The organism is Variovorax sp. Varisp36 (genome assembly GCF_047304235.1).
Taxonomy (GTDB): domain Bacteria; phylum Pseudomonadota; class Gammaproteobacteria; order Burkholderiales; family Burkholderiaceae_C; genus Variovorax.
Genome location: NZ_JBGLYU010000048.1, coordinates 1 through 49,903 on the forward strand (window position 1 = coordinate 1; position 49,903 = coordinate 49,903).

At 64.9% G+C, this 49,903-nt stretch carries 44 protein-coding genes; 26 read left to right on the forward strand and 18 right to left on the reverse strand.

Going from position 1 to position 49,903, the window contains the following annotated elements; genetic code table 11:
• Positions 1-1,545: S-layer protein (locus ACCD11_RS23115; protein WP_413315587.1), on the forward strand; the 1,545-nt coding region annotated here is incomplete at its 5' end.
• A gap of 14 nt (positions 1,546-1,559) precedes the next feature.
• On the opposite strand, the gene ACCD11_RS23120 is transcribed toward ACCD11_RS23115, so the two are convergent.
• The 3 genes from ACCD11_RS23120 to ACCD11_RS23130 form a co-directional block, all read right to left on the reverse strand.
• Positions 1,560-2,045, reverse strand: coding sequence for an SgcJ/EcaC family oxidoreductase (locus ACCD11_RS23120; protein WP_413315588.1), 486 nt, complete (start codon positions 2,043-2,045; stop codon positions 1,560-1,562).
• 174 nt (positions 2,046-2,219) lie between these two features.
• Positions 2,220-2,906, reverse strand: coding sequence for a response regulator transcription factor (locus ACCD11_RS23125; protein ID WP_413315589.1), 687 nt, complete (start codon positions 2,904-2,906; stop codon positions 2,220-2,222).
• The gene (locus ACCD11_RS23130) at positions 2,903-4,555 is read right to left on the reverse strand and encodes a sensor histidine kinase (RefSeq protein WP_413315590.1); all 1,653 of its coding nucleotides are present in this window, start codon (positions 4,553-4,555) and stop codon (positions 2,903-2,905) included. Before ACCD11_RS23130 ends, ACCD11_RS23125 begins: the two co-directional genes overlap by 4 nt.
• A gap of 135 nt (positions 4,556-4,690) precedes the next feature.
• Here ACCD11_RS23130 and ACCD11_RS23135 point away from each other — a divergent pair, with 135 nt between their 5' ends.
• Complete coding sequence (locus tag ACCD11_RS23135; protein ID WP_413315591.1) at positions 4,691-5,626, forward strand: LysR substrate-binding domain-containing protein; 936 nt, start codon at positions 4,691-4,693, stop codon at positions 5,624-5,626.
• An 84-nt stretch (positions 5,627-5,710) separates the two neighbouring features.
• Here ACCD11_RS23135 and ACCD11_RS23140 read toward each other — a convergent pair whose 3' ends face one another.
• Positions 5,711-6,622 (reverse strand): amino acid ABC transporter substrate-binding protein, encoded by a 912-nt coding sequence (locus tag ACCD11_RS23140; RefSeq protein ID WP_007838366.1) that lies wholly within the window; start codon positions 6,620-6,622, stop codon positions 5,711-5,713.
• 9 nt (positions 6,623-6,631) lie between these two features.
• Complete coding sequence (locus ACCD11_RS23145) at positions 6,632-7,018, reverse strand: VOC family protein (RefSeq protein WP_413315623.1); 387 nt, start codon at positions 7,016-7,018, stop codon at positions 6,632-6,634.
• 366 nt (positions 7,019-7,384) lie between these two features.
• Between ACCD11_RS23145 and ACCD11_RS23150 the strand changes: the two genes are divergently transcribed.
• The 3 genes from ACCD11_RS23150 to ACCD11_RS23160 are packed head-to-tail and all read left to right on the forward strand — an operon-like array spanning position 7,385 to position 10,411.
• Positions 7,385-8,878: an NCS1 family nucleobase:cation symporter-1 gene (locus ACCD11_RS23150; protein ID WP_413315592.1), complete on the forward strand. Its 1,494-nt coding sequence runs from the start codon at positions 7,385-7,387 to the stop codon at positions 8,876-8,878.
• 22 nt (positions 8,879-8,900) lie between these two features.
• Positions 8,901-9,641 carry an aspartate/glutamate racemase family protein gene (locus tag ACCD11_RS23155; protein WP_413315593.1) on the forward strand — a complete coding sequence of 247 codons (741 nt, stop codon included), beginning with the start codon at positions 8,901-8,903 and terminating at the stop codon, positions 9,639-9,641.
• A 14-nt stretch (positions 9,642-9,655) separates the two neighbouring features.
• Complete coding sequence (locus ACCD11_RS23160) at positions 9,656-10,411, forward strand: GntR family transcriptional regulator (RefSeq protein ID WP_413315594.1); 756 nt, start codon at positions 9,656-9,658, stop codon at positions 10,409-10,411.
• 49 nt (positions 10,412-10,460) lie between these two features.
• Here the strand turns inward: ACCD11_RS23160 and ACCD11_RS23165 are convergent, their stop codons facing one another.
• A complete protein-coding gene (locus ACCD11_RS23165) occupies positions 10,461-11,159 on the reverse strand; it encodes a TetR/AcrR family transcriptional regulator (RefSeq protein WP_413315595.1) in 699 nt (232 codons plus the stop codon).
• Between the two features lie 150 nt (positions 11,160-11,309).
• Between ACCD11_RS23165 and ACCD11_RS23170 the strand changes: the two genes are divergently transcribed.
• The 3 genes from ACCD11_RS23170 (at position 11,310) to ACCD11_RS23180 (ending at position 15,328) form a co-directional block, all read left to right on the forward strand.
• Positions 11,310-12,359: an SDR family oxidoreductase gene (locus tag ACCD11_RS23170; protein WP_413315596.1), complete on the forward strand. Its 1,050-nt coding sequence runs from the start codon at positions 11,310-11,312 to the stop codon at positions 12,357-12,359.
• A 67-nt stretch (positions 12,360-12,426) separates the two neighbouring features.
• A complete protein-coding gene (locus tag ACCD11_RS23175) occupies positions 12,427-13,683 on the forward strand; it encodes an alpha/beta hydrolase (protein WP_413315597.1) in 1,257 nt (418 codons plus the stop codon).
• Positions 13,684-13,831: 148 nt separating this feature from the next.
• Entirely contained in the window at positions 13,832-15,328 is a 1,497-nt protein-coding gene (locus ACCD11_RS23180; RefSeq protein ID WP_007838380.1) for a nucleobase:cation symporter-2 family protein, read from the forward strand.
• A 16-nt stretch (positions 15,329-15,344) separates the two neighbouring features.
• On the opposite strand, the gene ACCD11_RS23185 is transcribed toward ACCD11_RS23180, so the two are convergent.
• The gene (locus ACCD11_RS23185) at positions 15,345-16,202 is read right to left on the reverse strand and encodes an aldo/keto reductase (protein ID WP_413315598.1); all 858 of its coding nucleotides are present in this window, start codon (positions 16,200-16,202) and stop codon (positions 15,345-15,347) included.
• A gap of 311 nt (positions 16,203-16,513) precedes the next feature.
• On the opposite strand from ACCD11_RS23185, the gene ACCD11_RS23190 reads away from it, so the two are divergent.
• The 12 genes from ACCD11_RS23190 to ACCD11_RS23245 all read left to right on the forward strand — a co-directional run bounded on the left by ACCD11_RS23190 (position 16,514) and on the right by ACCD11_RS23245 (position 29,586).
• Positions 16,514-17,596, forward strand: a complete 1,083-nt coding sequence (locus ACCD11_RS23190; protein ID WP_157609097.1) for a tartrate dehydrogenase — start codon at positions 16,514-16,516, stop codon at positions 17,594-17,596.
• Positions 17,597-17,926: 330 nt separating this feature from the next.
• Positions 17,927-18,877 (forward strand): ABC transporter permease, encoded by a 951-nt coding sequence (locus ACCD11_RS23195; RefSeq protein ID WP_413315599.1) that lies wholly within the window; start codon positions 17,927-17,929, stop codon positions 18,875-18,877.
• Positions 18,874-19,755: an ABC transporter permease gene (locus ACCD11_RS23200; protein WP_413315600.1), complete on the forward strand. Its 882-nt coding sequence runs from the start codon at positions 18,874-18,876 to the stop codon at positions 19,753-19,755. Before ACCD11_RS23195 ends, ACCD11_RS23200 begins: the two co-directional genes overlap by 4 nt.
• Before the next feature lie 5 nt (positions 19,756-19,760).
• Entirely contained in the window at positions 19,761-20,756 is a 996-nt protein-coding gene (locus tag ACCD11_RS23205) for an ABC transporter ATP-binding protein (RefSeq protein ID WP_413315601.1), read from the forward strand.
• Positions 20,753-21,574, forward strand: coding sequence for an ATP-binding cassette domain-containing protein (locus ACCD11_RS23210; RefSeq protein ID WP_413315602.1), 822 nt, complete (start codon positions 20,753-20,755; stop codon positions 21,572-21,574). Before ACCD11_RS23205 ends, ACCD11_RS23210 begins: the two co-directional genes overlap by 4 nt.
• A 50-nt stretch (positions 21,575-21,624) precedes the next feature.
• The gene (locus ACCD11_RS23215) at positions 21,625-23,118 is read left to right on the forward strand and encodes an ABC transporter substrate-binding protein (protein ID WP_413315603.1); all 1,494 of its coding nucleotides are present in this window, start codon (positions 21,625-21,627) and stop codon (positions 23,116-23,118) included.
• A gap of 4 nt (positions 23,119-23,122) precedes the next feature.
• Positions 23,123-24,535: an amidase gene (locus ACCD11_RS23220; protein WP_413315604.1), complete on the forward strand. Its 1,413-nt coding sequence runs from the start codon at positions 23,123-23,125 to the stop codon at positions 24,533-24,535.
• Positions 24,536-24,557: 22 nt separating this feature from the next.
• Positions 24,558-26,006: an aldehyde dehydrogenase family protein gene (locus ACCD11_RS23225; RefSeq protein WP_413315605.1), complete on the forward strand. Its 1,449-nt coding sequence runs from the start codon at positions 24,558-24,560 to the stop codon at positions 26,004-26,006.
• A gap of 7 nt (positions 26,007-26,013) precedes the next feature.
• Positions 26,014-26,904 carry an NAD(P)-dependent oxidoreductase gene (locus ACCD11_RS23230; protein ID WP_413315607.1) on the forward strand — a complete coding sequence of 297 codons (891 nt, stop codon included), beginning with the start codon at positions 26,014-26,016 and terminating at the stop codon, positions 26,902-26,904.
• Between the two features lie 299 nt (positions 26,905-27,203).
• Entirely contained in the window at positions 27,204-27,353 is a 150-nt protein-coding gene (locus ACCD11_RS23235) for a hypothetical protein (RefSeq protein WP_413315608.1), read from the forward strand.
• Positions 27,343-27,720 carry a hypothetical protein gene (locus tag ACCD11_RS23240; RefSeq protein WP_413315609.1) on the forward strand — a complete coding sequence of 126 codons (378 nt, stop codon included), beginning with the start codon at positions 27,343-27,345 and terminating at the stop codon, positions 27,718-27,720. Before ACCD11_RS23235 ends, ACCD11_RS23240 begins: the two co-directional genes overlap by 11 nt.
• A 993-nt stretch (positions 27,721-28,713) precedes the next feature.
• Positions 28,714-29,586 (forward strand): SEC-C metal-binding domain-containing protein, encoded by an 873-nt coding sequence (locus ACCD11_RS23245; protein WP_413315610.1) that lies wholly within the window; start codon positions 28,714-28,716, stop codon positions 29,584-29,586.
• A 151-nt stretch (positions 29,587-29,737) separates the two neighbouring features.
• Here ACCD11_RS23245 and ACCD11_RS23250 read toward each other — a convergent pair whose 3' ends face one another.
• The 5 genes from ACCD11_RS23250 to ACCD11_RS23270 form a co-directional block, all read right to left on the reverse strand.
• On the reverse strand, positions 29,738-30,223 hold the full coding sequence (locus ACCD11_RS23250) for a hypothetical protein (RefSeq protein WP_413315611.1): 486 nt from the start codon (positions 30,221-30,223) through the stop codon (positions 29,738-29,740).
• 47 nt (positions 30,224-30,270) lie between these two features.
• Positions 30,271-30,852, reverse strand: coding sequence for a hypothetical protein (locus tag ACCD11_RS23255; RefSeq protein WP_413315612.1), 582 nt, complete (start codon positions 30,850-30,852; stop codon positions 30,271-30,273).
• Between the two features lie 71 nt (positions 30,853-30,923).
• Positions 30,924-31,157: a hypothetical protein gene (locus ACCD11_RS23260; RefSeq protein WP_413315613.1), complete on the reverse strand. Its 234-nt coding sequence runs from the start codon at positions 31,155-31,157 to the stop codon at positions 30,924-30,926.
• An 86-nt stretch (positions 31,158-31,243) separates the two neighbouring features.
• Positions 31,244-31,708 (reverse strand): hypothetical protein, encoded by a 465-nt coding sequence (locus tag ACCD11_RS23265; RefSeq protein ID WP_413315615.1) that lies wholly within the window; start codon positions 31,706-31,708, stop codon positions 31,244-31,246.
• Between the two features lie 45 nt (positions 31,709-31,753).
• Complete coding sequence (locus tag ACCD11_RS23270) at positions 31,754-32,110, reverse strand: hypothetical protein (RefSeq protein ID WP_413315616.1); 357 nt, start codon at positions 32,108-32,110, stop codon at positions 31,754-31,756.
• A 171-nt stretch (positions 32,111-32,281) separates the two neighbouring features.
• Here ACCD11_RS23270 and ACCD11_RS23275 point away from each other — a divergent pair, with 171 nt between their 5' ends.
• The gene (locus tag ACCD11_RS23275) at positions 32,282-32,842 is read left to right on the forward strand and encodes an STM3941 family protein (protein ID WP_413315617.1); all 561 of its coding nucleotides are present in this window, start codon (positions 32,282-32,284) and stop codon (positions 32,840-32,842) included.
• A gap of 198 nt (positions 32,843-33,040) precedes the next feature.
• Here ACCD11_RS23275 and ACCD11_RS23280 read toward each other — a convergent pair whose 3' ends face one another.
• From ACCD11_RS23280 to ACCD11_RS23290, 3 genes are all read right to left on the reverse strand, one after another.
• Entirely contained in the window at positions 33,041-33,343 is a 303-nt protein-coding gene (locus ACCD11_RS23280) for a hypothetical protein (protein ID WP_413315618.1), read from the reverse strand.
• 120 nt (positions 33,344-33,463) lie between these two features.
• Positions 33,464-33,910, reverse strand: coding sequence for a GNAT family N-acetyltransferase (locus tag ACCD11_RS23285; protein ID WP_413315619.1), 447 nt, complete (start codon positions 33,908-33,910; stop codon positions 33,464-33,466).
• 493 nt (positions 33,911-34,403) lie between these two features.
• A complete protein-coding gene (locus ACCD11_RS23290) occupies positions 34,404-42,599 on the reverse strand; it encodes a GH36-type glycosyl hydrolase domain-containing protein (protein ID WP_413315620.1) in 8,196 nt (2,731 codons plus the stop codon).
• Between the two features lie 627 nt (positions 42,600-43,226).
• Here ACCD11_RS23290 and ACCD11_RS23295 point away from each other — a divergent pair.
• The 5 genes from ACCD11_RS23295 to ACCD11_RS23315 all read left to right on the forward strand — a co-directional run bounded on the left by ACCD11_RS23295 (position 43,227) and on the right by ACCD11_RS23315 (position 47,540).
• Positions 43,227-44,351, forward strand: a complete 1,125-nt coding sequence (locus ACCD11_RS23295) for a sensor histidine kinase (protein ID WP_007839088.1) — start codon at positions 43,227-43,229, stop codon at positions 44,349-44,351.
• Positions 44,352-44,387: 36 nt separating this feature from the next.
• The gene (locus ACCD11_RS23300) at positions 44,388-44,621 is read left to right on the forward strand and encodes a hypothetical protein (RefSeq protein WP_081502714.1); all 234 of its coding nucleotides are present in this window, start codon (positions 44,388-44,390) and stop codon (positions 44,619-44,621) included.
• A 15-nt stretch (positions 44,622-44,636) separates the two neighbouring features.
• Complete coding sequence (locus ACCD11_RS23305) at positions 44,637-45,734, forward strand: acetate/propionate family kinase (protein WP_413315621.1); 1,098 nt, start codon at positions 44,637-44,639, stop codon at positions 45,732-45,734.
• Between the two features lie 243 nt (positions 45,735-45,977).
• A complete protein-coding gene (locus tag ACCD11_RS23310) occupies positions 45,978-46,718 on the forward strand; it encodes a Crp/Fnr family transcriptional regulator (protein WP_007839084.1) in 741 nt (246 codons plus the stop codon).
• 114 nt (positions 46,719-46,832) lie between these two features.
• Complete coding sequence (locus ACCD11_RS23315) at positions 46,833-47,540, forward strand: Crp/Fnr family transcriptional regulator (protein ID WP_413315622.1); 708 nt, start codon at positions 46,833-46,835, stop codon at positions 47,538-47,540.
• Positions 47,541-47,559: 19 nt separating this feature from the next.
• Here ACCD11_RS23315 and ACCD11_RS23320 read toward each other — a convergent pair whose 3' ends face one another.
• The 3 genes from ACCD11_RS23320 to ACCD11_RS23330 all read right to left on the reverse strand — a co-directional run bounded on the left by ACCD11_RS23320 (position 47,560) and on the right by ACCD11_RS23330 (position 49,792).
• Positions 47,560-47,820, reverse strand: coding sequence for a DUF1488 family protein (locus tag ACCD11_RS23320; protein ID WP_007839081.1), 261 nt, complete (start codon positions 47,818-47,820; stop codon positions 47,560-47,562).
• 517 nt (positions 47,821-48,337) lie between these two features.
• Positions 48,338-48,748 (reverse strand): NIPSNAP family protein, encoded by a 411-nt coding sequence (locus ACCD11_RS23325; protein WP_337459824.1) that lies wholly within the window; start codon positions 48,746-48,748, stop codon positions 48,338-48,340.
• Positions 48,749-48,904: 156 nt separating this feature from the next.
• Complete coding sequence (locus ACCD11_RS23330; protein WP_007839079.1) at positions 48,905-49,792, reverse strand: LysR family transcriptional regulator; 888 nt, start codon at positions 49,790-49,792, stop codon at positions 48,905-48,907.
• Positions 49,793-49,903: the final 111 nt, after the last annotated feature.

Here is a 49,903-nt window from a genome sequence, read left to right on the forward strand (position 1 = left end):
GCCCCGGCCCCTGCGCAGCCGGCCGATCCCGCCCCGTCCGTGCCGCCCGGGCGCTGGACCGTCGGCGACCTGCACATCCACACGATGCAGTCGGACGACACCCAGCAGATCTCCACACTCGACCAGGTGCTGGGCAAGGCCTTCGACCAGTTCGGGCTCGACTGGGCGGCGCTGTCCGACCACCTGCGCCTGTCTTCCTACGACAACGACGGCAACAAGCTGGCCGCGCAGATTCCGCTCTCGGAAGGCATGGCCAAGTACCAGGTGCCGCGCATCAAGGCGCTGCAGGCCAGCGGCAAGTACGCCGACAAGACGATCTTCACGGCCTTCGAATGGGACATGCCCTCGCACGACCACGGCAACGTCGGCATCCTGACCGACAACCCCATGTCGGATGCCGCGCTCAAGGCAGCGAACCAGTTCGAATACCTCTTCACCAACCGCGCCCCCGCCCTCTTCCCGCCAGCGGATGTCGCCGCATGGGGTCCGAAGGCCGGCACCGGCTACAACACGCACGCCGAGACGCTCGCGGCCATCACCTGGCTCAAGAAGAACTACCCCGACACCAGCTACCTGCAGATCAACCACCCGTCGCGCAACCCCGGCAAGTACACGATCGCCCAGTTGCGCGAGATGAACGACCTCGCGCCGAACATCGTGTTCTCGCTCGAAGGCATGGTCGGCAACCAGATGGAGCCCGACCGTGGCGGCTACAACAGCGCCTATATCGCGGCCAACCTGCCCTCGCGCACCTATGGCGGCGTCGACTACCTCGTCGCCAAACTGGGTGGCACCTGGGACGCGCTGCTTTCCGAGGGCCGCCGCATCTGGAACGTGGCCGACTCCGACTACCACTTCACCGTCTCGCAGGGCCAGTACAGCAGCGGCTACGCGCCCGGCGAGTACGCCAGGAACCATCTGTGGGGAGACATCAAGGACCCGAAGTCGCTGCTCGCGGCCATGCGCACGGGCAAGCTCTTCGCGGTGAACGGCGGCCTGATCGACGCACTCGACTTCAAGGTGCAAGGCGCCAAAGGCACGGGCGAGATGGGTTCGGAGCTGGGCGTGAACTCGGGTGAAGACCTGAAGATCACCATCCGCTTCAAGAGCCCCGAGCGCAACAACTTCGAGTACCAGCTCGGCAGCGGCCGCTTCGCCAACGTGAAGCCAGTGGTCGACCACATCGACCTGATCGCGGGCGACGTGACCGGCCCCGAGCTGCCGGGCACGCCGGGCTACTCGCGCGACACCAACCCGTCGACGCGCGTGCTCAAGCGCTTCACCCGCAGCGACTGGAAGCTCGACGCCGACGGCTACTTCACCGTGAGCTACACGGTGAAGGCCGCCAACAACCAGTACTTCCGCCTGCGCGGCACCAACCTGGGCACCGACGTGCCCAACGAAACCGCCGGCGGCGAGCCGCTGCCCGATGCGCAGACCACGGGCACCGACAACGTGGCGCGCTTCAACGCGATCAACGCGCGCAACTACAGCGACCTCTGGTTCTATTCGAACCCGGTGTTCGTGAAGGTCGCCGCACAGTAGGCAGTCGCTGCCGGTCAGCTCTTCGAGGCGCGCGCCTCTGGCATCGCCGATGAGTGGTGATGCGCGATCAGCCACTGGCCGTTCACCCATTCGTAGACGTAGGTGTAGCGCGCGTTCACCGTGCTGCCGTCCTTGAAGCGGAAGGTGTAGGTGCCGACGTCCTGCGCCACGTTGCAGCCGATCTTGATGACGCGCCGGTCGATCTTTCCTTGCGGCTCGCCCTTGAGGAATTTGACGAAGTAGTCGCGGATCTCGGCCGGGTTGGTGCGCGGCTGGTTCGACACGGTCGGCAGCAGCACGCCGTCGGCGGCGTAGTTGGCGACCACCTTGTCGGGGTCCAGCGTGCGCAGCGAGTTGTTCCAGCGGTCGAACAAGGCGCTGACCTGCGCCGCATCCGCCGGCGTGCAGACGGCCGTACCCGATCCCTGGGCCAGCGCACCGGTGGCGAGCGAGAGAGAGAGGACGCCGAGGGCGGCGCTGGCGACGAGACTTTTCTTCACGGAGATGATTCCTTGTTGTGGAAGTTGTTGAAGCACCGGTTCAGGCCGGCGCTGCACCGCATTCGCGAGGCAGGAATCAAGTCTGCGGCGCGCTCATGAACACGACCCGTACCGGGCCATGAATGCGAGTTGAAGCGCAGATGAACAACGGATGAACGGGCGCCCCGCGCGCGCTCAGGCCTCCTGCGCGTCGAGCCGGTAGCCGAAGCCGCGCACGGTCTTGAGCAGCGCGAGCGGATGGCCCTCGTCGATCTTGGCGCGCAGGCGGCGCACGTACACGTCGACCACGTTGGTCAGCGGGTCCTCGCTGGTGCCCCACACGTTCGAGAGGATGCGCTCGCGGCTGTACACGCGCCCGGGTGCGCTCATCAGCAGTTCCAGGAAGGCCAGCTCCTTCGCGGTCAGCGCGATCGGCTGGCCGGCCCGCGTGACCTGCATGCGCTCGCGGTCCAGAACGAGGTCGGCCACCTGCAGGCTGCTCGCCTTCACGCGCTGCTCGCGCCCGCGCCGTAGCAGCGCCTCGATGCGCGCCAGCAGTTCCTCGAAAGCGAAGGGCTTGGTGAGGTAGTCGTCCGCACCCAGCCGCAGGCCGTTGACCTTGGCCTCCAGCGAGCTCATGGCCGTGAGCATCAGCACGGGCACATGGTGGCCCTCGGCGCGCATCGTCTGGCACAGCTCCAGGCCGCTGAGGCCGGGCAGCATCAGGTCGAGGATGAGCAGCGCGGGCTCGCCGCCGCGCGCCAGCGCCAGGCCGTCGGTTCCGGTGCGGGCCAGCTGCACGCCATAGCCTTCGGCCCGCAGGCCGCGCTGAAGGAAGTCGGCCACGCGCGGATCGTCTTCGACCACCAGGATGTTGTTCATGCGGCCTCCGGCGCCGTGGGGAAATCGGTGCCGTCGAAACGCGGCAGCCGGATGCGGACCGTCGTGCCCACGAATGGCTCGCTCTCGATGTCGATGCGGCCTTCGTGCGCGGAAACGATCACCTGCGCGATCGACAGGCCGATGCCGGTGCCGTCGACGCGGTGCGCCCGGGCGCGCTGGCCACGCGTGAAGCGCTGGAACACCGTGGGCAGCTCGTCGGCGTCGATGCCGATGCCCTGGTCGCGCACGGCAATTTCCACGCATCCGTCGAGCTCGCGCCAACCGATGCGAACCGCGCCGCCGGCGCGCGAATAGCGCACCGCGTTGTCCAGCACGATCATCAGGGCCTGGCGCAGCCGATCGGCATCGGCGTGCACCTGGACAAGCGCCGGCTGTGCGTCGTACGGCGCATCGAGGCGCACCCCCACGCCATGCAGCGCCCCCAGCGCCTCGGCCTGCTCGGCCGCATCGCCGACCAGCAGGCCCAGGTCCACCCGGTCCTGCCGAATGACGAGCTGGTCGGCCTCGGCGCGCGCGATCAGCATCAGGTCGTCGATCACCCGCGCGAGCTGCTCCACGCCGCCGACGATGCGCGACAGCGTCAACTTGTATTCGGCCGGCGGCTTGTCGGCGCCGCGCAATGCGATCTCGGCCTCGCCGCGGATGGCGGTGGCCGGCGTGCGCAGTTCGTGGCTCAGGTCGGCGAACAGCTGGCGGCGGCGCTGGTCGATGTTCTGCAGCGTGACGTGGGCGGACTGCAGCTCGGCCGTGCGCGCATCCACCGCCGCTTCGAGCTTGTGCCGGGCGGCTTCGGCATCGCTGCGGCGCTGCTGCAACTCGGCGGCCATGGCATTGAAATGCTCCGCCACCTGGCCGAACTCGTCCCTCGACCCGACCTCCAGGCGATGGTCCATGCGGCCGGCCTGCAGGGCCTGCGTGCCGGCCAGCAGGCCGGCGATGGGCGCCTGCAGCCGCCGGTTCAGGCGAATGGCGATCAGCACCGCGGCCACCAGGGTCAGCACTGCGAGGCCGATGGCCTGCAGGCGCAGCACCTCGACGGCGCGTTCCGTGGCCTTGCGTGCCACCGGCACCGCCTCGCGCTGGCGCGCGATCGCACCGTTGACGAGTTCGCGCAGGTCGCGCCCGCGCGTCACGTCGAACACCTGGTTGAGCTGCTGCCACACCGATGAAAACTCCGCGCCCTCCTCCAACGGCTCCAGCCGCAGCAGGCGGGCCTGGACTTCGGCGATGTTGGCGTCGAGCAGGTCGATGCTGGCCGCCAGCTGGGTCGCCGCCTCGGGCACCGGCGTGCCGCGCGCCGAGGAAGCCTGGGTCCACCAGGCCAGGTCGCGCTGCGTCAGGTCGTGCAGGCTGGCCGCGCTGGTCCGCATGCCGGCCAGCCAGCGGTCGCGTGCCTCGATCGGCGCGTCGCCGTTCATCAGCCGCTGCGAGGCCCAGACCCGCAGCCGCTGCTTGTTGGTGGACAGCTCCAGCAGATCGGACAGGATGTCGCTCGCAAGCCGGCTGTGCTGCTTGGCGAAAGTAACGCGCTCGGAACCCAGGTAGATGAAACCGGCCTGGATGCACACCAGCGCAACGAGCGTTGCGAAGGCCAGCGAGAGCCGCGTGCGGAATTTGATGGAAGGCATCGATCGGTGCGGCGCGCTGGCGAACACTCGTTTTGAAGGGTTCGAAGAATAGCCCATGCCGCTCGACGGGTCGGCATTGATCACCTGCGATGATGCTTGGTTGACCCGAGCATCGATGTTTGCGATGCTTCCAGGGTGATCAACGAACTCAAGACCTTCATTGCGGTGTGCAAGCTCGGCACCTTCGCGGCGGCCGGCGATCGAATCGGGCTTACTCAATCGGCGGTGAGCAGCCAGATGAAGCGACTCGAAGAAGCCCTGGGGTTCGAGCTCTTCGACAGAACAGGCCGATCGGCCACCTTGAATGTCGCAGGCCAGACGACCTTGCCGCGGGCAGAAGAAATCTGCGCGCTGTTCGCCAAGCTCGGGGAGCTTCCTCACGACAACGCCACCCAGGGGCTTCTTCGCGTAGGTTCGATTGCCTCGGCGCAGCCCACGCTGCTGGCGCGTGCGCTTGAGCAACTGCGCAAGTCCTTTCCTCTCGTGCGTGTCCATGTGTCGCCTGGCGTCTCGATGCGCCTGATGGACGACCTGGACGCCGGGAAGATCGATGCCGCGGTGATCATCCGCCCTCCGTTCGGCATGCCTGCCGACCTGACGTGGCAGCCACTGGTGCACGAGCCCTACGTGCTGGTGGTGCCCAAGGCCCTGCCGGCAACGAAGAATTGGCGCACGCTGATCCAGGAACAGCCATTCCTGCGCTATGACAGGGCTTCGTTCGGTGGGCGGATGGTCGAGGGGTTTCTGCGTCGGGAAGGCCTGGCGGTCAACGATGCGATCGAGGTCGACGAGATTCCCGGATTGATCCACTTGGCCTCCAGGGGCCTGGGCGTGGCGCTCGTGCCGCTGGTCGAGGCGCATCTGCCCTTGCCTGCGCAGGTGCGCATCGTCTCCTTGGGCGCGGTCACTTTCCAGCGCGAGATCGGCCTGCTCCAGCGAAAGCCCCGGGCCAGCCCGCCCATGGTTGCGCACTTCGCCCAATGCCTGCGCGATGCGGCTGAAGCGAAGCCGAACACATCGCCTGCGCGGAATGCCAGCCGCGCAAGGGCATCGATCCCGCGCCGTACCTGAAACCGGGGAGCGCCGCTCGATCGCCTCGCATGCGGGTCGGACTCGGCACCGCTGGTTCGCCGACTTTCCGCGCACCATCGGCAGTCAACGGGACTCGTAAGACTCCATCGGCTTGTCCGTGGGGTCGGCCCAGGCAGCCTTCGTCATGGCGTTTGCCGGCAGCCCCACCCTGGCGTTGTGAGGCGGAATCGGCTGCATGAACCACTTGTCGTAGATCCGTGCGACTTCGCCGCTCCTGGCCAATGCCACGACGCTGTCGTCGACCAGCTTCTTGAATGCAGGATCCCCCTTGCGGAACATGATCGCGAGCGGCTCGACGCTGAGAACCTGGTCCAGGAGCCTGTATTTTTCCGGCTCCTTGCTCTTCGAGATCAACGTCGCGAGGATCTGCCCGTCGGCGACGAATCCTTCGGTTCGGCCCGCCTCGAGGAGCAGGAATCCTTCGCTGTTGTCCTTGGCGAGCACCTCCTCGATACCGTTCGCGCCCTCACGCTTGAGTTTTCTCAGCGCCGGCACGGACGTGCTTCCTGTCGTGGCCGCCACGGTCTTGCCGGCCAGCTGCGCGGGGCGCGTGATGCCCGACGTGGCCTTGACCGCGATGCGAACGCCTTCGACATAGAGCGTCGGTGCAAAGGCAACCTCCTTCTGCCGCGCTGCATTGTTGGTCGTCGTGCCGCATTCGATATCCACCGTACCGTTTTGAACGAGGGGAATCCGGTTCTGTGGCGTCACGAGCTGGTACCTCACGTCGATCCTGTCGAGTTGAACTGCCTTCCTGATGTCGGCAATGATCCGCTCGCAGATCTCCACGTGAAAGCCGGTGTACCTGTTGGGCCCCAGGGTGAACGACATGGCACCCGACGCATCGCGGACACCCACGGAAATCGAGCCCGACTCCTTGACTTTCTTCAAGGTGTCGGTTTGCGCCGCCGCAGCCCCGCAGACGACGGCAAGCGCCGCTGCGAAGGCAAGGCTCCTTTTGCTGCTCTTGGTCATGCAGTTCTTTCAGCGTGCGAAGAGCGAGCTCAAGTCGGCGAACGACTTCATCTCGATCGCGTTGCCTGAGGGGTCCAGAAAGAACATCGTCGCTTGCTCGCCGGGCTCTCCTTTGAACCGGATGTAGGGCTCGATGACGAACTTTGTCTGGCGCGCCACGAGCTTGTCGGCCATGGCCTGCCATTGATCCATCGGAACGATCGCGCCGAAGTGGCGCACGGGTACGTCGTGACCGTCGACCGAACTGCTCTGGCGGTGGCCGCATTCGTCGGGTGCCAGGTGCGCCACGATCTGGTGGCCGTAGAAATCGAAGTCGACCCATTCAGGCGCGCTGCGGCCTTCAGGGCATCCAAGCAAGTCGCCGTAGAACGCGCGCGCCTCGGCGATGTCTCGCACCGGGAACGCAAGATGAAACGGGATGCGGGTAGCTGTGTTGCTCATGGGGCTTTCCATCGGGGGAGTGGGGATGGACCCGACTCTAAGCAGCACCTTTCACAATGGAAAACGATATATTTTTCATCTGAGCCATAAGAATTTCGATTAATCACCCACGGAGGTCCGGCGACCTGCCACCGTCGTGCCTGTGCGCCGTGGCCCGGCCGAACAACAGCGCCACACACATCAGGGAATCTACGGATATATGATTCCCCGAATGGCCTTGATTGCGTGCAGTTTTTGTATACAAATAACGCATCCGAAAAACCGGCGCGAAATTTGCGTCAAAACCGGGTCCCGATCCACCCACCCGCACGAGGAAAGACCATGAGCACAGTCGTCAGCCAGGCCCCCGCGGGGGCAAGCGAAGCCGGCATTGCGCCGCACGCGGAATCGAACGCCGTCATCAAGCCGGGCTACCACCCGCGCCTGACCAACGAAGACCTCGCTCCGCTGAAGAAGCAGACCTGGGGCCAATACAACATCTTTGCCTTCTGGATGTCCGACGTGCACAGCGTGGGCGGCTACATCACGGCCGGCAGCCTGTTCGCGCTGGGCCTGTCGAGCTGGCAGGTGCTGGTGTCGCTGCTGGTCGGCATCGTGATCGTGCAGTTCTTCTGCAACCTCGTGGCCAAGCCCAGCCAAGTGACGGGCGTGCCCTACCCGGTGGTGTGCCGCGCGCCCTTCGGCGTGCTGGGCGCCAACATCCCGGCCATCATCCGCGGGCTGATCGCCGTGGCCTGGTACGGCGTGCAGACGTACCTCGCATCGGCCGCATTCATGGTGCTGGCGCTGCACATGGCGCCGGGCCTGGCGCCGTATGCCGATGTCGCGCAACACGGCTTCGTCGGCCTGTCGGCCCTCGGCTGGGTCGCGTTCATGGTCATGTGGGTGCTGCAGGCCTTCGTCTTCTGGCACGGCATGGACGCCATCCGCAAGTTCATCGACTGGGCCGGCCCGGCGGTGTACGTGGTCATGGCCGTGCTGTGCGGCTGGCTGGTGTGGAAGGCGGGCTGGAGCAAGATCGACCTGAACCTCGGCGGCATCAAGTTCCAGGGCTGGGACGCGCTGCCCGTGATGCTCTCTGCCATTGCTCTGGTGGTGAGCTACTTCAGCGGCCCGATGCTCAACTTCGGCGACTTCTCGCGCTACGGCAAGAGCTTCGACGCGGTGAAGAAGGGCAACTTCTGGGGCCTGCCGGTGAACTTCGTGTTCTTCTCGCTGCTGACCGTCATCACCACCGCCGCCACGCTGCCCGTCTTTGGGGAACTGATCACCGATCCGGTGCACACCGTGGGCAAGATCGACAGCACCACCGCCGTCGTGCTGGGCGCGCTGACCTTCATGATCGCGACCATCGGCATCAACATCGTGGCCAACTTCGTGTCGCCGGCCTTCGACTTCTCGAACGTGGCACCGCAGCACATCAGCTGGCGCACGGGCGGCATGATCGCCGCGGTGGGCTCGGTGTTTCTCACGCCATGGAACCTCTACAACAGCCCCGAGGTCATTCACTACACGCTCGACGTGCTGGGTTCGTTCATCGGGCCGCTGTTCGGCATTCTGATTGCCGACTACTACATCGTGCGCAAGCAGCGCATCGACGTGGACGCGCTCTACAGCATGAGCCCGAAGGGCGAGTACTGGTACAGCGGCGGCTACAACCCGAAGGCGATCCAGGCGCTGGTGCCGGCGGCCATCGTGCCGATCCTGTGCGTGATGGTGCCGGCGCTGCGCGGCGGCGCGAACTATGCGTGGTTCATCGGCATGGGCCTGGGCTTCGTGCTCTATGCCGTGCTGAACCGCATCAACAAGACTTGAACTGAAAGAGAAAGGGAGCGCCGTGCGCATCAAGATCATCAACCCCAATACCACCTGGAGCATGACCGAGAAGATCGGTGCCTGCGCCCGCGCGGTGGCGCATGCCGGCACCGAGATCGTCGCCGTGAGCCCGGCCATGGGGCCGCTCTCCATCGAGAGTCACTACGACGAAGCGCTGGCCGTGCCGGGCCTGCTGCAGGAGATCGCGGCGGGTGAACGCGAAGGCAACATCGACGGCTACGTGATCGCCTGCTTCGGCGACCCGGGCCTGAAGGCCGCGCGCGAACTGGCACGCGGACCGGTGGTGGGCATTGCCGAAGCCGCGATGCACCTGGCCAGCATGGTGGGCAGCCGCTTCAGCGTGGTGACGACGCTGGGCCGCACCATGGGCCAGGCCTGGCACCTGGCCGAGATCTACGGCATGGAACGCTTCTGCGCCAACGTGCGCGCCTGCGATCTGCCGGTGCTTGAACTCGAGGAGCCCGGCTCGCGTGCGCGCGAACGCATCATCGACGAATGCCGGCGCGCGCTCGAGGAAGACGGCTCCGACTGCATCGTGCTGGGCTGCGCCGGCATGACAGACCTGTGCGCGCACATCGAGCAAGTGCTAGGCGTGCCCGTGATCGACGGCGTGGCCGCGGGCACCAAGCTCATCGAGTCGCTCGTCGCCCTGAAGCTGCGCACCAGCAAGCGCGGGGAGCTGGCGAAGCCCTTGCCCAAGCCCATCGTTGGCGCACTGGAAAGCTTTACGCTTTCGAGCTAGGCCACAATCCGCGCATGCCCCGCGCCAGTTCCAAATCTTCCGTACCCCCCGCCATCGCCGTTCCAGCCGAGAACGGCGCGGCCGCAGCAGACAAGAACAGCTCCATCGAAAGCATCGCCAACGACATCGCCACCGCGATCGTCGAGAAGCGCCTGCCGCCCGGCACCTGGCTGCGCGAAGAGGCGCTGGGCCGGGTCTATTCGGTCAGCCGAACCAAGGTGCGCGCCGCATTGCTGATGCTGTCGAAGGACAAGCTCATCGAGATGATTCCCGACAAGGGCGCGTTCGTCTGCCAGCCCTCGGTGGAAGAGGCCCGCGAGGTGTTCGCGGTGCGCCGCATTCTCGAAAGCGAGGTGGTGCGCCTGTTCGTCGCCGCCGCACGGCCGCGCGACTACCAGGTGCTGGAGCAGCACATCAAGTTCGAACGCACAGCGCTGCGCCAGACCACCACCACGGGCACCGTGCGCGAGAAGCTGCTGGGCGACTTCCATGTGGCGCTGGCCGAGGCCACGGGCAACCGCACGCTGGCCGAGCTGGTGCGCGAACTGGTGGCGCGCAGCTCGCTGATCGCCATGCTGTACCACTCGTCGAACGACCCGCACTGCTCGTCGGACGAGCACGCCGATTTCCTGCGCCTGTGCCGCAAGGGCGATGCCGAGGCCGCCGTGAAGAGCATGAATGACCACCTGGAGCGCATCGAGGCGAGCCTCGAACTGGGCACCGAGAAGCCTGATCGGCAGCTCGATCTGGTGAAGGCGCTGCTCGCCTAGGGAGGGTCTGCAGGACAGCCTGAAGGTGTCCTGGGCACCCGGGTGCGATTCAGCGCCGGGCTTTCTTCGCAGCGCGCTTCCTGGGCTCGCGCGAAGAGGAGTCGGCCGGTGCGACAGCTGCAGTTCCCAGGCATTCCGCACTTGCGATCAGTCCGCGCAGGAACACCATGATCAGCCGGCCCGAGGGATCCGGGCGCGTGCTCATCCGCTGCAGTGCCAGCCCATGCGAGAGTGCCATGAAGGCCGCGGCCAGTTCGTCCGGTGCGGCAGGGGGCGAGCGCCCGAGCTTGTCGAACAACAGGCCGATCACGCCGCCGATCTCGGACCGGTGTTTGTCCCACACCTTCCGGTACTCCGCAGCGAACGCCGGGCTGCGGTTGGCATGCAACTGCAGTTCGATGGAAAGCATGCACCAGTCGGCATCGTGATTGAGCGTGGAAGCCCAGGCTTCCAGTTCGGCCAGCATCTGTTCGGGCTGTTGCGCGTCGTTGCCCAAGACCGTGGAAAGCCGCGTCGCTTCCGCTTCCATGTGCCGTCGCAGCAACTCCAGCAGGACGTCTTCCTTGCTCGAGAAGTTCGAATAGAAAGCACCTTGGGAGTAGCCCGCCTTGTCCGCGATGTCGCGGATCGACGCGCCCCCATAGCCGTTCGACACGAACAGGTGCTGCGCGGTGTCGATCAGGCGCTCGCGAGTCTGCGCCCGGCTTTCCTCACGGGTCAGGCGCCTTCTTGCTGTCGTGGGGCTCATGCCTCAAAAGATATCACATGAACTTTGGATGTCGACCGGCGGGCGCGTGCTTCCGGAGGCAAGGCTGGGACACTTCTTCAGATATCACTTGATATTTCAAAATGCCGAAGGTACATTCAAACTTCATTTGATCTTTGACATTCAATCGATATGGAAAAATCCAAGAGCCCGAGGTCCGCATTTGTCACCGGCGCCACCGGCCTTCTCGGCAACAACCTTGTGCGCGAGCTGGTCGCGCGCGGCGTCTCCGTCAAGGCCCTCGCCCGCTCGAAGGCCAAAGGTCAGCAGCAGTTTGCGGGGATGAAAGGCGTCGAATTGGTGCTGGGCGACATGGCGGATGTACCCGCTTTCTCCAAGGCACTGCAAGGATGCGACGTGGTGTTCCACACCGCCGCCTTCTTCCGGGACAACTTCAAGGGCGGCAGCCACTGGGAAGAGCTCAAACGCATCAATGTGGACGGCACGCAGCAGCTCATCGAGCGGGCATACGACGCCGGCATTCGGCGCTTCGTTCAGACCTCGTCCATCGCGGTGCTGAATGGCGAGCCGGGCATGCCCATCGACGAGACCTGTCTGCGTGACCTGGCAGATGCCGACGACGACTACTACCGCAGCAAGATACTGGCCGATCAAGTCGTGTCGGCCTTTCTTGCAGCGCACCCGGACATGCACGCGAGCTTTGTCTTGCCAGGGTGGATGTGGGGGCCGGCCGATATTGGCCCCACCTCGTCAGGACAATTTGTCAACGATGTGGTGCTTGGAAAATTGCCTGGGTTGCTGCCTGGGAGCTTTTCCGTTGTCGATGCCCGCGATGTGGCGAGGGCGCAGATTTCGGCCGCGGAGCACGGGCAGCGCGGCGAACGCTATCTGGCTGCCGGCCGCCACATGACGATGCAGGAACTGGTGCCCTTGATGGGGAAGATCGCGGGCATCAAGACGCCGACACGCAACTTGCCCTTCCCGCTCCTGTATCTCCTGGCGGCGGCACAGGAGCTCTATGCGCGGATCAGCGGCAAACCCATCCTGCTCAGCCTGGCGACGGTGCGGCTGATGCGCAAGGAGGCGGGGCGCAGCCATTTCAACCACACGAAGAGCGAGCAGAAACTTCAACTGAAGTTTCGCCCGATCGAGCAAACCGTTGCCGATACGGTCGCCTGGTATCGCGGCAATGGCTGGCTGCCCAGTGCGTCGCCCCGATAGCGCCAAGCAAATCGCTTTTTCGCCCTTGCGACGGGCCCGAGCCGCCCAACCCAATAAAGGAAAGACCGTGACGAACAAATTGATCTTGAAACTCTTGACGGCCTTCGGAGCCGTCCTTCTTGTCGCGGCAGCGCCGCACGAATCCGCGGCACAGGGCATCCCCTCGGCCAGGGCGGCGGACAGCATGGCCGAGTTCTGCAGGAAAGGACAGGCGGAGTACCCGGGAGGCATCGCTCGCATGCATCCTTCGTTCAAATTCAACATCTGTTGGTGGCTCGAGGATGCCGGCATCGAAGCAAGCACGTTCGACGACGTCGTTGGAACGCCGCCGGAACATGCCGGGCCGTCGCAGGCGGCCTGGCAAGCGACTTTCAGCAAGCCCGCCCAGGTGCATCTGGAACGAGCCCGCGTGGCCGAAGAGCGGGGCGACAGCGCGGCCGCATCGGCCGAATACAAGAAGGCCGCTTTCTATCTGCGGATGAATCGGCTGCCCAAGCGTGTCCCCGCCGCGGATCTGCGGGCGACCGAACGAGCCTACGCGGTCCTGGGAAAGCCGCTCCAGCGGATCACATTCAAGACCGGAGAGAAAGAATTCATTGGCTACTTCCGAGCCCCGTCGGCACGACGCGGCAGCAACGAGAAGCTGCCGGTGCTGGTCATCCTCGGCGGCCTCGACAACCTGAAGACGGAGATGATCCGGCACAGCGACTACTTCATGGGCCGCGGGTTCGCAACCCTCATTGTGGAAAATCCGGACACTGGGGAGAACCAGTTGGGATTCCGTCCGGAGTCCTCCGCGATGCTTGACACGGTTGCGGACTACATCAAGACCCGCAACGACCTGGACGCGAGCCGAGTGGCCGTGTACGGCTGGAGCATGGGAGGCTACTTGGGAACGCTTGGCGGGCTGAGGAACGACTTCTACAAGGCGATCGTCAACATAGGCGGCCCCAGCGATTCGAGCTTCGGACAAGCGCATTGCAAGACGGCGCCTGCATGGATCGTCGCGCCCTACACCGTGTTTGCCAACATGAATCCGCAGACGACACCCCGTCAGGCGATGTGCGAATACTACGAAGCATTCCAACTCTCACGTCAATTGAAGATGCCAACCGCGGTGCAGTTGCACAAACCCATTCTCATGGTGAACGGCGCCCGCGAAGATCTCGTCTCCAGAGATGAACCTGCGTCCCTTGCGGCTCTTGGCTTCAATGTGACGCAACTGGTATTTGGGGAGGATGGCCACACGGCGGAGTCGAACATGCGAGAGCACTTCGAGTTCACCGCGAACTGGCTCATGCGGCGGCTGAAATTGGAAAACTGATCGTCTTCGCCCAGGGCCTGCGATGCGGGTTTTCCTGCATCCGGATTGCCGCATAAATTGTATACAGTTTGGCGTACACACCAGGTGGACGCCACGGAACACCGCGCCGTTCACGCCTCTCTCCCCTTGCTGCGCCAGGAGATACACGATGACGGCCGAGACCTCTTCCACTGTTCCGACAGTCCATCCCGTGGACCAGCGCCTGCCTTCTGGCAAGCTCGCGGCCCTTGGCCTGCAGCACGTGCTGGTGATGTATGCGGGCGCGGTCGCGGTGCCGCTCATCGTCGGGCGCGCGCTCAAGCTCTCGCCCGACGAGGTCGCCCTGCTGATCTCGGCCGACCTGTTCTGCTGCGGCATCGCCACGCTGATCCAGGCGCTGGGTGCCACGCAGTTCTTCGGCATCAAGCTGCCCGTGATGATGGGCGTCACCTTCGCGTCGGTGGCGCCAATGGTCGCCATCGCCAACGCCAACCCGGGCCAGAACGGCGCGCAGCTGCTGTTCGGCGCCATCATCGGCGCGGGCATCGTATCGATACTGATCGCGCCGCTGGTGAGCCGCATGCTGCGCTTCTTTCCGCCGGTGGTCACGGGCACCATCATCGCGGTCATCGGCATCAGCCTGATGCGCGTGGGCATCAACTGGATCTTCGGCAACCCCGTGGGCCCGACCGCGCCCGCGCTGGTCGACCCGGTGTATGCGAAGTGGCTGGCCGAGGTCACCTCGCCCGGCAGTTCCATTCCCGCGGTGCCCAAGGGCTTCGCGATCATGCCCACGGTGCCCAACCCCAAGTACGCGGACCTCTCTGGCTTCGGCGTGGCGGCGCTGGTGCTGGTGTCGATCCTGCTGATCGTCAAGTACGCCAAGGGCTTCATCGCCAACATCTCGGTGCTGCTGGGCATCGTGATCGGTGCGGTGGTGGCCTCGGTCACCGGCCTCATGACCTACGAGAAGGTGGGCAAGGCCGCCTGGGTCGACATCGTGCTGCCCTTTCACTTCGGCATGCCGCAGTTCGACCCGATCCTGATCCTCACGATGACGCTGATCATGATCGTGGTGATGATCGAATCGACCGGCATGTTCCTCGCTCTCGGTGAAATGACCGACCGCAAGATCAGCCAGAAGGACCTGGCGCGCGGCCTGCGCACCGACGGCCTGGGCACGCTGATCGGCGGCATCTTCAACACCTTCCCGTACACCAGCTTCTCGCAGAACGTGGGCCTCGTGGCCGTCACGGGCATCAAGAGCCGCTACGTGTGCGTGGCCGGCGGCGTGATCCTGATCGTGCTGGGCCTGCTGCCGAAGATGGCCGCGCTGGTGGAATCGTTGCCCACCGTGGTGCTCGGCGGCGCGGGCCTCGTGATGTTCGGCATGGTGGCGGCCACGGGCATCCGCATTCTCTCGGGCGTGGATTTCAAGACCAACCGCCACAACGCGATGATCGTCGCGGTGTCCATCGGCATCGGCATGATTCCGCTGATCGCGCCCAACTTCAAGCAATGGATGCCGCACGCGATCCACTCGCTGATCGAGTCGGGCATTCTGCTGGCGTCGATCGCGGCCGTGCTTCTCAACCTGTTCCTCAACGGCGCGAAGCACGACGAGCAGGCTGTGATCGCCGCGGCCAAGCAGGCCGAGGCGCACTGATCCTTCTTTCTTCTTCTCAGATCATTGCCAGCGGCGTCTTGCGCCGCGGCGGTGGATGCAGACGGTCCAGCTCGGCCAGGGTGGCCGCATCGAGTTGCAGATCGGCGGCAGCCAGGTTCTCCTTCAGGTGCGCGCTGCGCACCGCCTTCGGAATCGCGGCCACGCCGGGCCGTGCGACGACGGCGGCCAGTGCAAGCTGCGCAGCCGTCACGCCGAGCCGGCCGGCCAGTTCGCTCAGCCCATCGTCTTCGGCCAGCGCCCCCTGGTCGATCGGGCTGTAGGCCATCAGCGGCATGCCGCGTTCGCGCTGCCAGGGCAGCAGGCTGAACTCGGGGCCGCGCTCGCCGAGCGACAGGTACACCTGGTTCGCCGCACAGCCCGGCCCGTCGCCCACGGCCTGCATCAGCTCTTCCATGTCGTCGGTGTCGAAGTTGCTCACGCCCCAGTGGCCGATGCGTCCGTCCGCCACCAGCGACTGCATCGCGGCGACGGTCTCGCGCAGCGGATGGTTGCCGCGCCAGTGCAGCAGGTAGAGGTCGATGGCGTCGAGGCCAAGCCGCTTCAGGCTGCGCTCGCAGGCGTCGCGCGTGCCGCGCCGGCTGGCGTTGTGCGGATAAACCTTGCTGACGACGAAGAGCTCTTCACGCCGTGCATCGCCCGCGCGCAAGGCCTCGGCAATGGCCTGGCCCACCACTGTTTCGGCCCCGCCTTCGCCGTACATCTCGGCCGTGTCGATGAGCCGGTAGCCGAGGGCGATGGCCTCGCGCACGGCTTTCACCTCCGCCGCACGATGACCCGCGTTTTCGCCCATGCGCCAGGTGCCCAGGCCGAGGACGGGCATCTCGCCGCCGGTGGGAAGTTGGAGTGTTCGCATCGGGCCATGGTACGAGGGACATAAGGTCGTGTCAGCCCTCCGGCGACGACTTTCCCGGTGCTCCGTGCAGCAGCACGGCGTTCGCCCGGGGCACCTCCAGCCTTCTAATTTTTCGAAATCGAAGTCGATTCCGTGACATTGAATTGACAAAGTCCTCTATGAAATCTCGCCGCTTCGCCTTCTGATTTTGTCAAGGCGGTTTGGGTGCCAACCCCCACCGCACCCCCACCCCTCGCTCCTAGAATTTTTCAACAGCCCAGCGTCGCAGGCGCCGGCCCCCGAACGCAACGAACTTGGAACAGGTTGAGTCAATGCAGAAGAAGCACAGGATTGCCGTCATTCCCGGAGACGGCATCGGCGTCGAGGTCATGCCCGAAGGGTTGCGCGTGCTCGACGCGGTGGGTCGCCGCTTCGGCATCGACTTCTCCTACGACCATTTCGACTGGGGTTCCGACCACTATGTGCGCACCGGCCTGATGATGCCGGCCGACTGGGCCGACAAGATCCAGGGCCACGACGCCATCTACTTCGGCGCGGTGGGCGCCCCCGACAAGGTGCCCGATCACATCGCCGTGTGGGGCCTGCTCATCAAGATCCGCCGCGACTTCGACCAGTACGTCAACCTGCGCCCCGTGCGCCTGATGCCCGGCGTGCCCGGTCCGCTGGCGCACCGCAAGCCCGGCGACATCGACTTCCTGGTGGTGCGCGAGAACACCGAAGGCGAATACACCTCCGTGGGCGGCCGCCTGTTCGAAGGCACGCCGCGCGAAATGGCGATCCAGGAAGCCGTGTTCACCCGCACCGGCGTGGACCGCATCATCGACTACGCGTTCAAGCTCGCCAGCCGCCGCAAGCGCAAGAGCCTGACGGCCGCCACCAAGTCGAACGGCATCTCGATCACCATGCCCTACTGGGACGAACGCCTGGCCGAAATCGCCACGCGCTACCCCGACGTGGCGACGAACAAGTTCCACATCGACATCCTCTGCGCGCACTTCGTGCAGCACCCCGACTGGTTCGACGTGGTCGTGGCCTCCAACCTCTTCGGCGACATCCTGTCCGACCTGGGCCCGGCCTGCACCGGCACCATCGGCATCGCGCCCTCGGCCAACCTGAATCCGGAGCGCAAGTTCCCGTCGCTGTTCGAGCCCGTGCATGGCTCGGCGCCCGACATCGCAGGCAAGGGCATCGCCAATCCCATCGGCCAGATCTGGTCGGCCGCGCTGATGCTGGACCACCTCGGCGGCGACGATCCCGTCTACGCGCAGGCTTCCGCCGCCGTGCTGTCGGCCATCGAGACTGTACTGAGCGAAGGTCCGCGCACCCGCGACATGGGCGGCACCGCGAACACCGTGGACGTGGGCCGCGCGATCGCCGAATGCATTTCTGCATGACGAATCTGGAAGCCAGGGGTCGGTACGGAGTGCGTCGTTCGGGGTGCGCTCACGCCGACGGGGTACCTTGCTCCGCGAATGTCCTCCGGCCTTCGGCCTCCCCCTTTATTTCGCTGCGCAAGGCACCCCGCCGGCGTGAGCGTTCAGCAGAGCGGTTGAACTGCCGGCACGAGCGCCGCGTCCATCGTGCACAGGGCATCGGGCGCTCCCCGCAGCGAAATAAAGGAGGAGGCCGCAGGCCGGGGGACATTCGCGCAGGGGAGTACCCGATGGTCTGTGCACGCACCCCGAACACACCGCAACACAACACCACGCAGCGGAGTCACTGACATGGGCCTCTTCCTGCTCAAGCGCACGCTGACGCTGATCGGCACGCTGATCGGCGCGTCCATCATCGTGTTCCTCGTTCTGGAAATTCTCCCGGGCAACGCCGCGCAGATGCTCATGGGTCCCGACGCCTCGCCCGAAGCCGTCGCCGCCCTGGCCACCAAGCTCGGCCTCGACCAGCCCGCGTGGACGCGCTACTGGCACTGGATCGGCGGCTTGCTGACCGGCCACCTCGGCGACAGCTACGCCTACAGCTCGCCCGTGCTCGACCTGATCCTCGAACGCCTCGCGCTCACCGTGCCGCTGGCCATGATGGCGATGGCCCTGACCGTCGTCATCGCGCTGCTGGTGGGCGTGACGGCCGCCGCGCGCCACAACAAGCTCGGCGACGTCGGCCTCATGGGCATGGCTCAGGTCGGCATCGCGATTCCGAACTTCTGGTTCGCCATCCTGCTGATCCTCGTGTTCTCGGTGCAACTGCAGTGGTTCTCCGCCGGGGGCTTCGAGGGCTGGGGCGAAGGCATCTTCGCGGGCATCAAGTCGCTGCTGCTGCCTGCGCTGTCGCTGGCGGTGGTGCAGGCCGCGATCCTGGCGCGCATCACGCGTTCGGCGGTGCTGGAGGTGATGCGGGAAGACTTCGTTCGCACCGCGCGTGCCAAGGGTGTGTCGCAACGAGCCGTGCTGTGGACCCACGTGCTGCGCAACGCCATGATCCCGGTCATCACGGTCATGGGCATGCAGTTCTCCGAGCTGCTGGCCGGCACCATCGTGGTGGAGAACGTGTTCTATCTGCCGGGCCTGGGCCGCCTCATCTTCCAGGCCATCAGCAACCGTGACCTGATCGTGGTGCGCAACTGCGTGATGCTGCTGGCGGCCATGGTGGTGATCGTGAACTTCGTGGTCGACGTGCTGTATGCCGTGATCGACCCGCGCATCAAGGCCAGCGACATATGAGCTCCGTCATCACCGCTCCGAGCGCTGCGGCGCTCGTCAAGCTCCCCGGCTTCTGGCAGCGCGCGCTGAAGCACCGCAGCTTCGTCATCGGCGGCGTGCTGGCCGCGCTGCTACTCCTGGCCGCCCTCGTGTCCTTCGTGTGGACGCCGTGGTCGCCGTATGCGATGGACATGGCGAACAAGATGCAGGCGCCCTCCGCATCGCATTGGCTGGGAACCGACGCGTTCGGGCGCGACGTGGCTTCGCTGCTGCTGGTTGGTGCCCGCGCATCCATCCTCGTGGGTGTGATCGCAGTCGGCATCGGCCTCGTGGTTGGCACCGCCTTGGGCCTGCTGGCTGCCGCCAAGCGCGGCTGGGTCGAAGAAGCGGTGATGCGGCTGTCGGACTTCACGCTGGCCTTCCCCGCGATCCTCTCGGCCATCATGATGACCGCCGTGTTCGGCGCCGGCATCGTCAACGCGATCATTGCCATCGGCATCTACAACATCCCGACCTTCGCGCGCATCACGCGCGCCTCGGCCAACGCGATCTGGTCGCGCGAGTACGTGGCCGCCGCGCGCGCCTGCGGCAAGGGCAGCTTCGCGATCACGATGCAGCACGTGCTGCCGAACATCTCGGCCGTGCTGATCGTGCAGATCACGATCCGCTTCGCCATCGCCATCCTGGCCGAGGCCGCCCTCTCCTACCTGGGCCTGGGCACCCAGCCGCCGCAACCCTCGTGGGGCCGCATGCTCAGCGAAGCACAGACCCTCATGTTCCAGCAGCCGCTGCTGGCCGTCTTCCCCGGCATGGCGATCGCCTTCGCTGTGCTCGGGCTGAACCTTCTTGGCGACGGGTTGCGCGACTTGCTCGACCCGCGCCTGGCCAGAGCCCGGTAAGCGCCATGCCCCTCCTCGAAGTCAACAACCTCCAGATCGGCCTGCAGACCCAGCGCGGGCCGGCGCAGGCCGTGCGCGGCATCTCGTTCTCGCTGGAGCGTGGCGAAACGCTGGGCATCGTCGGCGAATCGGGCTGCGGCAAGTCGATCACCGTGATGTCGCTGATGGGCCTGCTGCCGTCGAGCGCCAAGGTCACGGGCAGCATCAAGCTCGACGGGCAGGAACTCGTCGGCCTGCCCGAGAAGCAGATGTGCCAGATCCGCGGCAACCGCATCGGCATGATCTTCCAGGAGCCGATGACGGCGCTGAACCCGGTGCACACGATTGCGCGCCAGGTCGGCGAACCGCTGCGGCTGCATCGCGGGCTCTCGCAAGCCGACGCACGCAAGGAAGTGCTCGCGCTGCTCGACCGCGTGGGCATCCCCGACGCGGCCTCGCGCCTCGACGCCTATCCGCACCAGTTCTCCGGCGGCCAGCGCCAGCGCATCGGCATCGCGATGGCGCTCGCCTGCGGGCCCGACCTGCTGATTGCCGATGAGCCCACCACCGCACTCGACGTGACCATCCAGAAGCAGGTGCTCGACCTGATCCAGGGCCTGGTCAAGGAAATGGGCATGGCGCTGATCCTGATCTCGCACGACCTCGGCGTGATTTCCAACAGCGTGAAGCGCATGCTCGTGATGTATGGCGGCAGCGCGGTCGAGAGCGGCCCGACGGACGTGGTCTTTGCCGGTCGCGCACATCCCTACACGCGCGGCCTGTTCGCGGCGCGCCCCGCCATCGGCGCGGTGCGCGCGGGCCGGCTGCCGACCATCCAGGGCAGTGTGCCCGAGCTGGTCGACATGCCCCGGGGCTGCGCCTTCTCGGGCCGCTGCACCCACACCATCGACCTCTGCCAGAGCACGCGGCCACGCGCCACCATGCTGCCGAACGACCATGCCGTGAGCTGCCTGCGGCTGGGCGAAATCGCCGCGTCGAACACCAGGGCGGCCACCGCATGAGCCAGCCACCCAGCACCGCCGCCGGCCAGCCCCTGCTGGCCGTGAACAACCTCTATCGCCACTACGCGCTGCCGCGCGAGAAGCTCTTCGGCCCGCCACCGACCGTGAAGGCGCTCAATGGCGTGAGCTTCGAGGTGCGCGCCGGCAAGAGCGTCGGCATCGTGGGCGAATCGGGCTCGGGCAAGTCGACCATCGCGCGCCTCGTGATGGCGCTGGACACGCCGACTTCGGGCAGCGTGCGCCTCGAAGGCCGCGACCTGCACACGCTGTCGAAGGCCGAGCTGCGCACCGCGCGGCGCGATTTCCAGATGGTGTTCCAGGACCCCTACGGCTCGCTAGACCCGCGCCAGACCGTCGCGCGCATCGTCGCCGAGCCCCTCGAGGCGCTGGCCGAAACGAGCCGCGCCGTGCAGCGCGAGCGTGCCGACGAGGCGCTCGCCGCAGTCGGCCTGCGCACCACCGACATGGACAAGTACCCGCACGAGTTCTCGGGCGGCCAGCGCCAGCGCATTGCGATTGCACGGGCGCTGATCACGCGCCCCAAGCTCATCGTGGCCGACGAGCCTGTCAGCGCGCTCGACGTGTCGGTGCAGGCCCAGGTGCTCAACCTCATGCAGGACCTGCAGCAGCAGTTCGGCATCAGCTACCTGCTCATCAGCCACGACCTCGCGGTGGTCAACCACCTGTGCGATGAAGTGTGCGTGGTCTTCAAGGGCCGCATCGTGGAGCGCGGCCGCCCGGCCGACCTCTTCCGGCACGCGCAGCACGAGTACACGCGCACCCTGCTTTCCGCCGTTCTGCACACGCCGTCCCGCTAGCCGGGCGGTCGTTCTTTCTTTCCATCACCCTCACCTCCAGGAACTACCGAATGTTGAAGCGACGCACACTCATGACTTCCGCCATGGCCGCGGCAATCCCGGGTGTCTTCCTGCCCCAGGCGCGTGCGCAGGCCGGCAAGAACACGCTGACGATCGGCATGCCGCTCGAACCGCCGGGCCTGGACCCGACGACCGGCGCCGCATCGGCCATCGCGGAGATCACGCAGTACAACATCTTCGAGACGCTCACCAAGGTGAACGCCGACGGCTCGGTCACGCCGATGCTGGCCGAGAGCTGGACCTCGTCACCCGACATGAAGACCTTCGTCTTCAAGCTGCGCAAGGGTGTGCGCTTCGAGAACGGCCAGCCCTTCAACGCATCGGTCGTGAAGTTCTCGTTCGACCGCGCGGGCGGCGCCAAGAGCACCAACAAGGACAAACGCTTCTTCAGCGAGATCGGCACCGTGGTGCTCGACGACTACATGGTCGGCGTGAACAGCACGCTGCCCAATCCCGACCTGCCCTTCATGCTCGGCCAGTCGACCGCCTGCATCGTGGAGCCCAAGAGCGCCGAGACCAACGCCACCGCGCCGGTGGGCACCGGCCCGTACAAGCTGAGCGCCTGGCAGCGCGGCGCCTCGTGCACGCTGGTGAAGTCGCCAACGTACCGCGACCCTAACCTCGCGAAGACCGAGAAGTTCGTTTTCCGCTTCATGTCGGACACCGCCGCGCAGACCGCCGCGCTGATGGCCAACGACATCGACATCTTCCCGCGCGCGGGCACGCGCTCGGTGAGCCAGTTCAAGGGCAACCCGCGCTTCCAGGTGATCGAGGTCGGCACGCGCGGCAAGGTGATCCTCACCATCAACAACCGCAAGAAGCCGCTGGACGACGTGCGCGTGCGCCGCGCCATCCTGGCGGCCATCGACCGCAACGCGATCGTTCAGGGCGCGGCAGATGGCTTCGGCAAGCCCATCGGCAGCCACTACGCACTGGGCGCGCCGGGCTTCATCGACACCACCGCGTTGAACCCCTACGACGTAGAGAAGGCGAAGAAACTGCTGGCCGAGGCCGGCGTGAAGACGCCGCTCGAACTGCGCCTGCAGCTGCCACCGCCTTCGTATGCGCGGCAAGGCGGCGAGGTGATCGCGGCGCAGCTGGCGCAGATTGGCATCCACGTGAAGATCCAGAACGTCGAATGGGCCCAGTGGCTCAGCGGCACCTTCGGCGGCGCGCACGACTTCGACCTGACGATGGTCGCCCACGTGGAGCCCTTCGACCTCGTGAAGTACACCGAGCCCGACTACTACTGGGGCTACGACTCGAAGAAGTTCCGCGACCTGTTCGCCACCATCCAGAACGAAGAGAACAAGAAGCGCCGCGCCGAACTGCTGGCCGAGGCGCAGCGCGAGCTGGCCACGGACGCGGTCAATGGCTTCCTGTACCAGGCGGTATTCCCGACCATCGCGCGCAAGGAAGTGAAGGGCCTGTGGCCGAGCATGCCGATCGTGGTGAACGACCTGGCCGCGATCTCGTGGGGCTGATGCGATGACGACCAAGCCCTTGTATTCCCTGAGCGTGCAGGAGCTGCACGCGGCTTACGCCGCCAAGGAACTCTCGCCGGTCGAAGTGGCACGCTCGGTCAACGCGCGCATCGCCGCGTACGAGCCCGAGCTGCATGCCACATGGCTGTTCCGCCCCGAACTGGCGCTCGAACAGGCGCGCGCCTCCGAAGCGCGCTGGCTGGCCGGCCAGCCGCGCGGCACGCTGGACGGCGTGCCCGTGACCATCAAGGACAACCTCGCGACCGCAGGCGACCCGATGCCGCTGGGCACCGCAGCCTACGACCTCGTGCCGATGCTGCAAGACTCGCCACCCGCCGCCCGCCTGAAGGAAGACGGCACGGTACTGGTCGCCAAGACCACCATGCCCGACCTGGGCATGCTGTCGTCGGGCCTGTCGAGCTTTCATGAGCTCTCGCGCAACCCGTGGGACCTGTCGCGCACGCCCGGCGGTTCCAGCGCGGGTGCGGGCGCGGCGGCCGCTGCGGGTTACGGCCCGCTGCACGTGGGTACCGACATCGGCGGCTCGCTGCGCCTGCCTGCGAGCTGGTGCGGCATCTACACGCTCAAGCCCAGCTTCGGCCGCATTCCACTGAGCACGCCCTACATGGGCCGCTGCGCCGGGCCGATGACGCGCACGGTGGCCGACTCGGCGCTGATGATGGCGTCGATCGCGCAGCCCGACGATCGCGACTACTCGGAGCTGCCCGCGCCCGCGATCGACTGGGCGGCCTTCGAGGTCGACCCGTCGTTCCTCAAGGGCAAGCGCGTGGCGCTGCACATGGACGCGGGTTGCGGCCTGCCGCTCGATCCGCAGATTGCCGAGGCCGTGCGCCGCGCCGCGAAGCGCATCGAGGCGGCCGGCGCGCATGTGGAGGAAATCGGTGCCTTCATGACACCGAAGATGCTGCAGGGCATGGACCACTTCTGGCGCATGCGCTCGTGCATCGACATGCAGGCGATGACCGCGGAAAAGCGCGCGAAGATCCTGCCGTACATCCGCGAGTGGGCCGAGAGCGCGGCCGGTTTCTCGGGCGCGCACATCTTCGACGCCTACAGCCAGTTCGTCGCCACGCGCGCGGCCACCGTCGCCGCTACCAAGGCCTACGACTTCGTGATCTCGCCCGTGTCGCCCAACATGCCCGCGCCCGCGGAACACGCCTCGCCGACCAACGACCCGATGCTGCCGCTGGAGCACATCGGCTTCACGGTGCCCTACAACATGTCGGAGCAGCCCGCTGCCTCGATCAACTGCGGCTATTCGGGCGAGGGCCTGCAAGGCATGCCGATTGGCCTGCAGATCGCCGGGCGCCGCTTCGACGACCTGGGCGTGCTGCAATTCAGCCGCGCCTTCGAACAGATCCGCGAAGCCCAACACCCCTGGCCCGAACCGAAGTGATCGGCCGCAAGGAGACAACCTCATGAACGCCACCCACTACATCGACGGCCGCCACGTACCGTCCGAAGGCAACGCCACCATCGACGTGATCGACCCGAGCGACGGCCAGAAATTCGGCGAGATCGCACGCGGCACGGCTGCCGACGTCGACACCGCCGTGCGCGCCGCGCGCCAGGCCATGGGCGAGAACTTCGACGGCCCCTGGGGCGGCATGACCGCGCTGCAGCGCGGCCGCCTGCTCGCCAAGCTCGGTGCCGCCGTCTTGGAACACCACGAGGAGCTGGCCCAGCTGGAGGCGCGCGACACCGGCAAGGCGCTGCGCGTGGCGCGCAACGACGCGACCGCGCTGGCCCGCTACTTCGAGTACTACGCCGGCGCCTGCGACAAGCTGCATGGCGACACCCTGCCCTACGAGCGCGGCTACACCGTGCTGACCGTGCGCATCCCGCATGGCGTGACGGGGCACATCATTCCCTGGAACTACCCGATGCAGATCGCGGGCCGCAGCGTGGGCGCATCGCTCGCGGCCGGCAACGCCTGCGTGGTGAAGCCGGCAGAAGACGCGAGCCTGTCGCTGCTGCGCCTGGCCGAGATCGCGACCGAGGTGGGCTTTCCGGCCGGGGCGCTCAACGTGGTGACGGGCTACGGCAAGGAAGCCGGCGCGGCGCTGTGCGCGCACCCGGGCATCGATCACATCTCGTTCACCGGCTCGACGATGACCGGCCGCAGCGTGGGCCTGGCCGCGGCCGAGCGCCATTGCCCGGTGACGCTGGAGCTGGGCGGCAAGTCGCCGCAGATCGTGTTCGCCGACGCCGACCTCGACGCGGCCGAACCGGTGCTGCTCAACGCCATCATCCAGAACGCCGGCCAGACCTGCTCGGCGGGCAGCCGCGTGCTGGTGGAGCAGTCGGTGTACGAAGAGGTGGTGCAGCGCCTCGCGAAGCGTTTCACGGCCGTTCGCGCGGGCACGCCCGCGGAAGACCTGGACATGGGTCCACTCATCAACGAGAAACAGTTTCGCCAGGTGCGCGACATGGTCTCGACCGCCGAGGCCAGCGGCCTGAAGGTGGCGGCGCGCGGCACGGTGTCGCCCAACGCATCGGCCACGGGCTTCTACCAGGAGGCCGTGCTGTTCCGCGACGTGCCGCACGACAGCGACATCGCGCAGCGCGAGGTCTTCGGCCCGGTGCTGGCCGTGACACCCTTCGCCGACGAGGCCGAGGCGGTGCGCCTGGCCAACGGCACGGACTTCGGCCTGGTGGCCGGCGTGTGGACACGCGACGGCGCGCGCCAGCTGCGCATGGCGCACAAGCTGCATTGCGGGCAGGTCTTCGTGAACAATTACGGTGCGGCGGGTGGTGTAGAACTGCCTTTCGGCGGCGTGAAATCCAGCGGCTTCGGCCGCGAGAAGGGCTTCGAGGCCCTGCTCGGATTCACGACCCTCAAGACCATCGCCATCAAGCACGGATGAACAATTCATGACCACCACTGAACAGCAAGCCCCACGCAAAGTCGGCCTCGTCGGCGTCGGCCTGATGGGCCACGGCATCGCGAGCAACATCGTCAAGCACGGCCACCAGTTGACGGTGCTGGAACACGCGGGCAACCAGCCGATCGACGGCCTGCTGAAGGCCGGCGCCACGTCGGTGAAGGACGTGGCCGCCCTGGCCGCGCAGGTCGACGTGCTGATCCTCTGCGTCACCGGCACGCCGCAGGTCGAGGCGGTGATGCTCGGCGACAAGGGTGCATTGACTGCCCTGCGCCCCGGCACGGTGGTGATCGACTGCTCGACGGCCGTGCCCGCCTCCACCGCCAAGGTGGCGGAAGCGGTGAGCGCCAAGGGCGGCAGGTTCATCGATGCGCCGATGACCCGCACCGCGAAGGAAGCCGCCGAGGGCCGGCTGAACCTGCTGGTGGGTGGCGACGCCGAGGTGCTGGCTTCGTGCCTGCCGCTGCTGCGCTGCTTTGCCGAGAACGTCACGCACGTGGGCGGCATCGGTGCCGGTCATGCGATGAAGCTGCTGCACAACTTCGTGTCGCTCGGCACGGTCGCGCTGCTGTGCGAAGCGGCTGCCTGTGCGCAGCGCGCGGGCGTGGCGCCGGATGTGTTCGTGGACGTGCTCGCCAAGGGCGGCGGCAACGGCGTGGCGCTGGAACGCGTCAAGCCCAAGCTGCTGACGGGCAGCACCGACTCGTTGAAGTTCTCGATGGCCAATGCCAAGAAGGACCTGGGGTACTACAACGACATGGCGGAGCAGTCGTCTTCCAGCCATGGCATTGCGCAGGCTGTCGGTGCGTTGCTGACCCGGGGTGTCGAGAAGTTCGGGCCGGACCGGATGGTTCTCGATCTGGTCGAAGCGCTGCGCTGATTCTTTTTGCTCTTGCTCTTTGCGCCGCCGTTGTTCGGAGTGCGTGCACAGGCCACCGGGTACTCCCCTCCGCGAATGTCCCCCGCCCTTCGGGCTCCTCCTTTATTTCGCTGCGGGGAGCACCCGGTGCCCTGCGCACGATGAGCGCGGCTGTGGCGTTGGCGGTTCGACCGCTGCGGCGGATTGCAGGTGGACATGCGCGGGCGCACCACTGAGATTTCGCGAGAGACGGGCGCTGAACAAGCAGAACTCCGAAGGGCCGGCGTCGGCCGCGGTCGACATTGGCATGACTGCGTTCAATGCCCGCTTCAGATTGGTTGCCGGCGTTCGATGCGCTCTCGCGAATGGGTACTATCGGCCAGAACCAGCCGTTCATCACCTCGGAAAAATTCGGCCAGAACCTGTCGTTCACCGTCCAGCCTAAACCAGTCACCCACGATGCACCCTAACAAGCGCGACTCCGAAATAGTGGTGGAACTCGCGCAGACTTGCGCTGGGTTCATGTTGGAGAGGTTTCCTGGCTGGTCCCGTGCGTTTTTTCGGTACTACGTCGACGAGTTGCAGGACAGCGCCAGTGCATCTTTTGAGCGAGCAGGTGAAGTGACGATCCTGAGCGCCATGAAGGAAGGGGCGTTCTACGAGCGGATGACTGCATCGGCCCGCGAGCTACGGGAGGGCGGTGTGAGTTTTACAGTTCTACTTCTCACCATGAACTCCAACCTTGACTACCGCGTGGACTACGAACAGTTGAATCCCGACCGGTGGAAGATCAGCAAACTGAACGGCGCTACAGGTATTCCTATGGGTTTGGATTGACGCTGGTGGGATGCGCGACACCTACCGCCATCCGGCTACAGTCGGCGGCGGACCTTCGGCCCTATGAATACTTGAGATGAACGAAGCACTACAACAGAGGCTCTTGGCGAGTATCGGGAGGGTAACTCGAGCAACGTGGTACAGCGTTGACAGAGCACTTAGCCGCGACGAAGGTCCGCACCCCGAAAATGTTCTCGAAGCGATTCTTGAACTGGTCGACCTTGGGCTGGTCGAAGAGCTTCCAGGAGAGACCCCCGCCATGCCGGTTTACGTACTGACCGCTGAAGGTTTCCGGCGGCTCTAGTCGGCCAGCAGCGGACGTTCGCCAGATGTGCAGAATCTGCTCGGCTGCGGTCATTCGCGGTGACTAGTGACCGCACTTTGAAAGGAACGTTGTGGCGCTTTGGGCTCCTGATGCTCTCGTCGAGCTGCGGTTGTTCCCGTCGGACGCGGGCGGGCGAGCGGGGCCGACTTCCACCGACTGGTGGGGCTGCCCGCTGAGCATCGATGGTGATCTCTTTGATGGAAGGTTTGACCTTTCCGAAATGGAGCCGCTGCGGCCAGGAGAGTCGCGCGTCGTGCCCGTGAAGTTCCTCAGCCCGGATCTCGTGAGGACCCGCATCGCCGAGGGTCAGGAGTTGCGAGTTTGGGAGGGAAGGTTCATCGGGGAAGCCACAGTTTTGACCTTGTACTGGTAGGCTGCACCCGGCCAGGAGCGGGCGCTCAGATCGCCGGTCTGCTTCTGGAAAGCGGGCGGTGGAACGGACTGCTCACTTTCATTCCGAATTCGAGCGTCGTAGTGGCAGCATCAACTATCGGCGCTGGATATGTGACGGCTGCGCCAGTTTGCAAATTGATCCTGGATGAAACCTCAGTCAATGGCAGAGAAAACGATGCGCAAAGAAGGCTCTACGCGCTCAAAATTCGTCTATCTTTGGGAGCATCATTGGTCACTGGGGGCGCTACCATCATTCCCACAGCGACTCAACCGTAATGAATAGAAAACCTCCAGCATCTGTTATCAAGCAACTTCGCACTGAAGTCGGATTCGGCTGCCCTGCTCCAGAGTGCGGCAATCCGTACTTAGAGTGGCATCACTTTGACCCACCATGGAACGTGGAGCCACATCACAACCCTGATGGCATGGTCGCACTCTGCGCGGAGCACCACAAGAAGGCTGACAACGGTGCATACACCAAAGAACAACTGGCTGCATTTAAGCAGACAAAAGTTGATCCCGCTCTGGTTCGCGGTCGATTTGATTGGCGCAGAAACAAACTCTTGGCGGTAGTTGGCGGCAATTACTATTACGAGACGCCTCGTGTTCTTGTTATCGATGGCCACGAGGTGGTCTTGCTTACACGCGACGAAGACGGCTATCTGCTGCTTAGTGTGCAAATGCTTAGCCTTACCAGCGAAGTCCGGGTGAAAATCGTAGACAACTGCTGGGAGAATATTGGCAGCCCGGTCGACATCGTTTCGCCGCCTAGTGGCAAGGATCTTCGTATCCGTTACGCCAATGGGGATAGCCTGGCTATCCGTTTTTACGTTGTTGAGGATAGTGCCGCGTTTCAAGTTAAGTTCAAGACTCACCCATACGCTGAACTCGAATTTCCGCTAACGGTTGCCGAGGTTAATTGTGAAATTGGTGGCACGAATTTAAAGCTGACTCCGACTGGCACAACCATTAGCACCAATCAGTTCACTGGCAATTTCGCAGCCTATTGTGGTGGTGGCATGCAAGTCGATCTTGGTTTGAAGTGGCGGCAGAATTGGTCTTTGATCCCAGTACCAGCAAGTCGGCTGGCCCCATGTCCATGCGGCAGTGGGCGGCGTTACAAGCACTGCCATGGTGCGCTGACGTGACGGCTAACACTCCGCTCCCAGGGGGCGCCTTAGGCGGCGCGCTCCTGAGCTTCGAGTCGAACGGCTGCTTCCGGGCAACGCCGAGGACCCGCTTTGGGCCCAAAGCCGAAGTTCGCTTCGCTCCAAAGCGGACCCAAAACAACCTGCCTGGCTAAGCCGGATGTGCTTGCAGCGCAGCTTTTATTTCTCGGACAAGAACGATGAAGTCTCGGATGAGTGATCGCAATGCCTCAGGGCTAGCCGCATCCGGCCGAGGATAGGGTACAGGTCCCGAAAAGGGGCTTCTAGAGAACGTTGGGTCCTCAAGAACCTTCGCGTCATAGGCAAGCACCGCGAAGTTCGAGCCGATAGTGCCGCTCGACCCGACGGCCGACATCATTAGCTCGGGACCGGAGCGTTGCATCACAAAGAGCGCGCTCCACTCCAGACCCGAAATGACCTCTGCCTCCACCTCGTATGACCGGTCTCGACTGTCGTAGCGCGGGTTGGCATCGACTTCTTGAAAGGCCGACAGGACCTCTGTTTTTTGACCACGATAGCTCGCTTGGGGATTCCGGGGGTAGCGGTCACAAAGCGCCCAGTACTTCATTGGGAAGTCGATGGACAGCAAAAGTCGAAGAAAGTCCGGTTGGGTCATGTCGTTATTGGGCGACGTTGAAGGTCTGGTTCTGGCCGCAAGCCGCGCTAGCCCCAGAACCAAATCATGCCGAGGTTCGATCGGCAAGCGCGGTCGAGGAATTCGTGCAGCGATTTGACGTCAGCCAGCGCGTCGTTTGCGAACTCTTGCCCATCACACCCCGTCTCCGAAGCGTAGGCATGCGACCGCTTCTCCACCGTGGTGGCATCCAAGTCGCGCAACGCCGCACGAAGCTCCGCTACCTGCGCTGCTCGAAAAGCGTGCGCATGCCCAAGCTGCAGCTCGCCGAGCTCGACCGCCAGTCCAAGCATCTCTCCTCGGAACCGCCCTCCGACGTTGGGAAAGTTCGTGACACCGTCAACCTCGGCAGTAGTCCCGTTGAGGACGAAATAGAGCCCGCCATTGGAATACAGCACCGTGGTGACAGCTTCAGATTCCGGCCAGGCGCATCCGACGTCAACTTCAACCTCCTTCGCCACCTCGCGCTTCGAGAACCAGGAGCCGACCTTTTCGGTCGTAATCGCTCTTGGGCGCCGGCCCACGATGAAATCACGTGTGTGCGCAGTGTTGACCCGCAGGTAGTCCAGCTGCTCATCGCTCACGGTGCACAAGCTCAGGTCGTACCCCATCGAATTCCTTCAAGTTGGGCGGTTGGTCTGAATGTCCGCAGTTGGCCGGGTCCGGCTGTACATGCCAAGGTTCAGGGTTCACCCCGATACTTCGGGTTCGCTTGGAACTCACCCGTGATGTTGCCATCTTCATCGACCTTGAAGGCGCCCTTGATGAACTCCGGAGGGATTCGGTCGTTCGGGCCGAAGCTTCCCGCGATTTGGTAGACCCAGCCACCTGGGTTGGCCTTGGCCTCTGCGATCATTTCCGGGGTTGGGATGAGCGCTTTCGGCGAGGCCGTCGCAATTTTCTTGAAGGGCCACATACACAGGTTCGAAATAGTTGAGGGAGGGAACCGACCGACCGGTTGTGGCCGAACTGTGCCATAGCTGTGTGAGGAGGCCGCGCTGGCTATTCGCCGTCGAGTCGCAAGAGCTTCTCGTCGAACCAGATGTCTTCGTAGCCCGGCGCAATCAAGAAGCGCCAGCCGGGTGGCAATCCAAGGTATTTCTTTATTTCGGGCGCCCACCCGTCCAGATGCTCGATGTGAAGCGGCTTGAAGAAGTCAGCCTCAGTCGAGAACTCCTCGCCGGCCCAGATGTACCAACCGCTGGTCCCGGCGCTTGGTGGATGCCTCAGACCATTGATTGGGAGGATGCCATCGCGAACATTCAACGCTATGCCGAGCGTACAGGCCGGCGGTGCCGCAAAGAATTCTGTGGGCAACCGACGACAGAGTTCGCGCTGCAGTTCTTCGACGGCGCTCCTTTGATTCATGGCAGACGCACGCTGGACGCAACGGGCGCCTTGGCATGGATAGTCATACAGGTTTTGAGCACAGTTTCCGAGTGACTGGTTGTGGCCGAATCTTGCCATGTCTGTAGATCCGAGAAGGTGCACGCGGAGTCACACAGCCCCGTGCTACTTGGGCACAGTTCGTCGTGGCGGCTTGATAGCCATTTCCACTTCCTTGCAGAACGTCGCCATTGCGCCAGTGAGCCAGCTCTGACCCATCGCAGTGAACTCATCACTCGCACAAGCTTGCTCGCGCGCGGCGGTGAGAACCTCAAAAAGCCGATCGACAGGCAGATCGACGTCACTCAGGCTGACGACCTTGCCTCCCCAGTACTCTGCTAGCTCTCGTGCAAGTAGCTCTGACACCGGGTCGCTGGCCCCATAGCGCTCAGACGCAATCGATGCCGCCCTCCCGAGGATGTCGTGAACCGCGGTGCTAGTCCCCCAGCAAATGTGGTCGTAGAAGGCAAGTGCTGAAGACATGGGAAATCTTGTCTAAATGTTTGCTTTTGGCCGCATTGTGCCGGCCCGGCGAACGGCCGGTTTTGGCCGCATCCTGCCACACGCCATTCGACCGTGGGGGCCGATAGATGACGCCTTTGGATCGACTTCGGTGCAAAATGCATCTTCATAGTAGTGAGTAAAGAGCAAATAATGACCGGTCTTTCTATTGCACCTACAACACGGTTTTTGTTAAAGAGATCGCGTTTGCTTTTTGCATCATCGATTTGCTTCGGTTTTGTAGCACTAGATGTGCTGCTAGCGTGGCCACATGCCGCCGATTTTGCGTATTTCTCCGCAATCTATTTGCATTTTGGAGATATTACAGCTGCACTTCTTTTTGGTGCCTTCGGCGTTTACTGGCTTGCAAAAGTCTTTGACCGCAGCCCTGCCTTTACAATCGATAGCGAAGGTATAATAGACAGCACCTACTTTGGAGCCTACAAACGCGTACTCTGGGGGGAAATTAAGGAAATAAAATTCTTTAAGTTCAGGTCGCAGACATCTGTGATTGTGAAACTTATTGAACCAGAAAAATTCTTAATAAAACGCGGCATTCTGATGCGCATGCTTGGGCGCATGAGTCTTGCCCTGTATGGTTCTCCAATCGTGATTGGTCCTGCCCTTTTAGGGCTAAATGCTCCTCAATTGGCAAGATTCATATCTGACTCCGCCGCCCAGTACGGCTATGAACTGACATTGCCACCCGCTTGATCGACTCTGAAGCTGTGCGAGAGCTGCACCCGCGGCGGGATTGCCCAGCGTTGCCGAGCAGCAATTCGACGGCGCCATTAATAGATAACTCCATTCAAATTGCTCCGCAATCGCGTTTCTTCACCGAGACCGAACAGCCTCCCTCGGCTTGATATTTCCCCATGTTGCGAACGGCAGGTTGTGGCCGGATGCGGCTGGCTATGCCCAGCCACGGGCAACAAGCTGCGACAGCAGCCAGCGATTCCCGAAGCGCCCGAACGTAAACATCATCAACGGGTAAAGCAGCAGTCCGACGATGCCCAAGAATGGGAAGCCGTAGATCCTCGCTGCATCGAATGCAATGCGGGAGGCAAGCACAGCCAGTAAAGAGAATGCGCATTGGCGCCAGAGCCCTTCGGACAGCGCCCAAAGCGTCGGCACCAGGAATGCGGGCCAGGAAAATCCGGTTCGCACGCTGCGCCTCCGACCTTGCGATGTGAGCGTGACGACTGTCTGGGCCATGGTCCTTCGACTGTATCTGGCGACCAAGGAAGGGGGTGAAATAGATCGACAGAATCTGGAGAACCGTGACGAACGTCTGGTTCTGGCCGCAATCTGTCCTACGCGTCGCGGCCCCTACGTTCAGCTAGGACGCTCTAGAAAGTACCGCTCGGAAGTGGATTGAACAACTTCAAAACCCAGCCGCTCATACAACCGGCGAGCAGGGTTCGAGGTGAGCACACGAAGTCGGACCGGAACATTTTCCAGCATTGCCATCCCGATGATGTGCGTCACGACGAACGTTCCTATGCCCTGGCCTTGGCTTCCTGGCTCGACGTAAAGGTCTTCAATCTGATAGTGCGTATCAAAACGCTCGAACGCGACCGCCCCGACACGCTCGCCTCGAACGAGGAGCATGAAAAACGCGCCTTCCTGCGCTCTTTCGGTTAGATGCGCCCGAACGGCCGCTTCGTTCCAAGCGCCCCAAACTTGCTCGACATACCCCCGCATGGTCGCTTGGCAGAGGTCGAAAAGATAGCCAGCTTCCTCAGGCATCAGACGCCGAAGGGATGGAACGGTTGTGCTCATGTCATCGGAGTCTGGTCGTGCGATTTCTGTCGATGCTGCGAAGGTCAGCTGTTGGCCGAATTTTGCCTTCGCCTACGCATGTCCCAGGTCATCGAGTCGGTGAAGCTCCTCGGCCTCCTCCTCGGATGCTTGGAAGATGTTTCGCAGAATCTGCGGAGTGACAGGCCGGTCAGCCTCACTGACAAGAGGCTGATGCCCGCCGTACTCCAGCGCCGAAAGCAGCGCCCGATAGTACCTATTCGCGCGAGTCCGTCGAATGTCGGCAACCGCCGCGTAGCCGCCCTTCAGGTAGGCCCGCTCCAGACCGGATGTAGCCGGTCGGACCTGTTACCGCAGTGTCCGCTACTGCCGAGGCTAGCCATTCGCTGTTCCGTCAATACCTGCTCCTTGGGGTGCGCCTGTTGACATCGATGCCAAGCGGTGCCTTCATCACGATTTCGCCTCCGACAGTTACCCTGCACATCCAGACTCCCTGGTGGCCAGCCAGGTTGCTCTATGCCAAAACCCGTACGGTCGAATTTGGCGGCAGTGCGTGCCAATCGATCCAGTCGCCCGCCGCCAGTTGGTGTGTAGGTGTCGAGGCGCCTTCCATGTCGCCCCACTGCAGCGTGAACTCGCGCGCCCCGAGCCTTAGCGCGATCGCGAAGCCTGGCCAGTGCGCGGGCACATGCGGCGTCATCGACAACTGTTTGCCTTTCACGTTCAGACCCAGCAAGGTCTCGACGGCCGCGCGGTGCAGCCACGCGGCCGAGCCGGTGTACCAGCTCCAGCCGCCCCGGCCCACATAGGGCGCGGCGCCGTAGACGTCGCCCGCCATCACGTAGGGCTCCAGCTCGTAGACCGGGCCGCGCTCGGGGTGCCGCGAACGGTGGGCCGGGCTCAGGCCCTCGAAGCTCTGCCAGGCCGCTTCATGGTCGCCCTGCAGCGCCTGCGCCATGAGCGCCCACACCGCGCCGTGCGAGTACTGGCCGCCGTTCTCGCGCACGCCGCGCGGGTAGGCCTGGATGTAGCCCGGGTTGTTGATCGACTGGGCAAACGGTGGCGCCAGCAGCTGCAGCAGGCCGGCTGGCTCGTCGTGCAACTGCGATTTGACGGCGGCCATGGCCGGGCCGGTGTAGGCCGCGCCCGAGGCGCCCGACAGCACCGACCAGGCCTGCGCGATCAGGTCGATGCGGCACTCGTCGTTGGTCGACGAGCCCAGCGGCGCGCCGTTGTCGAAAAAGGCGCGGCGGAACCAGGCGCCATCCCAGCCGGCGTCGTGCAGCGCGGCGATCCAGCCGGTGCGTGCCTCGGTCCAGCGCGCGGCGCGTTCGTGTTCGCCTCGTGCTTCGGCAAGCGGCGCAAAGCGCTCGACCACGCTGCACAGGAACCATGCGAGCCACACCGATTCGCCGCGTCCTTCGTGGCCGACGCGATTCATGCCGTCGTTCCAGTCGCCGGTGCCCATCAGCGGCAGGCCGTGCACGCCGATCTTCAGGCTGCGGTCGATGGCGCGCGCGCCGTGATCGAACACGGTGGCCATGCAGCCGCTGTGCTGCGGCGCGTAGTAGGCGTCTTCCGCGCCCTCGGGAATGCCAGGGCCTTCGATGAAGCCGACCATCTCGTCGAGCAGCGAGGCGTCGCCCGTCACCTCGACGTAGTGCGCCGACGCGTACGGCAGCCACAGCAGGTCGTCGGAGAAATGCGTGCGCACACCGGCTCCGCCGGGCATGTGCCACCAGTGCTGCACGTCGCCTTCGGGAAACTGGCGCGCCGCGTTCACGAGGATCTGCTCGCGCAGGCGCGGCGGGTCGGTGAGTGCAAAGGCCATTGCGTCCTGCAGCTGGTCGCGAAAGCCGAAGGCGCCGCCGGCCTGGTAAAAGCCGGCTTTCGACCAGAGCCGGCACGCCAGCGTCTGGTACACGAGCCAACGATTGACCAGCGCATCGAACAGCGGGTCGGGCGTGCGCACCTGCAGGCGGCCCAGCAGGTCATCCCAGAAGCCGCGCACCTGCGCCAATGCCTCGGGCACATCGCGCTGCCGCCAGCGGCGTGCAAGTTCGAGCGCGGCGTCTGCCGTGCCGGCGTGGCCGAGCACGAAAGTGAAGCTCGCGGTTTCGCCGGATGCAACGACGAATTCGCCGCCGGTGGCTGCGCAGGCATCGAGCCCGCTGCCGGCGCGGCGCGCCAGCGTGTCAGGCACTTCGACGATGCCGCGGCCGGCGAAGAATTCGCTGCGGTCGCAGGTCCATTGCGTGGCTCCGGTCGTCGTGCCTTGCAGGCCCGCGAACAGCAGGAAGGCCGTGCTGCCGCCGAAGCCCGTGCTCGATTCGCGCTGCTGGCCGAACACGGCCGGCTGGTCTTCGGGCTTCCAGCAGTGCACGGTGCGCCGTTCGCCGCGCGCGGCACCCAGCTGCCACTCGACCATTGCGAGCGCGCGCAGGCGGCGCTGGCCGGCGCCTTCGTTGCGCACGCGCACGTGCACCAGCTTGACGGCTTCGTCGCGGTCCGCGAAGAAAGTGGTTTCGAGCACGAGCTCGCCTTGGCGGTATTCGAAAACCGAGTAGCCCTGCCCGTGCCGTACGAGGTGGCGGTTGGCGCCGCCGCCGCCGGCGGGCGTGAGCGGCAGCATCTCTCGCGTCGCCACGTCCTGCAGCAGGTAATGCTCGAAAGCCGGGTCCTGCACCGGGTCGTTGGACCACGGCGTGACCTGGTGCATGCGGCTGTTGCCGGCCCAGGTGTAGCCGGTGCCCCATTCGGACACCTGGAAGCCGAAGGCGGCGTTGGCGATTACGTTGATCCATGGGCGCGGCGTGCGACGATCGGGGCCGACCTCGAAGCGGAACTCACCGCTCTCGGCGTCGAAGTCGCCGGTGGGGGCTGTGTTGGTTGGCGAGGCGGCCTGTCGGTTGAACAGCGGCGTGCGGTGTTGCACCGGTGCGCTGCTGTCGTCCGCAATCGCCGGGCTGCGTGCCTCTTGCAGCGCCGCCACCTGCACTTCGAGCGCGCGGCCGTCGGCCGTGAACACCACGCGCGCCAGGCTGGAGAGCGCGGCCTTTTCCGACGGCACCACGTCCTGGTCGCGCAAGAGGTAGAAGCTGGCGGTGTCGTTGCGCGGAAAGCTGTGCTGCGTCTGCTGCGCTACGCGCGAGCGCAGCGTCTCGATCTCGCGCTGCAGCGGCATCAGGTACGAATTCGGCTCGCTGTTGAGCACCACGAGGTCGCAGGCCACGCCACCGAAACCCCACCACGGCTGCGCGCGCAGCAGCGTGTTGATGAGCCCCATGCCGTTCATCGAGTGGATGTACACCAGCACGATGGGCTTGTCGCCCGAAATGCCGAAGCGCCAGATCTGGCGCAGGTCGATCAGCCCGCGGTCGCTCATCACGCGCGGCGTGGTGTAGGTGAGGACGGTTGTCAGGTCCTGCAGCGCCAGGTTCTGTGCGGGCGCGATGCTCAGGTCGCGCAGCCGCACCTGCGCCAGCGTGGCCGCCATGCGGGTGGCGCGCTCCACGTGCATCGGTTGCAGGTAGCGGTCGATGCGGGGCATCAGCGCCTCGATGCTCTCGTCGGCAGCGGTGGCGAAGCTCAGGCGTGCGGTGGCGCCCGGGGCAATCGACAAGCGCACGCGCAGGCAGGCGATGGGGTCCAGGCCGTTCACCTGCTTGCCCTGGGCCGTGAGCGGTTGCCTGTCGAGCGCAGGGTCGGCCAGCGTGCGGTTGCGGCCGATGAAGACGCGCCGATCGGTCATGCTGTCGATCGACAGCACGTTGGCATCGACCGAAGCCACGAAGTGCACCGCGGCGACCACCGCATCGCCGTGCAGGCGCGGCCTGCGCGACAGCAGCAGCGCGCGCCACGCGGGCTCCCAGCGCGATTCGACGAACAGGTTGGCAAAGGCCGGATGCGCCTCGTCGGCCTTCGGGTTCGACAGCACCGGCTCGAAGTACGAGACGAGTTCGAGCGTGCGCGTTTCGTCACCGCTGTTGTGCAGCGTGATGTTGCGCAGTTCGGTGTCGTCCTCGGGGCTGATGAGCACCGTGGTGCGCACCTGCAGGCCGGGGCCGGTCGCATCGAACTGCACCTGGTCGGCCAGGAAGCGGGTGCGATAGTGCCAGTCGGCGCCGGGCGCGGGCAGGGCGGTGAGCGAGGTGAGCTCGCTTTGCCCTCCGTCTTTTTCGATATCGCGCACATAGAAGAAGGTGCCGTAGCTGTCGCGCAGCGGATCGTCGCGCCAGCGCGTCACGTTGAACGCGCGCCAGCGGCTCACGCCGGCGCCGTTGGCCCGCAGCGCCACCGTATAGCGGCCGTTCGACAACAGGTGCGTGGGCTGGAAGCCCGGCCCCGTCGGATCGACCACGCGCGGCTGGAACAGCGGCGCCAGCTCGGCCCGGCTGGGCTCGGGCGGCGTGCGCGGGTCGGCGCTGCCGATGATCTGGCGCGGCGTGCGCTCATGCAGCAGCGACTCGTGCGCCTGCACCAGCGCGGCACTGCCGAACCAGCGGCGCGGCGCGTCGTCGCGCAGCACGTTGCACAGCGCCACCAGCGACATGCCCTGGTGGTGCGCCATGAAGTTGCGCACGACAGTGAACTCCTGCCCCTCGGTCTGGCGCGAGGTGGTGAAGTCGATTGCGTCATGAAAACCGAACTCGCCGCGCGCGCCGAGCGATTCGAGCAGCTCGAGATTGATGACGGCCGCTTCGGGCGCGAAGGGCGCAGCCATCAGGCTGGCGTAGGGCGCCACCACGCGGTCGGTGGGTGGCGTGCGCCGCAGCGCCAGGCGCGGCACGCCGAAGGGCGAGTACTGGTACGCCAGCGAATGGTCCTGCGCGAAGTAGGCCGACTCGGACACGCCCCACGGCATGTTCTGCGCACGGCCGAAGGCCTGCTGCTCGGCGATGGCCGCGGCATTGGCCACCTGCAGCAGGCCGTCGGTGGGCTCGGTCATCACGAGCGCGGGCATCAGGTACTCGAACATCGAGCCCGACCACGACTTCAGGCTGGGCTTGAAGCCCACCAGCAGGAACGGCCGGCCCAGCGCCATCCAGTGGCGGCGCGGCACGTCGCCCTTCGCAATCGCAAGGAAGCTCAACAGGCGCGACTCGGAGGCCAGCAGGTCGTAGTAGCTGGCGTCGAGCACGTTCTCTTCGACGCGCAGGCCGATGTGGAACAAGTGGCGCTTGGCGTCGTAGAGGCCGTTGAAATCCATGCCGTCGTGCAGCGCGTCGCAGCGTCGGGCCAGTGCTTCCAGCGTGGGGGCTTCGCGGCGCTGGCAGCTTGCTTCCGCCGCGAAGGCGCGGCAGGCCTGCGCCACGGCCACGAGGTGGCCCGCGAAGTTGCCGCTGTCGACGCTGGACACATAGTCGGGCGGCAGCGGCTTGAGCGTCTGCGTGTCGTACCAGTTGAACAGGTGGCCGCCGTGCTTCTGCATGCGGTCGACGGTGTCGAGCGTGGCGGTGATGCGCGCCAGCAAAGAGCCGGTGTCGATCCAGCCGAACTCGCGCGCGCAGCAGGTGGCCAGCAGGTACAAGCCGATGTTGGTCGGCGAGGTGCGGTGCGCAATCGTCGGCTGCGGTTCGAGCTGCAGGTTGTCGGGCGGCAGGTGGTTGTCGTCCGGGCCCACCACGTGCTCGAAGAAGCGCCAGGTGTCGTGCGCCAGCTTCTCGAGGTAGCTGCGATCTTCGGGCTCGAGCGGGTCTTCGGCGTGCGCATCGACGCGGCTGCCCCACCAGGCCGCGAGGGGCGCCAGGGACCAGAGCACGAAGAGCAGGGGCCCGAGCACCGGGTGGGCGCTCCGGTTCGCGAGGATGGCGAGCGCCAGGGACACCGCGCTGCTGAGGGCCGCGCTGCGCACGAAAGGCTTCAGGCGCTGGCTCGATTGCGCCTGCGCCTGGTCGGCTGTCGTCCATTGCAGCAGGTGCCTGCGGCTCACGACCAGCCGCCAGGTGGCGAGGAAGGCCGCGTCGAGCAGCAGGCGCGTCTGCGCCGCCAGCTGCACAAACTGCCAGGCTGCGCCGGCCATGGCGCGCAACAACTCGACCGTGCCCACATCGAAGAAGTGGCGCAGCTCGATGGCGCGCCGTGTCGGCACCAGGCCGGCCAGCGCGCCCAGCAGCGGGCCCAGCGTGAGCGCCGCGCCGACGGCAGCCAGCGCCCAGCCGAGCGGCATGGCCTGCGTGAAGATCACCAGCACCAGCAGCGCGAAAGATGCTGGTGCGACCAGCGAGCGGCGCAGGTTGTCGCACATTTTCCAGAGGCCCAGCGCGTCGATGCCGAAGCGGCGCGCACGCCACATCAGTGGCAGCAGCTGCCAGTCGCCGCGCACCCAGCGGTGCACGCGCGAGGCGGCCACGCCGGCATGGTGCGGATGGTCTTCGACCAGCACCACGTCGCTGACCATCGCGCAGCGCGCGACGCTGCCTTCGAGCAGGTCATGGCTCAGCACGGCGCTGTCGGGCAGGCGGTCGTTCAGCGTGGCGTGCACGGCGCGCACATTGAGCAAGCCCTTGCCGGTGAAGGAGCCGCTGCCGAACACGTCCTGGTAGATGTCGGAGGCGCCGCTGCCGTAGGGGTCGAGCCCGCACTGCCCGGCGAACACCCAGTGGAAGAAGGAGCGCTCGCTGCGCATCGGGAACGGCGTGACGATGCGCGGCTGAAGAATGCCGAAGCCCGCGACCACGCGCCGGCTTGGCATGTCGATCTCGGGCGCGTTCAGCGGATGCGCGGCGATGGACACGAGGTCGCGCAGCGCGCCGGGCGGCAGGCCCGTGTCGCTGTCGAGCGTCAGCACATAGGGCGTGCGGCCGGGCGCGAGCTGCTGGCCCGGCGCGAGCGGAAGAAAGCCGCTGCCGTCGCCGCTGGCCAGCAGGCGCACGAGCATTTCGAGCTTGCCGCGCTTGCGCTCCCAGCCCATCCAGCGCTGTTCGGTCTCGCTCCAGTTTCGCGGACGGTGCAGCAGCAGGAAGCGTGGCGCGGCGCCTTCGGCCGGTGGGTACTTGGCGTTGAGCGCGGCGATGCGTTGCTGGACATCATCGAGCAAGGGCACGTCGTCGGGCATCGAGGCTTGCGAAGCGTCGGCCCAGTCGGTCAACAGCGCGAACTGCGCGTGCGCCTCGCGGTTGGCGAGCCAGTGCAGTTCGAGCCGGTGCGCGAGCTTGGCGTTGTTCGCGGTCGACCCCAGCATCGTGGGCATGACGACGAGCGCGCGGTGCCGCTCGGGAATGCCGTTCGCGAAATCGAGGCGTGGCAGGGCCTGCACGCGCACCGACTCCGCCATGATGCGTTGCGCCAGCGCAATCAGCGCTTCGGACAGCGGCCATGCGAGCAGCAGCAACGCCGCGACGGTGGTCCAGTCGCCGCGATGCGGCAGGCCGTGCACCACGGCCGCCAGCAGCAGCGCGGTGCCGAGGGCAACGGACCCCACGTAGACGGGCAGGCGCCAGCCGCGATGGCTGCGCGCGGGGCCTCGTGTGCTCGCGGCGCGTGCGGCATGGCCCGCCGGTGCATTCGCCTGCAGCGACGCGATCAGCGCAGGCCGGCCCTGGCCGAAGAGGTAATAGCCGGCGGTGCCGTCGGCGCGGTCGGTCTCGGCGCCGGCTTCCTCGGCCGGTGCACTGGACGCCAGCGTGACCACGGCCTGCGCCACTTCGCGCTCGGTCCGTTCGGCGCTGCGCGCCACCTGTTCCATCGCATGCGTGATCTGCTGGCGCATGAGTTCGCTCTCGTTCGCAAAGCTGGGAAGTTCGCGCAGCACGCGCAGCGAGCGGCTCACCGGCTCGATCAGATCGCTCCACTCGACCTGGCCGATCATGCGCAAGGTCGTGATGATGTTGCCGACCGTGAGATTGGCCGCGGCCTGCGCGTTCTGCGCGTCGCCGATCAGCGCCGGGCCGTTGGGACAGTGCTGTTCGGTCCAGCGCACCAGCGTGGGCATGTCGTCGCCTCGCTCGACGGGCAGTCGCTGCCACAGCTGCGTGAGGTAGCTGTCCTGCAGGCCGTGGCTCTGCAGCGCGCGGTACAGCACGTCGAGGTCTTGCACCGAGAGGTGCGGCGCCGCGTCCCACGCGGCATGCGCGATCTCGCGCGCGACCTTGTTCTCGGCAATGCGCTCGGCCACGCGGCGCAGGTTTTCGAGCAGCACCACGCGCAGGGTGGTGGGCAGCGCCCAAAGCTCGCCGAACATCAGCTCGTCGATGTCCTGGTAGGCGTTGAGGAAGGCAGTGAACAGCGTCTTGTTGAGCACGCTGTCGGTGTGCGCCACATAGGCCCACGCAATGCCGTACACGCGCGGCAGCCCCGCCAGCGGCGGCGTGACGAGCTTGGGCAGGCGCGCGTAGTAGCTGCGCGGCACGCCGTCATGGATCTGCTGGAGCTGCGCCTCGACGAGGTGGAAGTTGTCGAGCAGCCATTCAGCCGCCGGCGACACATAGCGTCCGCTCAGCGAGATCAGCGCGATGTAGTCGAAGGCGGCGCGCAGCGACTCGAGGTTCTCATCGACACGCGGGAAAAAAAGCGCGCCTTCGCGCGCGCGGTGGTGTTCGTCTTCCACCACCTGGGCACCGGCCAGGCTGTGGCCGTGCTGTTCGAAACGTTGGGCACCGAAGAGTTCGGCGCGAATCGGGAGGGCTACCGGGTCGTGCGGACCGAGCAGAAGAGTCCGGGCGTAGTGACTGAGCCCTTGGAGGCGGTCGACGACGGCAGCGGCGCTCAAGTGACCGCGAACATGCCGATGCCCAGGACCACGGCCACGCACGCCATCGTGACAATGCGGCCCGCAGCGAGCGCGCGCACACGTTGCATGTGGCTTCGCAGCGAGAACCATCGCCCGTGGGCACGTGCGCAGTGATGCATGTGCGAAGCTAGGGCTTCGAAATCGCTGCCGACGAAATCGATGTGCGAATGGGAAAGGGACTGCGGGACGGACATTGCAACGGGCTCCTATGAAACGACTTCGAGCTGCCGCGCGATTGCGAGAACTGTGAACGTGTTCCGACCGTACGCTTTTAATTGACCTTACGGGTGCCTGTTTTCACGATGCCCGACATACGAGGGCCTACGCATTCGCGATTGAGGGCATGTCTGTCACAGCTGATTCTTTGGCGCAGCTACCCATGCCGCCTCTGAAGTACAAGCGAACCAGCCGGCGCACTCGTGCCAATCGGTCGCCCCAGGAGCTCGTCACCCCGCTGCCCCGAACAACGATCGGCGATAGATCGGCACTATGTTCGCTACCGCACAGACAAGGCTTTTCGCATGAATAACGATTGAGCAATGCGCCTCGGAAACACAGTCGACAGCGTTCATTGATGAATCAGGCGAAAGCCATCGAGGTCTGAGCATGCGTAACTTCTTGACCAACAACCGCGATGAACTGATCTCCCGGTGCAAGTCAAAAGTTGCGCGAAGGCCCAGACGCGCAGCAACTGAACAGCAGTTGGCCAACGGCATTCCGCTGTTCCTTGATCAATTGATCCAAACGTTTGCCGCGGAAGAAGATGACAAACCGGCGGACAGCATCAGAATTTCGGGACCTTCAGGCGGAGATTCGCAGACCTTGTCGGAGATGGGGGTAGCCGCCACGGCCCACGGCAAGGAGCTGCTCGAACTGGGGTACACGGTAGATCAAGTCGTCCACGACTATGGCGACCTTTGCCAAGCGATCACGGACATGGCCTTTGAGCGCGATGCTCCCTTTGCCGTCGGGGAGTTCCGCACATTGAATCGATGCTTGGACAACGCCATTGCCGATGCCGTCACGGAGTTCAGCTCCCAGCGCGATACGCAGATCGCCCGCCAGCAGAGCCTTGACTCAACCGAGCGTGTCGGTTTCCTCGCTCACGAGTTGCGCAACTGTCTGGGCACGGCGACTCTTGCCATCCATGCCCTCGAACTCGGCAGCATGACATTGGGAGGTGCCACGGGGAGCGTATTGAAGCGCAGCCTTTCGTCGATGGTCACCCTGATCGATCGGACGCTCGCCGAAGTGCGCGTCAACATGCCGGAACAGCGCCAGACGTTTTCCGTCGCCACGTTCATCAAGGATGCCGAAACCGCCGCGCAGCTCGTCGCCGGAGCCGCACGCTGCCCCTTCGAGGTGAGCTCTGTCGATCCTCTGCTGGCCATCCGTGGCAATCGCGAGCTGCTGCTTGCCGCCCTGGCGAATCTCTTGCAAAACGCGTTCAAGTTCACGCACCCGCACACCATCATTGCCTTAAGAGCTCATGCACTCGACGAGCATGTATCGATTGACGTCGAAGACCACTGCGGAGGACTTCCGCCCGGAAGCGCTTCCAGGATGTTTGAGCCCTTCAATCAACACAGTCACGACAAATCCGGCCTTGGCTTGGGCCTGTCCATCGCACGCCGAAGCGTTGAGGCTGACCTCGGCACCTTGACAGCTCGAGATGTGCCGGGAACCGGTTGCGTTTTCACCATTCGCTTGCCCCTGCACGTCCTCGAATGACAAGCATCTAGTTTCTCCCAATCCCAAGGACTCATCATGGACATCCAATTGCTGATGCGGATCGGCCGCATGGCACCACCTCGGTGGCTCACTTTGTCGGCGGATGTTTCAGCAGCGAAGCGGCTGGCTGCCGACGGCCTGATTGAGATGACTCTGGAGTTGCAGGGCAAAGCAAAGACATCTATACGCGAATCAGTGCATGTTCGCACGATCACACGAAATGGTGCCTTGGCTATCGCTGATGAAAAATCTCGCTCGCAGCGGAAATGAACGCATGATGGTCGCATGACAGGCGATGTGATGCTCACCTTCAACCCCGGGTCTTCGTCGATCAAGCTCGGGCTGTTCGTGATCGATGCCGGCGCGACACGCGCCCTCGCCCGCCGCACGGTCGATGCAACACCCGATGCCTTGTCCAGCGTGATCGCGAATGCCCTGGATTGGGTGAACGATGCGGCGCCGGGCGCACGACTCGTCGCGGCGGGTCACCGCGTCGTGCACGGCGGGGACGAGTTCAGCGGCCCGGTGGCGATTGCGGAGGACACGCTCGCCGCTATCGAGGCACTGGCGCCGCTCGCGCCGCTGCACCAGCTGCAAAGCCTGCGACTGATCCATGCGGTGCGGCACGCCGCACCGGCGCTGCCGCAGTCGGCCTCGTTCGACACGGCCTTCCACCGCAGCCAGAGCGCTGCATCGCGCCGCTACGCGCTCCCGCGCGCGCTGTTCGACCAAGGCATCAAGCGCTACGGCTTTCATGGCCTGTCGTACAAATTCATCGCGTCGCAACTGCGCCAGCAGCACCCCGGGATTGCCGCGGGCCGCGTGGTGGTCGCGCACCTGGGCAGTGGCGCCAGCCTGTGCGGCTTGCTGCATGGCACCAGCCGCGAGACCAGCATGGGCTTCTCCACGCTCGACGGCATCCCGATGGCTACCCGCAGCGGCGCGCTCGACCCCGGCGCGCTGCTTTATCTGCTCAAGCAACCGGGTCAGTCGATCGACACGGTCGAAGACATGCTTTATCACCGCTCGGGCTTACTAGGTCTCTCCGGCGTTTCGGGCGACGTGCGCAAACTGCTCACGAGCGACGCGCCCGAAGCTCGCGAAGCGCTGGCGTTGTATGCACTGCGGATCGCGCGCGAAGTGGCCGCCATCGCCACCACGCTCGGCGGGCTTGATGCGCTCGTTTTCACCGCCGGCATCGGAGAGAACCAGCCGGCTGTGCGCAACGCCGTGTGTCACCACCTCGCCTGGCTCGGCGTGGCGCCCGATCCCGCAGCCAGTCAGGTCGCCGTGTTCGTCATGCACACCGACGAAGAGCAGGTGATCGCCGACGAGGCCTGCCAAGTTCTGTCCCTTTATCAAACCACCGGAGCCGCCCCGTGACCCGCCCACTTGAACGCGCTCCGTGCACGCCAAGTTCTCGGCATCGGTTTCCGTGGGGTTCATGGCGCACTTTAGGTTGCTCTCCAAAGCGAAGTTATGGGACCCCGCCAGCCAGAAAGTGAGTCCCTGACTGTTCGCTGGCGCACCCGGCCCCGCCAAAAAATGTCTCGGCAGTTGATACGCCGGCGCACAGACGCCGGATTTCAGTCGCAGAATCATGAAGATTTGGAAGCAGACTTCCTCATGGCATTGCCTCCTCGTTCGTCTTCGTTGCACCGGGCCGCCGCACGCAACGAACTGCTGGATGCCATCCCTCTTGAAGTGATGGCCCGAATGGAGCCGTTCCTCGAGCCGGTGCCGCTGCGTCTTGGGGAGGTGCTCTACGAGTCGGGGGTAGTGCAGCGACACGTTTTCTTCCCCATCGATTGCATCGTCTCCCTGCTGTACGTGCTGGAGAACGGGCAGTCCGCTGAGATCGCGGTCGTCGGCTTCGAAGGCATGGTTGGCGTATCGCTCTTGATGGGCGGAGGTAGCACGCCCAATCGTGCCGTGGTGCAAAGTGCAGGCAACGCCTTCAGGCTAAGTGCCACCCACATTCAGGAGCTGACGGAAAAGGGGGGGCCGTTGCTTCACCTCTTGCTGCGCTACACCCAATCGCTCATCACCCAGATGTCGCAAACGGCGGTGTGCAATCGGCATCATTCGCTCGAGCAGCAGCTGTGCCGCTGGCTATTGTTGAGCCTGGACAGATTGCCGGGCAATGAACTGGTCATGACTCAGGAACTGATCGCCAACATGCTCGGCGTGAGACGCGAAGGCGTGACGGAGGCGGCGGGCAAATTGCAGCGTCTGAACCTGATCAAGTACGCGCGAGGTCACATTACGGTGCTCGACCGCCCGGGCCTGGAACAGCAGGTTTGTGAATGCTATGAGGTCGTGAAGCGCGAAACGGATCGGCTGCTTCCTCGCCAAGTGGCAAGCTGATTCGCCGCGGCGACGGTCAGGCTCGGTGCGCCGCCGCACAGACGTGAGCCATCGCATCGGCAACAATGCGGCAGGTCACGCATTTTCGCGCTGGCTCCTCTCAACAGGGGCTCTGTGACATCCCATCCGACCCGCCCCATTCACAACCGTCTGCTCGAAGTGCTTCCGCCGATGGTCAGGGCGTGTCTACTCGAAAAATGCGAGAACGTGGCATTGGCGGCGGCCCAGACGCTCTATGAGCCGGGCGATTCCATCCGCCACATCCACTTTCCCACGAGCGCCTTTGTTTCACTGGTTTCCACGGCAGACGGCCACGACGGCCTGCAAACAGGCTTGGTGGGCAACGAGGGCGCCTTGGGCTACGAACTGTCGTTGGGTGTTCGGAGCGCGCCGTTGCGGGCGTTCGTTCAGGGCGGCGGCCTGGCCTGGCGCCTGACAGCGCAGTCCTTTGCTCAGGAACTGGAGCACAACACGATGCTCAGGCGTGTTCTCAACCGCTACGTCTGTGTGCTGCTGATGGAACTGGGTCGCTCGGGCCTGTGCAACCGCTTCCATCTGATCGAGGAGCGCCTGGCGCGCTGGTTATTGACGACCCAGGATTGCGCGCACTCCACACACCTTGCACTGACTCATGAAGTGCTGGGCCGCATGCTGGGGGTGCGTCGGGTCGGCATCACCAATGCCGCGACCGCGCTGCACGAGCGTCGACTGATTGACTACCGACGTGGCGCCATCACGATCACGGATCGCCGGGGACTGGAAAGTGCGGCGTGCGATTGCTATCGGGCCAACCAGCGCAACTACGCGCGGTTGATCTCATGACAGGTCGCCTTCCTGCAATTCATAGGGCAGGAACATGAAGATCGTTCTCCCGCAGCATCACCGGCTCCATTGCCCCCTGTGAGAGACGACGCCGCACCGCAGCTTCGATCTCTTCGACATGGTGGCTGAACGTTTCAAGCGGGTCGGCGTTCTCGGTCGTGCGAAAGTGATAACGCAGTGCTTCCCTCCCGATGCTGGCACTCACGAACTGGGTGCCTTCCATGTCCACCCAGAAGCGGACGGAGCCTGAAGCATCATGAAAGTACGGAGCGTCAGACATTTCGAGATCTTTCTTTGAGGCGGCTGCGCACTATCGCAGGTCTGGCGTTTCGTGTCTGTGCGATATCGGGTGTTTGGTCGCCACACAGGTCTACGCGCTTGGCTCTTTGCCGCGAACTCCATCGAGGTGACGGCCCTCCTGCATCGAGGCTCCGCTCTTGATGGGCGGGTGCTTAAGCTTCCTCTACCAGCGCCGGATGGCCGTCAACCCGATCATGGTGTAGCCTTGGCCTTCGGTCTGTGCGCCAACGCACGGTGCGAAAACATCCTGAGCAACCTCGGCAAACGAACCGCGCTCTACAGTTCGTTTGACGCGCTTCAAGAACGGCGCGAATGCCGATGTCGGCGGTCTCGGTCGGTTCCATGCAGCCATTCCTGTCGGCCCAACCAACCCTGGCGACGGCAGCCAACGCGTTGGTGGTGCGCGGACCCGGTCGTTAGCACTCCAGGACAGACTGAAGAGGCATTGGGCGTTGATACCGCGTCCCAGCCAACTGTGTCGTCCGCCGCGGAAGAGACTATTTCGCAGGCGAGAAAGAGGTGGGCGCCAAGAACGAGTTGTCCATCTTCGCAACAATCGGTCCGGCTGCCTCGCTCGCCTTTCTGACCTCGACCCATTCGGGATCGACGACAAACTTGCCCCACTTGACCTCACGATCGGCCAGGCTCTCCCAGACAAGCATGTAGGTAAGCGCGTTGCTGTCAGGTCCGACTGCAGTCGTCCAATATCCGAGTTGACGAATTCCCAGCCGGTTCCAGATGCCCGCGGTGTGATCGCGAAATCTGGCAAGAACGTCGGGCAGCCGGCCAGGCATTGCGGTATAGACGCGTAGTTCGTAGATCATCGACATCAGTCCTGAAAAAATGTTGCAAGTTGACGAGGCGGCGGGCGTGACCGCCAAGCTCACATTGTGCTGCCAGAGGTCCATCCGCCGTCAAAGGAGATGATCTGCCGGCGGTCTGCCCCAACCGCTAACCGCCAGTCTCAGGCATTCCGCGTCGCGCCTTCTCGCCAACAAATGCATTCGCGGAGCAAGGCACCCCGTCGGCGTGAGCGTCGCCCCGAACGAACCCGAGCACGAGCCCTACGGCATCCCGCGCGCCAGCAAGTGATCGACCAACCGGCGCTGCGGAAAGCTCAACGCCTCCTGCCGCGTGCACAGGTACATCCGTCGTGAAGCCCACGCATCGGTGAGATTGATGAAGCGCAGCTTCATCTCCTTGCGGTAGGTCACAGCGGCACCCTCGGGCAGGATGCCCACGCCCATGCCCGCTTCGATCATCCGGCACACGGCCTCGAAGCTCTTCACCCGCACGCGCAGGCGCAGCACCTTGCGCGCGCTCATGGCGGCGTCTTCCATCGTGCGGGAGATGGCGGAATCGTCTTCGAGACCCACGAAATCGAAATCGAGCAGTTCCTCGAACGACACCTCGCGCCCGCGCCACGGATGCTTCTGCCGCACGATGGCAACCAGCCGGTCGGTGCGGTAGGGAATGAAGTTCAGCGCCGGGTCGGCCGCCTCGCTGGTGATGACGCCCACATCGGCCTGCCGGTCGCGGATGGCCTGCACGATGTACACGCTGCGGTGCTCCTCCACGCTCACGCGGATCTCCGGGTAGCGCTGGCGGAAACTCGCCACGTCGTCCGGCAGGAACTGGCCCATGGCCGAGGCATTGGCGTGCAACCGCACACGGCCGGTGGCGCCCTGCGCGTAATCTGACAGGTCGGCGCGCATGCGGTCGACGTCGCGCAGGATCTGGCGCGCATGCATGGCGAGCGACTCGCCGGCGCCGGTGGGCGTCACGCCTTTCGAGGTGCGGTTGAGCAGCGCGACGCCCAGGTGGCCTTCGAGAATGGACAGGCGGCGGCTCGCGGCCGACAGCACCATGTGGCTCTCGGCGGCGGCCTTCGACAGGCTGCCGTGCTCAATGGCACGCAGGAAAAGCGCCAGCGAATCGAGGTCGGGTCTCATGGGTTCGGGTCGATCTGGGAGGCTGGCATTGTCGCGCCCGCGAGGGCGGGCACAGGCGCAAGGATGAGGGCAAAATCCCCCGGCCGCGCCGATCGGCCCCATCCCCCGTGC

What these genes read in the sequence shown, in the direction of transcription:
- ACCD11_RS23125 (WP_413315589.1), bottom strand. Translation starts at nt 2,906, where the DNA reads ATGAACAACATCCTGGTGGTCGAAGACGATCCGCGCGTGGCCGACTTC.
- ACCD11_RS23130 (WP_413315590.1), bottom strand. Translation starts at nt 4,555, where the DNA reads ATGCCTTCCATCAAATTCCGCACGCGGCTCTCGCTGGCCTTCGCAACG.
- ACCD11_RS23140 (WP_007838366.1), bottom strand. Translation starts at nt 6,622, where the DNA reads ATGACCAAGAGCAGCAAAAGGAGCCTTGCCTTCGCAGCGGCGCTTGCC.
- ACCD11_RS23150 (WP_413315592.1), top strand. Translation starts at nt 7,385, where the DNA reads ATGAGCACAGTCGTCAGCCAGGCCCCCGCGGGGGCAAGCGAAGCCGGC.
- ACCD11_RS23160 (WP_413315594.1), top strand. Translation starts at nt 9,656, where the DNA reads ATGCCCCGCGCCAGTTCCAAATCTTCCGTACCCCCCGCCATCGCCGTT.
- ACCD11_RS23165 (WP_413315595.1), bottom strand. Translation starts at nt 11,159, where the DNA reads ATGAGCCCCACGACAGCAAGAAGGCGCCTGACCCGTGAGGAAAGCCGG.
- ACCD11_RS23170 (WP_413315596.1), top strand. Translation starts at nt 11,310, where the DNA reads ATGGAAAAATCCAAGAGCCCGAGGTCCGCATTTGTCACCGGCGCCACC.
- ACCD11_RS23180 (WP_007838380.1), top strand. Translation starts at nt 13,832, where the DNA reads ATGACGGCCGAGACCTCTTCCACTGTTCCGACAGTCCATCCCGTGGAC.
- ACCD11_RS23185 (WP_413315598.1), bottom strand. Translation starts at nt 16,202, where the DNA reads ATGCGAACACTCCAACTTCCCACCGGCGGCGAGATGCCCGTCCTCGGC.
- ACCD11_RS23190 (WP_157609097.1), top strand. Translation starts at nt 16,514, where the DNA reads ATGCAGAAGAAGCACAGGATTGCCGTCATTCCCGGAGACGGCATCGGC.
- ACCD11_RS23195 (WP_413315599.1), top strand. Translation starts at nt 17,927, where the DNA reads ATGGGCCTCTTCCTGCTCAAGCGCACGCTGACGCTGATCGGCACGCTG.
- ACCD11_RS23200 (WP_413315600.1), top strand. Translation starts at nt 18,874, where the DNA reads ATGAGCTCCGTCATCACCGCTCCGAGCGCTGCGGCGCTCGTCAAGCTC.
- ACCD11_RS23205 (WP_413315601.1), top strand. Translation starts at nt 19,761, where the DNA reads ATGCCCCTCCTCGAAGTCAACAACCTCCAGATCGGCCTGCAGACCCAG.
- ACCD11_RS23210 (WP_413315602.1), top strand. Translation starts at nt 20,753, where the DNA reads ATGAGCCAGCCACCCAGCACCGCCGCCGGCCAGCCCCTGCTGGCCGTG.
- ACCD11_RS23215 (WP_413315603.1), top strand. Translation starts at nt 21,625, where the DNA reads ATGTTGAAGCGACGCACACTCATGACTTCCGCCATGGCCGCGGCAATC.
- ACCD11_RS23220 (WP_413315604.1), top strand. Translation starts at nt 23,123, where the DNA reads ATGACGACCAAGCCCTTGTATTCCCTGAGCGTGCAGGAGCTGCACGCG.
- ACCD11_RS23225 (WP_413315605.1), top strand. Translation starts at nt 24,558, where the DNA reads ATGAACGCCACCCACTACATCGACGGCCGCCACGTACCGTCCGAAGGC.
- ACCD11_RS23230 (WP_413315607.1), top strand. Translation starts at nt 26,014, where the DNA reads ATGACCACCACTGAACAGCAAGCCCCACGCAAAGTCGGCCTCGTCGGC.
- ACCD11_RS23235 (WP_413315608.1), top strand. Translation starts at nt 27,204, where the DNA reads ATGCCCGCTTCAGATTGGTTGCCGGCGTTCGATGCGCTCTCGCGAATG.
- ACCD11_RS23240 (WP_413315609.1), top strand. Translation starts at nt 27,343, where the DNA reads ATGCACCCTAACAAGCGCGACTCCGAAATAGTGGTGGAACTCGCGCAG.
- ACCD11_RS23245 (WP_413315610.1), top strand. Translation starts at nt 28,714, where the DNA reads ATGAATAGAAAACCTCCAGCATCTGTTATCAAGCAACTTCGCACTGAA.
- ACCD11_RS23250 (WP_413315611.1), bottom strand. Translation starts at nt 30,223, where the DNA reads ATGACCCAACCGGACTTTCTTCGACTTTTGCTGTCCATCGACTTCCCA.
- ACCD11_RS23255 (WP_413315612.1), bottom strand. Translation starts at nt 30,852, where the DNA reads ATGGGGTACGACCTGAGCTTGTGCACCGTGAGCGATGAGCAGCTGGAC.
- ACCD11_RS23260 (WP_413315613.1), bottom strand. Translation starts at nt 31,157, where the DNA reads ATGTGGCCCTTCAAGAAAATTGCGACGGCCTCGCCGAAAGCGCTCATC.
- ACCD11_RS23265 (WP_413315615.1), bottom strand. Translation starts at nt 31,708, where the DNA reads ATGGCAAGATTCGGCCACAACCAGTCACTCGGAAACTGTGCTCAAAAC.
- ACCD11_RS23270 (WP_413315616.1), bottom strand. Translation starts at nt 32,110, where the DNA reads ATGTCTTCAGCACTTGCCTTCTACGACCACATTTGCTGGGGGACTAGC.
- ACCD11_RS23275 (WP_413315617.1), top strand. Translation starts at nt 32,282, where the DNA reads ATGACCGGTCTTTCTATTGCACCTACAACACGGTTTTTGTTAAAGAGA.
- ACCD11_RS23280 (WP_413315618.1), bottom strand. Translation starts at nt 33,343, where the DNA reads ATGGCCCAGACAGTCGTCACGCTCACATCGCAAGGTCGGAGGCGCAGC.
- ACCD11_RS23285 (WP_413315619.1), bottom strand. Translation starts at nt 33,910, where the DNA reads ATGAGCACAACCGTTCCATCCCTTCGGCGTCTGATGCCTGAGGAAGCT.
- ACCD11_RS23295 (WP_007839088.1), top strand. Translation starts at nt 43,227, where the DNA reads ATGCGTAACTTCTTGACCAACAACCGCGATGAACTGATCTCCCGGTGC.
- ACCD11_RS23300 (WP_081502714.1), top strand. Translation starts at nt 44,388, where the DNA reads ATGGACATCCAATTGCTGATGCGGATCGGCCGCATGGCACCACCTCGG.
- ACCD11_RS23305 (WP_413315621.1), top strand. Translation starts at nt 44,637, where the DNA reads ATGACAGGCGATGTGATGCTCACCTTCAACCCCGGGTCTTCGTCGATC.
- ACCD11_RS23310 (WP_007839084.1), top strand. Translation starts at nt 45,978, where the DNA reads ATGGCATTGCCTCCTCGTTCGTCTTCGTTGCACCGGGCCGCCGCACGC.
- ACCD11_RS23320 (WP_007839081.1), bottom strand. Translation starts at nt 47,820, where the DNA reads ATGTCTGACGCTCCGTACTTTCATGATGCTTCAGGCTCCGTCCGCTTC.
- ACCD11_RS23325 (WP_337459824.1), bottom strand. Translation starts at nt 48,748, where the DNA reads ATGGACCTCTGGCAGCACAATGTGAGCTTGGCGGTCACGCCCGCCGCC.
- ACCD11_RS23330 (WP_007839079.1), bottom strand. Translation starts at nt 49,792, where the DNA reads ATGAGACCCGACCTCGATTCGCTGGCGCTTTTCCTGCGTGCCATTGAG.